Raw genomic sequence first — 57,671 nt, 5'->3', positions numbered from 1 at the left:
AACCCGAACATTGCTTTTTATACTTTAGAAATTGAAGATACGTTAAGTACGAACTAATGTCAAAACCTGTTACTTTGTAGAGTGCAATTTTAATTTTTTTTAAAATTCCGGTGTCCCATTTTTTTTCAATTAAAAAATCAATAGGAAATTGCTTAAATCCATCGTTATGTCCTATAATTACAACCTCGTGCCCTAAATGCGCTAAGCCTTCTTTTAAGGAATTATGTAAACGGCTAAATTCGCCTACGAGTAAAATTTTCATTTGATGGATATTTAACAAATATATTATATTTTAGCCAATATGATGAAGCCAAAAGTAAACGTAGCCATAATTTCAATTTCTTTAGCCAAAGGAGGAGCAGAGCGTTTTGCCTCTTTATTGAGCAAAATGATTGAAGCTGAAAATATAGCCGTTCACAATATCATCATCAACGATGCTGTTGATTATGATTACAAAGGCAAACTGTACAATTTAGGAACAGCTTCAAGCAGTACGTTTTCTGTTTTTAAGAAAATAGAAAAAGGATATCTGCTCTGTAAATATTTGAAGAATAATAACATAGATGTCGTTATTGATAATCGTCCGCGCAATCATTACATAAGAGAACTGTTGACGACACTGATTTACGGAAGTCGCAGAATAATCTTTGTTATTCATAGTTTCAACTTCAAAAATTATTTTCCGTCCCCACAGTTTTTGTCTCAAAAATTATATCGAAATGCAACAAAATTGGTCTGTGTATCAAAAGAGATAGAAGAAGGTATCCGTGAAAAACTCGGTTTTTTGAATACCATAACAATCTATAATCCTTATGAAGTTGTTGATACTGTTGTTGCTGAAAAAGTAAGTGATAACGAAAACTACATTTTGTTTTTTGGCAGATTCGATGAGAAAGTAAAGAACTTTAGTTTAATGCTCGAAGCTTTTTCGAAATCTGAAATTTATAAAGCGGGATATTGCTTGTATTTATTAGGAGAAGGTCCTGATTTGGTTTTCATTCAAAATAAAATAAAAGAACTGCAATTAGACGAATTTGTCAAAATACTTCCGTTTGTCAAAAATCCTCAGGAATGGATTGCAAAAGCAAAATTTACTATTTTGACTAGTCAATACGAAGGTTTTCCGATGTCTTTAGTCGAATCGCTTGCAGCTGGAACGCCTATTGTCGCAGTTGATTGCAAATCCGGACCCAAAGAAATCGTAAAACCGGAGCACAACGGTTTATTAGTTGAAAATCATAATGCGCCGGAACTTTCTAAAGCAATGAAGAGAATGATTGAGGATGAAAATTTATATAATTTCTGTAAAAAAAATGCCTCAGAAAGTGTAGAACATCTATCTTTAGATACGATTTCTAAACAATGGAAAGCCCTTATTTTATTCGATACAAATGACTAAAAATTCTAATAATCAGTTAATCGAGATCCCTAAAATTCACGACAGACGCGGAAATCTTTCCGTTATTGAAGGTGAAACGATTCCATTTACTTCCAAAAGAGTATATTATTTGTACGATGTGCCAAGCGGAAGCAAACGTGGTGGACATGCTCATAAAAAACAGCAGGAATTTTTGATCGCTTTAAGCGGAAGTTTTGACGTTATTCTAAAAGATGGAAAAACAATCGAAACCGTAACGCTAAACAAACCAAATCTTGGTTTACTGATCGTAGACGGAATCTGGAGAGAATTACGTAACTTCTCTTCCGGAGCAGTTTGTCTGGTCTTAGCTTCAGGTGAATTCGACGAAGACGATTACATCCGCGAATACAAAGAGTTCAAATTATTTAAAAACCGATGAACCTAAGCCTAATTGTGCTAATTTGAGTTTAAAAGCAATCAATATTTTCAAGGCAAAAGGAGGCAATTGGAGTAAAAACCTTTTCTTGAAGCCAATTTTTTGCAGATCGATTGCCTGGTAATAGCTATCGAAAAGAATTTGATTATTGAGGATTTTACTTTTTATGGCAAGAGAAAATCGGTTTAAATCCAGGAAATATTTTAGATCAGCGTTTGTTTTTTCCTGCTCTGAAAATTTAGCAAAATTCAGTTTAGAATCCATTAAAGCAGCATTTTTAGAAAGACTATTTTCATCGTGAGTATAACGAACTAATACCTTCCAAACAAACAGTATCGGAAAAAGTAAACCAATCCTAATCCATAAATCCGTATCCTGACCACTTTTTATTTGGGTATCGAAAACACCGGCTTTAGCAAAGACTTTTTTATTAAAAATAGTACTCGATGTTAAAAGTACAGATTCTTTTATACTAGCTTTAAAATAATTCACAAACTCAAAATCACCTGTTTTTGGAATAGAATATTGAGCAGGAAAAATATTTTTTGAAGTTTCGATTTCTATGGCAGCCGTAAAAACTTTTTGTTTAACAAAATAGGTACAATAATAGTGCATCGTTTCTAAAAACTCAGGATACCAATAATCATCCGCATCAAGAAAAGCGATAAAATTGGCGTTTGCTTTTGTAATCCCCAGATTTCGGGTAGCAGAAACACCTTCGTTTTTTTTACTAAAATACTGAATGCGATCATCCTTAAATTGTAAAACTTTCTCTTCGCTTTTATCCGTAGATCCATCGTTGATTACAATAATCTCAAAATCGCCAAAAGTCTGATCGAGAATACTTTTTATCGTGTTTTCGATAAAGTGTTCTTTGTTGTAAAGCGGAATTATGATCGAAAAAAAAGCCATTTAGTTCGTTTTCAAATTACAGTAATAACCCAATCTATACAAATCAAAAAGTAAAAGTGATGGTTTTGTGCCTAGCAATTGCTTTACAAATAAAGGCTTCGTTATTTTAAAACCAAAAGCAATTAGAGGTCTTAAACGATATTTTTTTACCATTTGAAAATAGGAGGAAAGCTTCACGTAATCAGTCGAAATTAGTTGCGCATTGACTAAGTTTTTTAATCCCAGCACCGCTTCTTCTGACTTTCTGAGAAAGGTTTCACTGCTTTCTAATCCTAAATGATATACCGGATTTTCGATGTGCAGCACTTCTATACTATTTTGTTTTAACTCAAAAGAGAACAAAGTATCTTCATGCCTGAGATTGGCAATGTTTTCATTGAAAGCGACTTTTGAAAAAACGCTTTTTGTAATTAGAAAATTCAGTGTTAAAAAAGAAAGATAAGCGTTTTTGTTTCGTTCGAAAACAGAAAGCGCTTCTCTTTTGGTGCCGTAAACCCAGCGTAAAAGTTCCTCTTTAGAAGGTTTTATACTTTCGTAGAGAATTCCACCATATACTATTTTTTCACAATTATCGATTTGCGCAATATAGTTAGAAAGAAAGTCTTGATGAACAGGAAATGTATCAGCATCTAAAAAAAGCAAATTTTCATATATCGCCTTTTTAGCCAATGAGTTACGAATAGCACTTCGGCCAATATTTTTTGGTAAAGTAGTAAACGAGGCGTTTTGTAATTGATTAATTTGCTGATTTTTCTGTAAAAACAACTCAGATGCATCATCAATACAAATGATTTCAAATATAATTTCAGCTTCCAATGCCATATTATGCAGTCTTTCTGCAAGAGAAACTACATTATAATTGTAAACCGGAATTAAAATAGAAAGCATTACACGCTGCGTTGCACTACTTCGAAGATTCTTTCATCCTCGCATTTAAGTGTTTTAGACGGAAATTTCAATAATAAAGCATAATCGTGCGTTACCATGATTACCGTTTTACCATTAGCATTAATTTTTTTCAAAACTTCTAAAACTTCTGAACTTGTTTGAGGATCAAGGTTTCCTGTAGGTTCATCTGCAAGAATAAATTCAGGGTCATTTAACAAAGCTCTTGCGATAGCAATACGTTGTTGCTCACCACCGGAAAGTTGGTGTGGCATTTTAGTTAGAAAATTCATCATTCCAACCTTGTCCAGTACTTCATCGATTTTGCGTTCCATACCTTCTTTGTCTACCCATCCTGTAGCTTTCAATACAAAAAGCATATTGTCTTTTACAGAACGATCCGGAAGCAACTTAAAATCCTGGAATACAATCCCGATTTTACGTCTCAAATACGGAATATCTCTTTCTTTCAGCGTAGCCAGATCAAACTCTACTATTTGTCCTTCACCTTCTGTCAAAGGCAAATCACCGTACAGCGTTTTCATGAAACTACTTTTTCCTGAACCTGTTTTTCCGATAATGTAGATGAACTCGCCATGCTTTACATCCAAATTAACATGAGACAATATTTTTTTTCCTTCCTGATATATAGTGACTTCTTTAAGAGATAGTACGGTTTGAGACATAATGATATTGATTTTAATGGTAAAAGTAAGAAGTTAGCGGTTGGATTCAAAATAAATTTGAAGCAATTGAAAAGAAAGACTGTAAAAAAATGCTGTTTTAGAAACTTTGAGAACCAATATTTTGCAGTTTAGGCTGCTGTTAAATAAAAACTATTATCAAAATTGTTCATAATAAATGCCTTAAATTTATCGTTATACACCGTATAAAATGATACATTTGAATACTAAATACAATTAAAATGCGTAAACTTTCCTGGCTCTTTTTTCTCCATATAATCCTAATTTCAACTCTGGCTTCGGCACAAAAATCAGCTATATATACCTACGAATTAAAGGATTTTGATAAAGCAGTTGCTTTATATCATGATAAACAATATGAATCGGCGCAGCATATTTTTGAATCTGTAAAAAGACAGGCTGTTACTGAAGAAGTAAAGTCGGATTGTGCGTACTATATTGCCAATTGTGCCATTCGCACCAATAAGGCAAATGCAGACGCATTGATGGAAAAATTTGTTACAGATTATCCAACAAGTACAAAACAAAATCAGGCTTATATTGAAGTCGCACATTTTTTCTTCGAACAAGGTAATTTTCCAAAAGCATTGCAATGGTTTGATAAAGTAGACGAAAGCTACATGAGCAAATCAGAATTGGATAAATTTAATTTCCAAAAAGGATACAGTTACTTCAATGCAAAAAACAAAAAAGAAGCAACAAACTATTTTAATAAAGTAGTCAATTCTCCGGAATTTGGTTCTCAGGCAAAATATTACTTAGGTTTTATGGCGTATGAAGGTGATGATTATAAAGAAGCTACCAAATATTTTGATGAAGTTTCAGGTGAAGAAAAATACAAAGAAAAACTGTCTTATTATCAGGCAGACATGAACTTTAAACTCGGAAATTTTCAGAAAGCGATTGATTTAGGGCAACAAGCTATGAGCAAATCAAATGCGATGGAAAAATCGGAATTGAATAAAATTATTGGTGAAAGTTATTTCAATTTAAAACAATACGGCAAGGCGATTCCGTTTTTGGAGCAATACGCGGGGAAAAAAGGAAAATGGAACAACACCGATTTTTATCAGTTGGGTTATGCGTATTACGAGCAAAAAGAATACGAAAAAGCAATTTCTCAGTTCAATAAAATCATCGAAGGAAAAGATTTCGTTGCTCAAAATGCGTACTACCATTTAGGGTTAAGTTATTTGAATACAGGCAAAAAACAAGAAGCTTTGAATGCTTTCAAAAATGCTTCTGAAATGGAATTTAATGCTCAGATTCAGGAAGATGCTGCTTTAAATTATGCTAAAGTAAGTTATGAAGTTGGAAATCAGTACCAAACAGTTCCGGGAATTTTATTAGATTTCCTTAAAAAATATCCAAATAATTCAAGCAGATCGGAAGTAGAAAAATTATTAGTTGATTCTTATATTTCATCTAAGAACTACAAAGAAGCCTTGATTTTATTAGAAAAAAACAGAACGCCGGAAAATAAAACAGCTTATCAGAAAGTTCTTTTTTACAGAGGTTTAGAATTGTATACAGAATCGAATTACAGCGAAGCATTAAAAATGTTTAATGGAGCTGTCAAAGAACAAAAAAATCCTGAGTTTACGGCACGTGCTACATTCTGGAAAGCAGAATCAGAATATTTATCAGATGATTTTCAGGCTGCCTTATTAAGCTACAAGCAATTTGCTGGTTTGGCGGGAGCTAAAACAACAGACGAGTATAAAAACATCAATTATAATATCGGTTACACTTACTTTAAATTAAAAGATTACGATCAGGCTGCAACTTCATTTCAGGCACAGATTGACAATGCTAAGGAAGATAAAGTACGTTTGAATGATTCGTATTTACGTTTAGGAGATTCCCGATTTGTAGCCACAAAATACACTCAGGCAAACGAAGCTTATACAAAAGCAATGGCAGCAAAAGGAGTTGATGCAGATTATGCACAATTTCAAAAAGCAATGTCTTACGGTTTCATGTCTAAAAACGATAAGAAAATCGCGGAACTGAATAATTTTCTTCAAATGTACAAGAAGTCATCGTACCGTGATGATGCCTTATACGAATTGGCGAATACGTATGTAACAGATAAAAAGAATGATCTGGCGATTAAAACGTACGATCAGTTAATCTCTGAATACAAAACGGGATCATTTACTTCAAAAGCTATTTTAAGACAAGGATTGGTGTATTACAATTCAGATCGTGAAGATCAGGCATTGGTAAAATTCAAAAAAGTAGCAGCAGAATTTCCAAAAACACCGGAAGCTTTAGAAGCCGTTTCTACAGCGAGATTGATTTATGTAGATTCAGGAAAAGTTGATGAATACGCAACTTGGGTACGAACATTAGATTTCGTTGCCGTAACAGACGCAGAATTAGACAACGATACGTATGATGCCGCATTCAAACAATATAGTCAGAATAACAGCAAACAAGCTATCACAGGATTTGAAGGTTACATAAGCAAGTTCTCAAAAGGAATGCATTCGCTTGAAGCTAATTTTTACTTAGGACAATTGTATTATGCAGAAGGTTCAGAAGTAAAATCGGTACCAAATTATGATTTTGTAATTGCACAGCCAAGGAGTGAATTTACAGAACAATCTTTAACAAGATTAGCGCAGATTTTCCTTAAAGCAAAAGAGTGTGACAAATCGATTCCGGTTTTAGTACGTTTAGAAAACGAAGCCGATTTTCCACAAAACAAAAGCTTTGCTCAGGCCAATTTGATGAAATGTTACTACGACAAAAAAGATTATGATAATTCAGTTGTTTACGCTGATAAAGTATTGCAAAATGTAAAAGCTGATGCCAACGTAAAAGCCGATGCTCAAATTATCGTAGCCCGTGCAGCAATGCAAACAGGAGATGAAACGAAAGCGAAAGCAGCTTATGCAAAATTATCTGTAACATCAAAAGGAGAGTTGGCAGCAGAAGCGTTGTATTACGATGCGTATTTTAAAACCAAAGAAGGTAAGTTCGAAGCTTCGAATACATCCGTTCAAAAACTGGCAAAGAATTATTCAGCTTACAAATATTATGGCGCAAAAAGTTTGGTTTTGATGGCGAAAAACTTCTATGGATTAAAAGACAGTTATCAGGCAACGTACATCTTAGATAACGTAATCAATAATTTTACAGATTATCCGGATGTTGTAGAAGAAGCTAAACAAGAATTAAGTGCAATTAAATTAGAAGAATCAAAAACGAATTCATCTATCACGAAATAAGAAATAAATGAGTTTACCTTTTTATATAGTTGATGTTTTTGCAGAAAAAAAATATGCTGGTAATCAGCTGGCTGTTTTTTTGGATGCTGAAAATTTAAGTTCGGCTGAAATGCAAACCATTGCGCGTGAGATTAATTTTGCTGAAAGTACCTTTGTTACTAAACTTGATTTAGAAAATAATAGTGCCGAGATTAAAATTTTCACACCTGGGCAGGAAATGAAATTTGCAGGTCACCCGCTTATTGGAACTTCATGGGTTTTGATCCATAAGATCTATAAAAATATACCGGATAATATAACATTACAAGTTCCAATTGGAGCAATTCCAATTCACAAAACGGATGAATTAATTTGGCTTACAGCGGCTCAGCCTGAGTTTTGGGATGTTTTTGCAAAAGAAGATTTTTTAGCCTTTTCCAATTTACAAAGCGGAGATTTTAATGATCAGTTTCCAATTCAGGAAGTAACCACAGGAAGTGCTTTTGTAATGGTTCCGTTAAAATCTGCAGCAGCTTTAGAAAATCTAGTATTAGACAGAGATAAAATGAATACCTGGCTGCACGCCAATTGCAGAACAAGTCATCACGGATTGTATTTCTATTGTCTGGAAGATTCAAGTATAAAAAGCAGATTGTTTTACATAGAACACAATCAATTATTGGAAGATGCCGCAACAGGAAGCGCAAGTACCTGCTTACAAGCATCACTTTTAAAATACAAGGCTCCGGAAATCGATCTGATCAATTATCAGGGAGATTACATGAAAAGGCCTTCGCAGATTCATTTCAAAGGAAAGTTAACAAACGATCACTTTGATATTAAAATAGGAGGAAAAGCCCAATTTGTAGCAAAAGGCGAATGGGAAGCTTGAGATTTTAGATTTTAGAATGTAGATTTTAGATTTTTAAAAATCATCAAATAGATAATTAAAGATAAAGCAAAAAAGCTTAAAGCCTAGAGCTTAGAGCCTACAGCAGAATAAAAAATAGCTTAAAGCCTAAGGCTTACAGCATAAAGCAAAAAAGATATATGAAAATTAATTTCCAAAATAAAACCATCATTTTGATTTTGCTGTTCGTTTTTCAGCTCTCTTTTTCACAAAAGAAAGACGAAACAATAGGAACAGAAACCGTAAATGTGGTAAAACCTTATTCGCCAACCATTTCAGATGCTTTTAAAGTAAAAGAAATTCCGACTCTTGATGATACAGGAAATCAGCCTAAAGAAACTATTAAATATAGTATTTTGTCTGTTCCGGTAGCTTCGACATTTACGCCTTCAAAAGGAAATGCAGCCAGTGTTGAAAAATCAAGAAAAGAGCGACTATTTAATAATTATGCTACGGTTGGATTGGGGAATTACGGAACCCTGAATGCAGAATTGTTTGTGACGCACGATTTAGGAAATAATGATTATCTGGCAGGAATGTTTCGCCATCATTCATCACAAGGCGGAATAAAAGAAGCTTTGTTGAATGATGAATTTTACGACACCGCTTTAAATGTTGGATATGGCGCAAACAATCGCGATATGTCATGGAGCGTTGATTTAGGATATCAAAATCAAATATACAATTGGTATGGTTTGCCTGCGGAATTTGGTGCTACTTTACCAATGGGACAAGCGGGTGATTTAATTAGAAGCATTAACCCAAACCATTCTTATAATACAATTTCAGTTGGAGGAAATATAGAATTTAACGAAAGTGTTTTTGATAAAATAGATACAAGATTTATTCACTTTTCAGATAATTTTTCATCGTCAGAAAATCGATTTTACTTTAAACCAAGTTTTAAAGTAGATATTATGGATGAGTCAATTAATACCAATATTATTGTAGACCACGTTAGCGGAAGCTTCGATAACAATTATTTTAAAACCAATACGGATCCTTTAAAATACAGTTTAACTAACTTTGGAATAGAACCAAGTTTTGTTGTTCTCGAAAACGAATGGACATTAGAAGTAGGAGCGGGATTGTTCTATGGTTTAGATTCTGAAAACAGCGGAAACAAATTTTACGTTTACCCAAAAGTAAATGCTTCTTATAAACTGGTGGGAGATTTAATGATTTTTTACACAGGTGCAAATGGTAGCTTAAATCAAAATTCGTATGCAGATTTTGTGACTGAAAATCCATTTTTGTCACCAACATTAAATATGAGACCTACGAGCAATCAGTATACGGTATTTGCAGGTTTAAAAGGGAAATTAGCCAACAATGTAAACTATAATCTAACAGGTTCTTATTTAAACGAAAAAAATAAAGCATTGTTTAGAAGCAACAGTTATACCGAGGATTTTACAAATGAGAATTACGCCTATGGAAATTCTTTTGGAGTAGATTATGAAGACATCAGAACGTTTCGTTTTTATGGAGAATTAAAAGCTGATTTTTCAGAGAATGTAACATTTGGTATCAACGGAACTTTTAATAGTTACAAAACAGATGGTCCCGTAGAAGCGTGGAATTTACCATCGATGAAATTGAGCTCAAATCTGGATGTTAATTTTACGAAACAATGGTATGCAGGTTTAAATGTTTTTTATGTAGGAGAACGTAAAGACATGCAGACCAACTTAAATTTCATGACAAATGCGGCTCCAATTACCTTAAAAAGCTACTTCGATGCCAATGCGCATTTAGGATACAAATACAGCGATCGTTTAACTTTCTTCTTAAAATTAAATAACATTGGAAATCAGCGTTATGAAAAATGGCTAAACTATCCTGTGCAAGGATTCCAGGTTTTAGCAGGAGGAAATTATAAATTCGATTTCTAAGATATATTAGCTATAAAGGCAATAATGCCTTATTTTTTAGCCACGAATTCACGAATTAGTTTAAAAAAAACATTCGTGAATTCGTGGCTAATTTTTTTTGAGACTGCACAAAACCTTTGCATCTTTGTAACTTAGAACCTTAGTACCTTTAAAAAAGAACCTCAGTACCTCAAAAAACAATGGAATTCAAACAAAAAATATATTCACATTACCAACAAATGGTTCAGGACCGCATAGATGTTTTTAGAGACATGATTTCGGCTTTGACAGAAGATTCAAAAAACGATGCCAAAGGTTCTGCTGGCGATAAGCACGAAACAGCTTTGTCGATGATGCATATCGAGCAGGAAAAATTGACTAATAAACTCAAAGAAGCAATCACCCAAAAAGCGATTTTAGATAAAATTGATGCTTCGAAAACCACAGAGAATATTATTTCAGGAAGTCTGGTCAAAGCCAATGGGATTTATTTATACCTAAGCGTAGCACTTCCTAAAATTTCGATAGAAGGAATTAATGTTATCGCACTTTCGCCACAATCACCTTTAGGATCTCATCTAATGGGTAATAAAGTAGGTTTTACTTTTGAAATTAATAAAACGCATTACACTATAGAAAGTGTAGAATAAAGTAACGTAGGTATTAGTAGTGCTCAATCTTGTCGTTTCGACGAAGGAGACCCAAGCGACAGCGAACGGACGAAGTAAATCTTTGCGAGAAACTCGACAAAGATTATGGCTACTTTGTCTTGTTTATGACGCAGATGATACCGATTCGCTATGCGAAGACACGGATTGAAGCGGATTTTTTATACTGTTTATAGTAGGCTTATTTTTTACACTCCTTATATTCAGCTCATTTTTTGTCCTTTTCGAAGGGGAAATTTTCGTAAGGAACTCCACAACGAAAATTCAATCTTTCTATAGTTTTCGATACAATGTTTTCTTTATAAAATGACAATGAAAAAGCCCAAAATTGAAATTTTCAAGTTGAGGGCTTTTTTTTAGGTCTAAATTTTACATTTTAAGTGTAAAAACAAATTATTGGTTTAAAATTATAACTGAAATAGTCTTTTGTGTTTTTCAATTGTAACCTATAATGCATCTTTGCCTTATCAAAATAAAAATTATAATAAAAAAAATATAGAATTATGTGTGGAATTGTATGTGCCTTTGATTTAAAGCAAAAAGCGGAAGCCTTAAGACCTCAAGTATTAGAAATGTCTAAAATCATTCGCCACCGTGGACCAGACTGGAGCGGAATTTACAGCAATGATAAAGCGATTTTGTCTCACGAACGTTTGGCAATTGTAGATCCGGCTTCAGGAAAACAGCCTTTGTTTACAGAAGACAAAAAATTAGTTTTAGCTGCTAATGGTGAAATTTACAACCACAGAGAATTACGCAAACAATTTGAAGGAAAATATAACTTTCAGACTGAAAGTGATTGCGAAGTTATCTTAGCACTTTATCAGGCAAAAGGGCCACATTTCGTTGATGAAATGAACGGAATATTTGGATTTGCTATTTATGATGTAGAAAAAGACGAGTATTTTATTGCTCGTGATCACATGGGAATTATTCCATTATACATTGGTTGGGATCAACACGGAACTTTTTACGTAGCATCTGAATTAAAAGCTTTAGAAGGATACTGTACAAAAATTCAATTGTTTCCTCCGGGACACTACATGACAAGTAAAGACGGTGAATTTGTACAATGGTACAAAAGAGACTGGACAGAATATGATGCAGTAAAAGACAACGAAACAAGTATTCCTGCAATTAAAGAAGCACTTGAAGCGGCTGTTCACAGACAATTAATGAGTGATGTTCCTTACGGAGTTTTACTTTCAGGAGGTTTAGATTCGTCTATTACTTCGGCTGTAGCCAAAAAATTTGCACAAAAACGTATTGAGTCAGATGATACAACAGATGCCTGGTACCCACAATTGCACTCTTTTTCAGTAGGACTTGATGGTTCTCCTGATTTAGCTGCTGCTCAGGTTGTAGCCAAACATATCGGAACGATTCACCATGAAATTAAATTTACAATTCAGGAAGGTTTAGATGCTGTTCGCGATGTAATTTACAATTTAGAAACCTATGACGTAACAACGGTTAGAGCATCGACACCAATGTGGTTAATGGCACGTGTTATTAAATCAATGGGAATCAAAATGGTATTGTCTGGTGAAGGAGCAGATGAATTATTTGGAGGTTACCTGTATTTTCACAAAGCGCCAAATGCACAGGAATTTCACGAAGAAAACGTTCGTAAATTAGGTAAACTGCACATGTACGATTGTTTACGTGCCAACAAAAGTTTGGCAGCGTGGGGAATAGAAGGTCGTGTTCCTTTCTTAGATAAAGAATTTATGGATGTTGCAATGCGCATCAATCCACAAGATAAAATGATTAACAAAGAGCACCCAATGGAAAAATGGGTTGTTCGTAAAGCTTTTGAAGATATGTTGCCGGAAAGTGTAGCATGGAGACAAAAAGAACAATTCTCTGACGGAGTAGGATACAGCTGGATCGATACGCTTAAAGAAGTTGTTGGAAAAGAAGTTTCAGATGAACAATTGGCAAATGCGAAATATAAATTTCCATTGCAAACACCAACATCTAAAGAAGAATACTATTACCGTTCGATCTTTGCAGAACACTTCCCAAGCGACGCAGCAGCCTTATGTGTGCCTCAGGAAGCAAGTGTAGCGTGTAGTACAAAAATTGCTTTAGAGTGGGATGAAGCTTTCAAAAATATGAATGATCCTTCTGGTAGAGCTGTGGCAAGTGTACATGACGACGCCTATGTAAAAGCATAAAAAACTTACTTAATATTTTAGTTATTGGAAAGACGTTCTCATTTATGGGGACGTTTTTCTTGTGTATAATATTAATTTGTAATATTTCAATTACTTGAACGGAATTATTAGCAATTATTTAACTTTAATTTTTATATTTGACAAACCCCAAATAGATGAATAAAAGTTAGATTAGTTTATGATGCATTTCAGCTAATGCTTATTTGTTGCCGCCTTTAAAATTTTATATTAAATTAAGAAATAAAAATAGAATCGTATGTCTGGAATATTAGCCGTTATTGGTAAGGGAAAAGACCCGCAACTGGTAAAAGAGCTTTCTAAAAGAATGTCGCACCGGGGTCCTGATGAAAGTGATTTTCAAATTTTGAAAAATGGTAGTATAATTTGTCACGAGAGTTTGTCGATTATTGGGTTGAATTCAGGTAAGCAGCCTATTCAGGGAACAAAAGATGCCTGGATGGTTCATGATGGGGAGATCTATAATTATCAGCAGTTAAAAGAAGGTATCTTAAAAGAACATACATTTAGAACAAAATCAGATTCAGAAGTTATTGTTCATTTATATGAAGAATTTGGATACGATTTTTGTAATAAATTAGATGGAGACTGGGCTTTCGTAATTGTCGATGGAGATGATTATATGGCCGGTCGTGATCCAATGGGAGTAAAGCCGTTGTATTATGGTTTAGATGAAAGAGGAAGAATTTATTTCTCTTCAGAAATGAAACCTATTGCAGATCAGTGTAAAACATTTTCTACGTTTCCACCGGGACATTATTACACCGCAAAAAAAGGATTTGTGAAGTATTATAATCCTGAATATGAGGATTATGAAAAAGCAAACAAAGACTTAAATTTAAGTGTTATAAGAGAAAAACTAACAGAGGCTGTTCGCAAGCGTTTAATGAGCGAAGTTCCTGTTGGAGTATTGCTTTCAGGAGGATTAGATTCTTCTTTAACGTCTGCAATTGCAGCTCGATTATTAGCAGATAGCGGAGAAAAACTGCATTCTTTTTCAGTAGCATTAAATGCAGATGCTCCAGATGCACAAGCAGCCAGAAAAGCAGCAGCATTTTTAGGAACAGAACACCATGAAATTCATTTTTCTGTAAAAGAAGGAATAGAAGTTTTAGAAAAAATAATTTTATATATTGAAACCTATGACATTATCTCAGTAAGAGCTAGTGTGCCAATGTATTTGATGTCTAAAGCAATCGCAGAAAAGGGCGTAAAAGTAATTCTTTCAGGAGAAGGAGCTGATGAAATTTTTGGAGGTCATTTGTATTTTAGAAATGCACCATCTACAGAAGAATTTCAAAAAGAAACCATCGAAAGAGTTCAGAAATTATTTACCGCAGATTTATTGCGTGCTGATAAATCGACAATGGCAAATGGTATCGAAACAAGGGTGCCGTTTTTAGACAAAGATTTCCTTGATGCAACGATTCGTATCAAAGCAGAAGAAAAACAGCCTAAAACGTACAATGGGGTTGAAAAATACATTTTAAGAAAAGCATTCGATACACCTGAACAGCCGTATTTACCGGACGATATTTTATGGCGTCAGAAAGAACAGTTTTCTGATGGAGTTGGTTACAGCTGGATTGATGAACTGATCGAGTATTGCGCTTCTCAGGTGTCTGATGAGCAGTTAGAAGGAGCAGCAGCAGAATTTCCGTATAATTCACCAACAACAAAAGAAGCGTACTTGTATCGCTCTATTTTTCATAAATACTATCCACAGGTCAGCGCGGCACAAACCGTTCGTAAATGGATTCCAAAATGGCAGGAAAACCTGGATCCAAGTGGAAGAGCAAATGCGGCCCACGTAAAAGGAGGGATCGAAAATGTAAAATCCGGAGTAATAGCGTAGTTTTTTAGAAACACAGTTTTACTATAATCACCCAATCCGAAATGAGCTTTTTTAGAAGTTCATTTCGGATTTTGTTTTTAAAATCAGATTAAGAATTTAACATTAAAATTTATTTGATAAATGGAAATTGAAATTGTAGCTGGAATTTGCCTTTTTAATTGACTTTTTTTGATAATATGTTAATAACTTACCTGCTTTAAATTGGATTTTAACGGATATATAATTTGCGTTTTTATATATTTGCGTGTTAGACAATAATTACATTTTTTAGAATAAATTATATGAGCGAAGAAATCAAGAAGAACAATTATTCAGCAGATAGTATTCAGGCATTAGAAGGAATGGAGCACGTAAGAATGCGTCCTTCGATGTATATTGGAGATGTAGGGGTTCGAGGACTGCATCATTTGGTTTATGAGGTTGTTGATAACTCTATTGATGAGGCCATGGGAGGACATTGTGATACCATTGGTGTTGCAATAAACGAAGACGGTTCTGTAACAGTTGAAGATAACGGACGTGGTATTCCAGTTGATTTACATAAAAAAGAAGGTGTTTCTGCACTTGAGGTAGTAATGACTAAAATTGGAGCCGGAGGTAAATTTGACAAAGATTCATATAAAGTTTCCGGAGGTTTACACGGTGTAGGGGTTTCTGTTGTAAATGCCCTGTCTGTTCACATGAAATCTACTGTTTTTAGAGACGGTAAAATCTACGAGCAAGAATACGAAAGAGGTAAATCAATGTATCCGGTAAAACAAATCGGAGAAACAGATAAAAGAGGTACACGTCAGACTTTTTACCCGGACGATACTATTTTTACACAAACTATAGAATTCTCTTATGATACTTTGTCAGCTCGTATGCGTGAGCTTTCATTTTTGAATAAAGGAATCACAATTACGTTTACAGACAAAAGAGAAGTAGACGAAAAGGGCGAGTTTAAAAGCGAAGTATTTCACTCAGACGAAGGTCTTAAAGAATACATTCGTTATTTAGATGGTAACCGTGAGCCTATTATTTCTCACGTAATCAGCATGGATCACGAAAAAGGTGAAATCCCTGTAGAAGTTGCTTTGATCTATAATACAAGTTACACAGAGAATATTTTCTCTTATGTAAATAACATTAACACACACGAAGGAGGAACGCATTTACAAGGTTTTAGAAGTGGTTTGACAAGAACCCTTAAAAAATACGCAGATGCATCCGGAATGTTGGATAAATTGAAATTCGAAATTGCAGGAGATGATTTCCGTGAAGGATTAACAGCTATTATTTCTGTAAAAGTTGCAGAACCACAATTCGAAGGTCAGACAAAAACAAAGCTTGGAAACAGAGAAGTAGTTTCTCCGGTTTCTCAGGCAGTTGGAGAAATGTTGGAGAATTATTTGGAAGAAAATCCAAATGATGCCCGTATCATCATCCAAAAAGTAATCTTAGCAGCTCAGGCACGTCACGCAGCCAAAAAGGCACGTGAAATGGTACAGCGTAAAACTGTTATGGGTGGCGGTGGATTGCCAGGAAAATTATCAGATTGCTCTGAGCAGGATCCGGCAAGATGTGAGGTTTATCTAGTCGAGGGAGATTCGGCTGGTGGAACAGCAAAACAAGGTCGTGACCGTAACTTTCAGGCTATTTTACCATTACGTGGTAAGATTCTGAATGTTGAAAAAGCAATGCACCATAAAGTATTTGAAAACGAAGAGATTCGTAATATTTTTACCGCTTTAGGGGTTACTGTAGGTACCGCAGAAGACAGTAAAGCATTGAATCTTGAAAAATTAAGATACCACAAAGTAATCATCATGTGTGATGCCGATGTCGATGGTAGTCACATTTCTACCTTAATATTAACGTTCTTCTTCCGTTTCATGAAAGAACTAATCGAAGAAGGTCACGTTTATATTGCAGCTCCGCCTTTATACCTTGTTAAAAAAGGAAATAAAAAAGAATATGCGTGGAATGATGTTCAACGCGATCAAGCCAACGAAAGAATGGGAGGAAGTGCCGCTATTCAACGTTATAAAGGTCTTGGAGAGATGAACGCAGAGCAATTATGGGAAACAACAATGGATCCTAGCTTCAGAACATTACGTCAGGTAACTATTGACAGCTTAGCAGAAGCAGATAGAGTTTTCTCTATGTTAATGGGTGATGAAGTACCACCACGTAGAGAGTTTATTGAGAAAAATGCAGTTTACGCTAATATCGACGCGTAAAAAAATAAAACCAATTCGTTTAATTGTTTAAATTTATACAATTAAACGAATTGTTCGTTTATCAAACAAACAAAATTAACTAATAACCGAATAAAAGTAAAAAATATGAAAGTTACTATTGTAGGAGCAGGAAATGTTGGAGCTACATGCGCGGATGTTATTTCTTATAGAGGAATTGCAAGTGAAGTAGTATTGTTAGATATTAAAGAAGGTTTTGCAGAAGGAAAAGCATTGGACATCATGCAATGTGCTACAAATACTGGTTTTAATACAAAAGTATCAGGCGTAACCAATGATTATTCTAAAACTGCAGGAAGTGATGTTGTTGTTATTACATCAGGTATTCCAAGAAAACCGGGAATGACTCGTGAAGAGTTAATCGGTATTAATGCAGGAATTGTAAAAACAGTTGCAGAAAACGTATTAAAATATTCTCCGGACACTATTATTGTTGTGGTTTCAAATCCAATGGATACCATGACTTACTTAGCATTGAAATCTACAGGATTGCCTAAAAACAGAATTATTGGTATGGGTGGAGCGTTAGACAGTTCTCGTTTCAGAACTTATTTGTCTTTAGCTTTAGATAAACCTGCAAATGATATCTCTGCAATGGTAATTGGAGGTCATGGTGATACTACAATGATTCCACTAACACGTTTAGCGTCTTACAACGGAATTCCGGTAACAGAATTTCTTTCAGAAGAAGTGTTGCAAAAAGTAGCTGCAGATACTATGGTAGGTGGAGCAACTCTTACAGGTCTTTTAGGAACTTCAGCTTGGTATGCACCGGGAGCTTCTGTTGCTTATTTAGTAGACAGTATCTTAAATGATCAAAAGAAAATGATTGCTTGTTCTGTTTTTGTTGAAGGAGAATATGGTCAGCAGGATATCTGTATAGGAGTGCCTTGTATTATAGGTAAAAATGGAGTAGAAGAAATTTTAGATATTCAGTTAAACGACCAGGAAAAGGCGTTATTTGCTAAAAGTGCAGATGCGGTTAGAGGTATGAATGATGCTCTAAAATCAATTTTAGTATAAAGATCTTCGGAAAAAAAGGAAAAGACTGTACTTTTTTAGTCTTTTTTTTGAGATTAATTAATAAATAAATTGGTTAATCTTTTCGTTAATTATATATTTGCTCGATTTAAAAAAAATCCAGTAATTCGTGATCTAGTTTTTTGTTTTAAAAAAATCATGTCAGGGCTTATTTTATCGGACTTTAAAACAAAAACAAATAATAAAACTTAATTAATTTTTAGTAATAATGCAGAATAAAGGACTTATTAAATTTTTCGCAATTCTATTTGCATTGGTAAGTATTTACCAACTTTCGTTCACTTACGTGGCAAGCAATGTCAAAAGTGAAGCTAAAGCTTTTGCAGGAGATAATCCTGACAAAGAATTAAAATATTTAGATTCTATTGGTAAAGAAAAAGTGCTGAATCTTGGATTTACGAATTTTACTTATAACGAAGTAAAAAATAAGCAAATCAACAAAGGTCTTGACTTAGAAGGAGGAATCAACGTTATTCTTCAAATTTCTATCAAAGACGTTTTAAAAGGATTAGCAAACAATTCTAAAAACCCGATTTTTAATAAATCATTAGCTGATGCGAATGCAAATTTAGAAGGAAATAAAACATATCTTGATAAATTTTTTGAAGCTTTTGACGCAAACTCAAACGGAACAGTAAAATTAGCATCTCCTGAAATTTTTGCAAACAGAAATTTACAGGGAGAAGGTGGTATTGCTTTCGAAATGAGTGATGCACAAGCACAAAAAGTAATTAGAAAGAAAGTTGATGAGTCTATCGAAAGTGCTTATAAAGTATTAAGAGAGCGTATCGATAAATTTGGTGTAACACAACCAAATATTCAAAAATTAGGTACTACAGGAAGAATCTTAGTGGAGCTTCCAGGTGCAAAAGATGTTGATAGAATTAAAAAATTATTAGGTGGAAAAGCTCAATTAGAGTTTTGGGAAACTTATAAAATTGAAGAAGTTGGAAACTTTTTAGTTGCTGCAAATGAGGCTTTAAAGAAAACTGAAATCAAAGCACCTGAGACTAAAACAGTTGCTAAAGATTCATTGAATGCTTTATTAACTGATGCTACTAAAGATTCTACTGAAGCTAAAAAAGGAAACAACCCATTATTTGACAAAATTTTAAGTCAAGGTGGTGGACCGGTTTTAGGTTATTTTGCTCCAAAAGATACAGCTGTTATCAATGGATACTTAAAAAGACCGGAAATCAGAATTTTATTAGCTGCTGACCAACACAATGCAAAATTCCTTTGGAGTAAACCAACAACATTGAAAGATGCTAAAGGAAAAGAAATTGAAGCAGTTGAATTATATGCTATAAAAGGAAACAGAGACAATGTACCGGCTATGAATGGTGGTCTTGTTACTGATGCAAAAGATACTTTTGACCAAATGGGTAAACCAGCTGTTTCTATGCAAATGAACAGTCAAGGTGCTAAAGTTTGGGAAGAATTAACAGGAAGAGCTTTTAATCAAAAAAGTTATATCGCTATTGTTTTAGATAATATCGTTTATTCTGCTCCTGGTGTTACTAGTGGACCAATTGCTGGAGGAAGATCTGAAATTACAGGTTCTTTTGACGTAGCAGAAACTAAAGATTTAGCTAACATCTTAAATGCAGGTAAATTACCGGCATCAGCAGATATTATTCAATCAACAGTTGTAGGACCATCTTTAGGTCAGGCTGCGATTGATGCAGGAACAATCTCTTCTGTATTAGGATTTTTATTAGTTTGTTTATGGATGGTATTCTATTATGGTAAAGCAGGTTGGTATGCTAACTTAGCTTTGTTATTAAACTTACTTTTCTTATTCGGAATTATGGCAAGTTTTGGTTTTGTATTAACATTACCAGGTATTGCAGGTATCGTACTTACATTAGGTACAGCGGTAGATGCGAACATCATTATATTTGAGAGAGCAAAAGAAGAATTGCGTGAAGGTAAAACATTATCTGAAGCAGTTGCTGCATCTTACGGATGGCACGGAGCAATGCGTTCTATCATTGATGCCAACGTAACACACGTTTTAACTGGAGCGATCTTATTTATTTTTGGAACAGGACCAATTAAAGGTTTTGCTTTAACATTACTTATTGGTATCGTAACGTCTATGTTTACGTCTATCTTTATCGCTAGAATTTTTATTGATAGAAATATTGCAGGAAAAGCAGATTTAACTTTCTCTACAAATATTACTAAAAACTGGTTTACTAATTTCCACTATGACTTTATTAAAGTTAAGAAATTCACTTATATCTTCTCTTCTATTGTAACAGTAGTAAGTTTAACTTCTATCTTCTTCATTAATGGATTAGACGAAGGTGTTGATTTTGTTGGAGGAAGAACATTCCAGATTAAATTTGAAAAACCAGTTGATGCAAGTGTAGTTTCTGATGAATTATCTACAGCTTTCGGAACTCCGGTTGAAGCAAAAATTTTAGGAGATGATGATCAGTTGAAAATCACGACTAAATATAAAATTAAAGAAGATGGTATTGCGATTGATGAAGAAGTGAATCAAAAGTTATACAATGCATTACAAAAATATTACCCAAATACGACTTACGATAAATTTATCAACTCGTACAACGGTAAAAAAGTTGGAGTTTTACAACAATCAAAAGTAGGAGCTTCTATTTCTGAGGATATTAAAACTAACTCATATTGGGCAGTTTTAGGTGCAATGGCAGCAATTTTCTTATACTTAATGGTTTCTTTCCGTAAATGGCAATATTCATTAGGTGCGATTGCAGCAGTAGCGCATGACGTTGTGTTCGTATTAGGAATCTACTCTTTATGTTATAAATTCATGCCTTTCCACATGGAAATGGATCAGCACTTTATTGCTGCGATTCTTACCGTAATTGGATACTCAATGAATGATACCGTAATTGTATTTGACAGGGTTAGAGAGTTTATCATCGGAAACCGTAAAGGTAGTTTCGAAGATGTAGTAAATGCTTCTATTAATACAACATTATCAAGAACATTGAATACATCTTTAATGATGATCATTGTATTGTTAACAATGTTCATCTTTGGTGGAGAATCTATTAGAGGATTTATCTTTGCTATGTTAATTGGTATCGTTGTAGGAACATATTCTTCATTATTTATCGCAACACCAGTATTGGTTGATACGATCTCAAATGAAGAGAAACATACAATTGAAGAAAAACACAACGCATAATAATACACAAGTATTTATTGCAGAGGTTATATAAAAAAAGATCCAACGAAAGTTGGATCTTTTTTTTGTTCTATATTTAAGTAATGTAAAGTAATAGGTTATGTATAAAAAAATATGGATTATTTTTTTAGTAGTATTGTGTTGGAGTATGACAGCACAAGAAAAACAAAATAGATTCGCTGTTGGTCTTAATTATGGTTTTGGAAGTGAATTCAATAATAGAAATTATACTTTTGAGAATCACTTTTACAAGGCTCAAATTCAGTATTTATTAAAGAAGACAAAGCATTTTCAATATGAAATTTTAGTTCAGCCGGAAGTGAATTTTGGAAAACATCAGTTATTGAATTTTTATTTTGTTAAGCCTGACACACCTAATTTCGAAGAAAAAAGAGCTGAGTATACACAACTGAAGGAAGTACATGAATATGTCTTAAATCTAGGTTTTCTCTTTAGAAAACCGATAAACCAAGTATTGTCGGTGTATGTTTTAGTAAGTGTTGGTCCAATGATTAATGATACAGAAACTGAAAGAATATCAGAAGGATTTGCATTTGCAGATGTTGCAGCGTTGGGACTTTCTTTTAAAGTACAAAAATTGCAGTTAGATGTTCGTCCCAGTATACGCCATGTTTCTAATGCGGGACTGGGAAGTGCTAACGCAGGTTATAATACAAGAAATATCGAGTTTGGTGTTCTGTATTCGTTGTAATTATTTCTTGATTCCTTTCGAAGATTAAATGCTGTTTTTTTTTTTTTTTTTTTTTTTTTGACATTTTTAAAGACCTAACAGGTTTTTAAAACCTGTTAGGTCTGAAAAAGTTGTAAAGAGCTATCAATTTAACTGACAACTTAAATTCATTATAAAAAAAATGCCCGATATCGCTAAAATATCGGGCATTGGTATATTGAAACCTTTTGTTTAAGATACTGCTAATGGATTTCTTTGGGCTCTAATGATAAAGAAAAGACCAATAATAACAAATGGTATGCTTAACCATTGTCCTGTCGAGAATAAGCCTAATTCGCTTTCAAAACCACCTTGGCTTTCTTTTACAAACTCTACTACAAAACGAACCATGAATAAAAGGACTAAAAACAATCCGAATAAATAACCAGATTTAAGTCTCGCATTTGTTTTCCAGTATAGAAAAAACAAAATAGCAAATACAAAAATATAGCTGAACCCTTCATACAATTGAGTTGGGTGTTTAGCAGGAACCTGAGCCAGTAAATCGGCAAATTTAGGATCTGTAGCAATTGCTGTATAAGCATCTTTTGGATTCGGGATTTGTGTTGCATTCACAGCTTCATTTTTGCTAAACTGATCGTGTAAAAAACGAATACCAAAAGGAGAAGTTGTTTCGTGACCAATAATCTCAGAATTGAAAAAATTTCCTAAACGAACAAATATAGCGCCACTCGCAACCGGAATTACGACACGGTCTAAAATCCATAATAAAGAACGTTTTAAGATTTTTTTGCTGTAGTAATACATCGCAACGATGATTGATATTGCCGCACCATGACTTGCTAAGCCTTGAAAACCTGTGAATTCAAATTCTGGTGAGAATCTAAATGGTAAAAATATTTCAAGTAAATGATTTCTGAAATATTCCCAATCATAAAACAAAACATGACCTAATCGAGCGCCAATTAAAGTTGCTAAAACAGTCCATACAAATAATGAATCTAATTTTTCCAGTGATTCACCTTCACGTTCAAAAATCTTTTTCATTATAAACCATCCTAATCCAAAGGCGATTACGAACATTAAACTGTAAAAGCGAATCATAAAAAATCCCAGGTTGATTCCTTCTGAAGGATTCCAAATGATATTTAAGGCGTGTGTCATATTTGAATTGTTTTTGTGTGTTGTAAAAATAAATATTTATAACAAAGAGTATCTTTATTTAAAGTTAATGTTTGTGCTCACATTTTTTTTCAGGTACAGGATCATAGCCCGTTCTGCCCCAAGGATTACAGCTCAGAATTCGCTTTATTCCTAAATAGCTACCATAAAATAAACCATGTGTTTGTAACGCCTGAATCATATAGGTAGAACACGTTGGCTCAAACCTGCAACTCGCCGGTGTAAAAGGAGATATCGCAGATTGATAAAAACGAACTAATAAAACAAATGGCGTAATTGGTTTCATGTTATTTTAAGTGTTCAGTGTTCAGATTTTTAGTGGTCAGTCATTTTTTAGTGATCAGTGTTCAGATTTTTAGTACTCAGTTGCGATAATTAATTAGTTTTTAATTGTTTGAAAATCATAATAGTAAAAACTGATTACTAAATACTAAGCGCACAGTTAAACTGAACACTGATCACTAAGCGAAGCTCACTGATCACTTAAGCAAAGCTTATTGAATGCTAAAAGCAGTACCTTCTTTTCCGTCTTTTAATTGAATACCTAAAGCGATCAATTGATCACGTATCTGATCTGAAAGCGCAAAGTTTTTGTCAGCTCTGGCTTGATTTCTCATTCCGATTAGCATGTTTACTACACCTTCTAATTTATCGTTATTGCTGTCTGCTGCTTTCTCATCATTTAAACCTAATACATCAAAAACAAAAGCATTAATAGCTGTCGAAAATGAATTTAGATCTTCAGCAGAGATTGTTTCTTTACCTTCTTTTAATAAGTTGATATAACGAACAGCTTCAAACAACTGAGCAATTAAAATAGGAGTATTGAAATCGTCATTCATCGCGTCGTAGCACAATTGTTTCCATGAACTGAAATCAATTGAACTTGTCGAACTTGTTGCAAGACTTGGTAAAGCCTCAACCGCTTCCATTAATCTTTTGTATCCTTTTTCTGCAGCTACAATGGCATCATCAGAAAAATCTAAGATACTTCTGTAATGTGCCTGTAACATAAAGAATCGTGTTACCGATGCAGAAAATGCCTTACTAAGAATGTTATTATCACCACTCAAAATTTCTCCCGGTAAAATATTATTTCCGGTAGATTTTGCCATTTTCTTTCCGTTTAAAGTCAGCATATTGGCGTGCATCCAGTAATTTACCGGAGATTGTCCTGTACAAGCTTCGTTTTGAGCAATTTCACATTCGTGGTGTGGGAATTTTAAATCCATTCCGCCACCGTGAATATCAAAGTGATTTCCCAAATATTTAGTACTCATAGCAGTACATTCTAAATGCCAACCCGGAAAACCATCACTCCAGGGCGAAGGCCATCTCATGATATGTTCCGGTTCTGCTTTTTTCCAAAGCGCAAAATCCTGTGGGTTTCTTTTATCCGATTGACCATCAAGATCACGTGTGTTAGCCAGCATATCTTCGATATTGCGTCCGCTTAAAACACCGTAATTATTGGTTTCATTATATTTTACAACATCAAAATATACTGATCCGTTAGCTTCGTAACCAATTCCGGTATTGATGATCTTTTTGATGATTTCAATTTGTTCGATGATATGTCCTGTAGCAGTTGGCTCAATGCTTGGCGGCAAAAAGTTAAAGGCCTTAAGGATATCATGAAAATCTACCGTATAGCGTTGTACAACCTCCATTGGTTCCAGTTGTTCCAAACGTGCTTTTTTGGCAATTTTATCTTCACCTTCATCAACATCATCCACAATGTGACCAACATCGGTAATGTTACGTACATAACGTACTTTGTAATCAAGATGTAAAAAGTATCTGAATATTACGTCAAAAGACATAAATGTTCTCACATTTCCTAAATGTACATTACTATAAACCGTTGGTCCACAAACATACATTCCAACATTTCCCTCATGAATAGGATTGAAATTTTCTTTTTCACCCGAAAGTGAATTGTATATTTTTAGATGTTGACTTGTATATAAAGGCATATTTATTTTTTGCTGTTTAATCGTTAAATTGTTTAATCGTTGAATTGTTTAAACGTTTTATGATTTTTAAACTAATTATTTTATTGTTGTGAAAGATAGAATTTTTTTAGACTATTTATCTGATTGCAAATCTTTTCAATTTTCTCACGAGATTCTTTGTAATCAACATCAGAGATGTAATTTAAATCTTTTGAAATAATTAAATGATTTAAAGTTTCCATTGCCGATGAATACGATATTGTTAAAAAATGAGCTCTATCGTTCTTTGTGTTTCTCGAAGTTCCTTCTGCAATATTGGTAGCAATTGATACAGAACTTCTTTTTATTTGAGAGGTCAGACCGAACAATTCATTTGATGGAAATTTACTAGTTAATTTATAAATTTCCAAAATAAAAATTCTGGAGTTTTGCCAAACCTCTAACTTTTCAAATGAAAAGGTGTACATTCTTTTTTTATTTAATTGTTGATTTGTTTAATCGCTTAACCGAAAATTAAAAGTAGCGATCAACCGATTAAACAAATTAACGATTTACCGATTAAACTAGAACTGCGTTTCCAATTTAATATAATCTAAAAACTCTCTTTTTGTTTGAGGGTCTTTGAATTTTCCACCAAATTCAGAAGTTACAGTGCTGCTTTCGATATCTTTAATTCCTCTTGAGTTTACACAAAGGTGTTTTGCATCGATTACGCAGGCTACGTCTTCCGTTCCTAGAGCTTTTTGTAATTCTTGAACAATTTGCATGGTTAGACGCTCTTGAACCTGAGGTCTTTTTGCATAGTACTCTACAATTCGGTTCATTTTAGAAAGACCAATTACTCTTCCGCTGGAAATGTAAGCAACATGTGCTCTTCCTATAATTGGCAATAAATGATGTTCGCAGGTAGAATAAACGGTAATGTTTTTTTCAACTAACATTTCACCGTATTTGTAATTGTTGTCAAAAGTAGAAGCTTTTGGCTGTTTTGCAGGATTAAGACCTCCAAAAATTTCTTTAACAAACATTTTTGCTACTCTGTTTGGAGTACCTTTTATGCTGTCGTCAGTCAAATCCATTCCAAGAGTTTGCAGAATGCTTTCGACATCTTTTTTTATTTTTTCAATTTTTTCTTCATCACTCAAATCAAAAGCGTCCTCTCTTACAGGGTTTTTCGCATTGCTGCTGAAATGATTGTCACCTATCTCGTCTAAAAAATCTTCGTTATTTATCATTAAAAACTACTATTAATATGGGTATAATCTTTTTAAGGCGGTAAAGATAATTAATAAATAGGAAACCTTTTCTATCGTTTTTACTATTTAATCGCTACTTTTTAGATATAATTTAAATTCAAACAATAATGCCTGTTTTTTTAAATACAAAAGGCAATAACCTTTTGGTTATTGCCTCTGCAGGTTTTCTATTATTCTTGGTTTATTATTTTTTTGTATTGTAAACTTTTAATGCTTCTTTTAAAACATTTACAGCTTTGACAAGGTCTTTTTGGTTGAGTACATACGCAATTCGAACCTGATTTAAACCCATTCCCGGAGTAGAATAAAATCCTGCTGCAGGAGCAATCATAACCGTTTCTCCATTTAGATCGTAGCTTTCTAAAAGCCATTGTGCAAAATAATCGGCATTGTCTATCGGTAATTGTGCGATACAATAAAAAGCACCTTTAGGTTTGGTAACAATTACACCATCAATTTTATTTAATTCGGTTATGAGCGTATCGCGTCGGCTTTTGTATTCTGTAATAACCTCATCAAAATAACTTTGAGGCGTATCTATAGCAGCTTCACACGCAATTTGGTCAATTGTTGGCGGACTCAGACGTGCTTGGGCAAATTTCATTACAGTAGACAGAACATCTTTGTTTTTAGTAACCAAACAGCCAATTCGTGCACCACACATGCTATAACGTTTAGAAACAGAATCTACCATAATAACATTCTGTTGTACATCGTCAAGATTCATTACAGAAAAATGAACATCATCAGAATCATATAAAAATTCACGATACACCTCATCTGCAATCAGGTATAAATCATGTTTTTTAATTAATCCTGCCAATTGTTTAATTTCGGCTTCAGAGTATAAATATCCTGTTGGATTACCTGGATTACAGATTAGAATAGCTTTAGTTTTTGGCGTAATCAATTTTTTGACAGTATCTATACTAGGTAAAGCAAATCCCGTTTCGAGAGTCGAAATCACAGGAACAACAGTTGCACTTGTAGAAGAAGCAAAAGCATGGTAATTAGCATAAAATGGTTCAGGAATAATGATTTCATCTCCCGGATCCGTAATTGTGGCCAGCGCAAACAGTAAGGCTTCAGAGCCACCAGTTGTTACGATGATGTCTTCTGGGTTTACATTTACATTTTGACGCTGGTAAAACTTAGCTAATTTTTTTCTATAACTTTCATATCCGGCAGACGGACTGTATTCAATAATAGTTAAATCAATATTTTTTACCGCCTCGATGGCCACTTCGGGTGTCTTGATATCCGGTTGACCAATGTTTAAGTGATACACTTTGGTTCCTTTTTGCTTTGCAGCATCTGCAAAAGGAGCAAGTTTACGTATCGGTGATTCGGGCATGTTTCTGCCTTTGCTTGAAATTGTTGGCATAATCTTAATTATTGAAGTGCAAATTTGCATTTTTTTTTCGAATTTAACGTAAACAATGCAGTGACTTGTAAAAATCTAACAATTATCAGTATTTTTATTAATTTTATATTAAAATAATAGCAATGAAAAAATATATTGTGTTGTTTTTTGGGCTTTTGATATCTTTTTCACTTCAAGCCCAAAGCGACTTTTTGCTTGAAAATCAAAAATCGAAGGTTACAATTCCTTTTAAACTGATAAACAATCTTGTATTTATCCCGATAAAAGTAAATGGTGTCGAATTAAACTTCTTACTGGATTCCGGTGTAGAGGAAACAATACTATTTAGTATGGAAGACAAGCAGGAGGTAAGTTTTAATAATGTAGAAAAAATAAAACTGCGTGGTTTAGGAAGTGAGGAAGAAATAGAAGGACTAAAATCGACAAACAATGTATTAGAAAGTCATGGCCTTAAATCAACAAGTCATTTGCTGTACATTATTCTGGATCAAAGTTTCAATCTGTCCTCTCAAATTGGAATTCCGGTTAACGGTATTATCGGACATCGGTTTTTTAAAAATAATCTGGTAGAAATCAATTACCAGAGAAAAAAGCTTGTTGTACATGCGAATAATGAAAAAACCAGAAGTAAGATCAGTAAAAAATTTACATCAGTTCCTATCACAATAGAAAGATCAAAACCGTATGTGTATACCACTGCAATAGTAGATAATGTTGCTATACCAGCTAAATTGCTAATTGATATTGGTAATAGCGATGCCTTTTGGGTTTTCGAAAATGATAAAATAAAATTGCCGAAAAAGAATTTTCCGGATTTTTTAGGCAAAGGCTTTAGTGGTGATATCGAAGGACATCGGGCCAAAATTGCAAAATTCTCAATTGCTAATTTTGAGTTTAAAAATTCAATTGTGTCTTTTCCGGATTCTACTTCTATTCGAAATGTAAAGATGGTTCCAGACCGTATAGGCTCAGTTGGTGGAGAAATTCTAAAACGCTTTACACTAGTTTTAGATTACGCAGACCGTAAAATGTACCTGAAAAAGAACAGTAAATTTTCAGAACCTTTTACCTATAATAAAAGCGGAATTACAGTTCAGCACAAAGGATTGCAGTGGGTACAAGAAACCGTTCGTCTGCAAACGGTGAAGGTTGCAACGACCATGAATGATGTAAACCCCGACAGTAAAAAAGATGATAATTTTAGATACAAGTTTTCACTAAAGCCAGTATATGAAATTGTAAACATCCGAAAAAACTCTGCTGCTGAAAAATGCGGTTTGCAAAGAGGAGATATCATTGTTAGTGTCAATAAAATATTGCCTTACAAATATTCGCTCCAGCAAATTAATGCCATTTTAAAGTCCGACGATCACCCTTGGATCACCCTTGAAATCGAGAGAAAAAGCTTATTACTTAAGTTTAGGCTTAAATTAGAAGACGAATTGTAGTATGTTTTAATTGCAAATTACAGATTTACAGTTTCTTATAAATTTTTTTTGATTATCAAAATAAGCTTTAATTAATAAGAAAATTAAGTTTTTTTGATTAGTGACATTATTTTTTACTATGTTTAACGAAAATTTAATCCATGGTCAAAAAATACATTAATTTCTTACATTTTGTATTGTTTTTTATTTTTTTATCAATTTTACCTTCAAAAGCCTTTGCACAATGTGCAGGTAATAATGGAAGCGTCGTAATATGTAACATTTCAGATCCGGTAAACCGATCAGTGTCGTTGTTTTCTTATTTAACTGGTACACCAACAGCGGGAGGAACCTGGACTGATACTAATAATTCCAGAGGCCTTGATCCTGCAACTGGAATACTGGATGCACAAGCAATCCGACAAGGAGGAACTTACCAATATACTTATACCGTAACAAGCGTTCCAGGCTGTGTAAATAATACGGCAACGGTAACCGTTACTATTGGAGCATATCCGGGAGTTCCGGCTCCTTTTGCTACTGCATGTGATAAAGATGTTGTTTTTAATCTTTTTACTGCTTTTAATAGTACTGTAATGGGGCCCCATAATAATGGTATATGGAGAGATAGTGCTGGAGGAATAGTTTCGTCATCGCTTCCTATTACCGGAATGAAAGGTGATTTTGTTTATACCTATACTGTACCTACTATAGCGGCTTGTCCAACAAATCCAGCAACCATATCAATAACTTTAAGTGTTTTTGAAGCACCGGATGCAGGAACTACAACCGATTTGGTGCTGTGCGGAAGTGATGGTTTGACAGGATATACCAATTATGATTTAAATAATTTAATTTCAGGGCAAGACCCTACAGGTGAATGGAGTGGTGATGGAATAACTTCAGGCAACGACCACAATGTCGATCTTCAGGATATATTCAATACAAAAGGTCCGGGAGATTACGTTTATACCTATACAGCTTTTTCTGTTCCAGGTAATAATATTTGTCCTGATGACATGAAAAGTTTAGTTATTACCCTTGAGAAAAAACTTGATTTTACAGGCGCAACACTTGTGGTTGATTCTGATATATGCGAAAACGAAATTCCAACAGCAACTTATGCTGCAAGACTAACCCAAGGAGCAGAAGCTATTCCTAATGGTCAATATGAGATTACGTATGCTGTTTCCGGACCTAATTCAGGTTCACAAACTGTAACGGCAAATTTTGTAAACGGGGTTGTTAATTTTCCGGTTTCCTCAATTTATTTTAGGCAAGTGGGTAATTTTATTATAAATATTACCAGAATTGTAGCCGTTGCAAGTAAAAAATCTTGTACAAATGTGGTCAATAACTTATCAGATGATATTACGATTTATGCATTGCCAAAATTAGATGGCGCGGTATTAAGATTAAGTCCGGTTTGCCAGAGCAAAGATGCAGTTGCACAACTTACGAATGCTTCACAATTAACAAATGGTAACTATACTGTTTATTATACTATCGGCGGCGCTAATAATGTATCAGGACAATCGGCAACAATTAGTGTAATTGGCGGAAATTCGAGTTTTACCGTTCCGGGAATTTTTAATTCTAATAGTGGAACCTCAACAATACGAATTACCCGAATTGTAAATAACACAACAAATTGTTCTAATGCTGCAAATGTGAGTGGAGACTTAATTATCTATCCTTTACCAAATGCTTCAACAGTTCTGGTATCGGTAACTGATGTTTGTATAACAGAACCGGTTGTGGCTACCATTTCCGGTTTAGGAACTTTGACAAGTGCAACACTTTTCTATACGTTATCAGATAGTAATACTTCAGGATTGCAATCCGTTGTGTTAACGGTTTCAAACGGCAGTGCTGATTTTATTATTCCTCCAGCGTTAGTTTCACAAAGTGGAAATACCCAAATTTCGTTAAGCAATCTGGTCAATAACACCACCAATTGTAATGTTATTTTGCCCAGTATATCAGATCAGTTTTTAGTTAGTAGAATTCCTGTTGCACCTACAGTAAACGGTAGTCGCGTTTTTTGTAAGGTTGAAGGCGCCACTATTGCAGATTTAGAACCACAAGGAACTCAATATAAATGGTATAACAGTACAACAGCTACAACACCATTGGAAGATACGTATGTATTGCAATCAGAGAATTATTATTTAAGAGAAATTTCAGTATTAGGATGTACTTCCAGTGCTGCAACGGTTATGGTAACAGTAAATGATACGCCTGCTCCAACACTGAACTCAGATGGGCAAAACTTTTGTGGATTAGAAACACCCAGAATAGCCGATTTATCCAGCAGAACCAATGCCTTCGCCAGTGTAGTATGGTATGATGCTCCAAACAACGGAAATTTACTGACATCGACTACATTGCTTACAGATAAAACAACGTATTATGGAGTCGATTTCTCGACTGTAACCAGTTGTATTTCGGATAATATTTTAGAAGTAACAGTTTCATTGTATGATTGTGATACTTCGCAATATGCCTTTTTTATTCCTGACGGATTTTCGCCAAATGGAGACGGAGTAAACGATACCTTCACGATTCCAGATATTAATTTTTTATATCCGGATTATACCCTTGAAATTTTCAACAGATATGGAAATGTAATGTTTAAAGGAAATAGAAACAAACCGGATTGGGACGGAAAAAACTCCGAATCAGTGGCGATTGGTGACGGAATAGCACCAAACGGAGTCTATTTTTATATTGTCAATTTTAATAAAGATAATAGACGACCTCAACAGGGGCGCCTTTATTTAAATCGATAGTAGGTTACTCATTATTTAATATAATTTTCAAATGAAAAAAATAATACTTTTTATATCTTTTCTCCTTCTTACCGTTTCTGTTTCTGCACAGCAGGATCCGGAGTACACACATTATATGTATAATATGAGTGTTGTAAATCCAGCCTATGCAACCGGAACACCGGCAATGCTAAATTTAGGCGGATTGTACAGAACACAATGGGCGGGAGCTGTAGGTGCACCCAAAACATTTACTTTTTTTGGACACACCTCATTAAGCGATAAAATAGAAGTTGGTTTGTCATTAATCTCAGATGATATTGGTGACGGAGCCAAAAAAGAAAATAATGTCTATGCTGATTTCGCTTATATCGTAGATTTAGGCGGGCAAAACAAACTTTCGTTCGGAATAAAAGCAGGATTTACTTCTTTGCAGACCAATTTTAATGGATTTGTTTTACAAAGCGGAAATGTTGCTACAGATTTGGCTTTCGCCGAAAATATAAATGTAACCAGACCTAATATTGGTGTAGGAGCCTACTATTTTAGAGATAATTTCTACGTTGGATTATCAGCGCCTAATCTTTTGAGCTCAAAACATATTGAAGAAAAATCAGGAATCAATGCTTATGGATCCGAGGCAATACATGCGTTCCTGACCGCAGGATATGTCTTCAAGGTGAATGATATGTTTAAAGTAAAACCTGCATTCATGTCTAAAATTGTTCCCGGATCAGCAGTTTCTGTTGATGTAACGGCGAATGTTTTGTACAATGACAAGTTTGAGTTAGGAGTAGCATATCGTGTAAGTGATGCTTTCAGTGGCCTAATGAGTATAAACGTTACACCATCAATGCGTGTAGGTTACGCATACGATCATACGCTTTCGAATTTAGGACAGTTTAATTCCGGTACACACGAAATTATGCTGTTATTCAATTTAGATTTGTTGGGTAAAGGATTTGATAAATCACCAAGATTTTTTTAAGATGAAAAATATGAAAAAACTACTCGTTATTATATTCGTATTTTCGATACAGTTTATAAATGCACAAGATCAGGATTTGCTGAGAGCCAAACGATTTTTTGATAAAACATATTACGCAGAATCCATTATATTATATGAGAAATTAGCGGAGAGTAAACCTTCACAGGAAGTAATTAAAAATCTGGCTGATTCTTACTATTATACTAATAAACTAATAAAGGCGCAACGTTACTACCGACTTTTGGTTCAGAGCTATAACAAAGATCTGGATAGAAATTACTATTTTAGATATGCACACACCTTAAAAGCAACCAATAGTAATGACGATGCCAATGCGGCACTAAGAACCTATTATACGAAGTCAGGTAATCCTCAGGATTCTGTATATTTTGAAAAAGCACTAAAAGAACTCGAAAATGTTTCTGCAATTGGTAACCGTTTTGTAATTACAAATTTGGCATTGAATACCAAAAATTCAGAGTTTGGAGCTGTAAAGCACAATGATAGTCTGATTTTTGCCGGAGTAAAATTGAAACCCGGATTGTTTGACAAGAAATTTAAATGGGATAATGAAACCTATTTGAATTTGGTTGCTGTACCATTAAAGAATATCAATTCAGCTGATTCTATTGCGCATTATTTTGCCAAAGAGCTGAAAACCGGAATGCACGAGTCAAATGCTGTTTTTACCAAAGATGGTAAAACCATGTATTTTACAAGAAACAATTCTAAAAATGGAAGCAAGAGAAAGAATGACGATAAGATTTCAAATCTTCAAATTTTTAAAGCCGAGTTTATAAACGGAAAATGGAAAAATGTAACCTCACTTCCGTTTAATAGTTCAAATTATTCCGTAGAGCATCCGGCATTGAACGCAGATGAAACGGTTCTTTATTTTGCTTCAGACATGCCAGGCTCTTTAGGATCGTTTGATATTTATTCCGTAAACATTAATAAAGGAGCTTTTGATACGCCTAAAAACTTAGGACCAACGATCAATACCGATAAAAGAGAACAATTTCCTTTTGTTTCAGACGATAATAAACTTTATTTTTCTTCAGAAGGGCATTTAGGATACGGATCATTAGATGTTTTTGTATCTGAAATTAATGGAAAAGAATATAGTAAGCCGGTTAATATCGGTTTACCATTAAATTCAAATGCAGACGATTTTGCTTTCAATATAGATTCTAATACCAAAGAAGGTTATTTTGCATCGAATAGAGAAGGAGGAAAGGGAAGCGATGATATCTATCAATTAAAAGAAATAAAAGATTTAGTTGTAGAAGATTGCAAACAGCTTATTGCAGGAATTATTACGGATGTAGATACGAAATTACCACTAGAAAATGCTACAGTACAATTGCAGGATTCTGAGAAAAATAATATTGGTTCGGCCACAACAGCGGCTGATGGGAAATTTAGTTTTCAGGTATTATGCGAAAATTCGTTTACGGTTTTGGCTTCAAAAGATAATTATACTAGTAATTCCAGAGATGTATCGTCAGGGAAAGTAAGAGACGCTGTCAATGATGGTTCTATGACATTGAAATCTTTAGAAGTTATCAAATTAGAAGAAAAGTTAATTAGTGAAAATAAAAAGAAAGAAGAAGAGCAATTAGAGAAAGAGAAAAAAGAAAAAGAAATCTTAGATGCGCTTGCTCTAAAAGAAGCCATTATAAAAAAGAAAGCAGATCAGATTGCTGCTGTTGAGGCTAAGAAAAAAGAAAAAGCGAGAGAAATAGCGGAAGAAGCAGTTAAGAAAAAAGAAAAAGAAAAACAGATTTTAATAGACGAAAAAGATATTTACAAAGACGACAAAGGCAGGTTGCTTATTAGAACAGAACCAATTTATTTTGATTACAACATGTGGTACATTCGTAGGGAATCTAAAGTAGTTCTGGGGAAAGTGGTAGCCTTGATGAAAAAGTATCCTAATATGAAAATTGAAATAGGATCGCATACCGATTGTAGAGGAAACAATAAGTTCAACGAAAACTTATCACAAAAAAGAGCTTCATCGAGTAGAGATTTTGTAATAGAATCAGGAATCGATCAGAAGAGAGTTACTGCTAAAGGCTACGGAGAATCTGTACCTATTATCAAATGTGTAACAGATGATGCCTGCTCAGAAGAAGAACACGAATTAAACCGTAGAAGCGAATTTGTAATTACAGGTTTGTAAATACATTTTAGACAATAGTAAACCCAATTTTAATTAAGAAGCTTTTTTTTAGCTTCTTTTTTATTTAATTTTATAACACATAATAAATCAAACTAAAACTGTACTTATGAAAAATGTAATTATACCATGCTTGCTTTTGGCTTGCGTTGGACTTCAAAGCTGTAAAAAAGAAGAAACCAAAAAAGAGGACGCGGCACAGACTGTTACAGAGAAAATAGTAAATGTGGAATGCTATAAAGCCATTTATGAAAAAGACACTCTCGATTTAAAATTAAATACTTTAGAAAGCGGAAAAGTAAGTGGCGACATGGTAATGAAAGTAGCCAATGCACAAGAGAAAATGGGTACTGTTAAAGGAGAATTTCACGGAGATACCTTGTTTGTAGATTACACTTTCGTTGAAGGAAAAGAAGGTAAAAACACGTTTAAAAATCCGATGGCACTTTTGAAAAAAGACAAACAGCTTATCGTGGGTAACGGAACAATACAAACTACAATGGGCGTTTCGTACTTAGTTAAAGACCAGCCTATCGATTTTGATCGTGTAAAATATAAGTTTTCGGCTGCCGATTGTCCTGAAGGATCAAAATAAGCATCAAATGAAGAGCATAAAAAAAGCCGTTTCTAGTTTTAGAAACGGCTTTGCATTTTTTAGAAAGTAAAGTTGTTACAGTACTTCGCCTTTAATTTTTAGAGCAACACGTCCTTCCGGATAGTTTACTGCATTGGTTTCAACTGTAATTGTTTTACGAATTGGTCCTGCGGCCATATTGTATTTTACGTCAATTTTTCCTTGTTGTCCGGGCATAATAGCTGCAGCCGGTTTTGTAACGACTATTGAACTTAACGTAGATTCTGCCGATGTGATCAATAATGGAGCATTTCCCGTATTTTTAAAATCAAAAGAGCGAACACCATTATCGCTTTTCGAGATTTTTCCATAATCAATTGTATTGTCTGGGGCAGCAAATTCAATCTTTGGGCCGTTTTGTGAGTAACCTACTACACTGAATAATAGAATTACAATAAAAGAGGCAACATTTTTCATTTTTGCAAATATTTATAAGTTGTAAGTAAATATACTTTGTTTTAATTAATACACAAATTATTATTTCGCTTTTTATAGTGTACTTTATTATTTACTTTTGCTTAAGATATAATAACAAAAACTGAACCAATAATTTGGGTTGATTTGTTTATTCTTTAATTTGTTTAACTGTTTATTTGTTTAATCGTTAAATCGATTGTATTCAATAGCGGATATTTTGGCTATCTGTTTAACTGTTGATTTGTTTAATCGATAAATCGATTTATTCAATAGCGGATAATTTTGTTTATTTGTGTAAAAGTTACTCAGCAGTTATCGATTATACATTAACGTAAATCAACAAATTAACGGTTTAACAATATAATAAACGATTAAACAGTCAGAAAGATCAACAATTTTGTTTAACCGTTGATTTGTTTAATCGTTAAATCGATTGTATTCAATAGCGGATATTTTGTTTATTTGTATAAAAGTTACTCGATTAAGTATGAATATACAGAATACAGATAATAAGCAAATACAAACAATACAGTAAACGAATAAACAGTAAGAAAGATCAACAATTTGTTTAACCGTTAATTTGTTTAATCGTTAAATCGATTTTATTCAATAGCGGATAATTTTGTTTATTTGTGTAAAAGTTACTGGATTAGGTATCCATTACACAGACAATTGGCAAATAATACAATAAACGAATTAACAGTCAGAAAGATCAACAAATTGACAATTAAACAAATTAACGGTTCAACAATATAATAAACAATAAATTAAATGACAATTCCAGCAAAATTTGACGCTAAAACGATCGAGAATAAATGGTATGATTACTGGATGAAAAACAATTATTTTCATTCGGAGCCAGATCATAGAACGCCTTATACAATTGTAATTCCGCCACCAAATGTCACTGGAGTCTTGCACATGGGGCACATGTTGAATAATACAATTCAGGATGTCTTAATTCGTAGAGCGCGTCTTAAAGGTTTTAATGCTTGCTGGGTTCCGGGAACGGATCACGCTTCTATTGCAACTGAAGCAAAAGTAGTAGCAAAATTAAAAGCAGAAGGAATTAATAAAAATGACCTGACACGCGAAGAGTTTTTAGCGCATGCTTGGGAATGGACAGATAAATATGGTGGTGTAATCTTAGATCAGCTTAAAAAATTAGGTGCTTCCTGCGATTGGGAACGTACCAAATTTACTATGGATCCGGATATGTCAGCATCTGTAATTAAGTCATTTGTTGATTTGTACAACAAAGGGTTGATTTACAGAGGATACCGAATGGTAAACTGGGATCCTGAGGCTAAGACAACTTTGTCTGATGAGGAAGTTATCTATGAAGAGCAACAAGGAAAATTATTTTTCTTAAAATATAAAATAGAAGGATCAGAAGATTTTCTGACTATTGCAACAACACGTCCTGAGACTATCTTTGGAGATACAGCAATCTGTATTAACCCAAATGATGAGCGTTTTACACATCTAAAAGGTAAAAAAGCAATCGTTCCTATTTGTGGCAGAGTAATTCCGATTATTGAAGACGAATACGTAGATGTAGAATTCGGAACCGGATGTTTGAAAGTAACTCCGGCTCACGATATGAATGACAAAACGTTAGGAGAGAAGCACAATCTTGAAATCGTTGATATCTTTAATGAAGATGCTACACTTAATAGCTTCGGATTACACTATCAGGGAAAAGACCGTTTTGTAGTTCGTACTGAAATTGCAAAAGAATTAGAAGAAATTGGAGCTTTGGCTAAAACCGAAATCCATTTGAATAAAGTAGGAACATCAGAAAGAACTAAGGCGGTAATCGAACCAAGATTATCTGATCAATGGTTTTTGAAGATGGAAGATTTAGTAAAACCGGCGATCAAATCGGTTTTAGAAGATGGAGATATTAAATTGCACCCAAAACGTTTTGAAAACACTTACGCACATTGGTTAAACAATATTCGTGATTGGAATATCTCGCGTCAATTATGGTGGGGACAACAAATCCCGGCTTACTATTACGGTGACGGAAAAGAAGATTTTGTTGTTGCTGAAAACATCGAAGATGCATTAGCTTTAGCTAAAGAAAGAACCAACAACCAACAACTAACAACCAACGACCTTAAACAAGACGTTGATGCCTTAGATACTTGGTTTTCATCTTGGTTATGGCCAATGTCTGTTTTTGGAGGTATTATGGATCCGGAAAGCGAAGATTATAAATATTATTATCCAACAAATGACTTGGTAACAGGTCCGGATATTTTATTTTTCTGGGTTGCCAGAATGATCATTGCAGGTTACGAGTATGCAGGTGAAAAACCATTTACCAACGTATACTTAACAGGTTTGGTACGTGATAAACAACGTAGAAAAATGTCTAAATCATTAGGTAACTCTCCTGATCCTTTAGATTTAATTGATACTTTTGGTGCAGATGGTGTTCGTGTAGGATTGCTTTTAAGTGCTTCTGCAGGAAACGATATTATGTTTGATGAAGAATTATGTAATCAGGGAAAAGCATTTTCTAATAAGATATGGAATGCTTTTAAATTGATTAAGGGATGGGAAGTTTCTGAAACTATTCCGCAGCCGGAATCATCTAAAGTAGCCATCGAATGGTACGAAGCGAAGTTACAGCAAACCTTAGTTGATATCGAAGACAATTTTGAGAAATACAGAATTTCAGATTCATTGATGGCGATCTACAAATTAGTTTGGGATGATTTCTGTTCTTGGTTCCTGGAAATGATTAAACCGGCATATCAACAACCAATTGATAAAACAACGTTTGACAAAGCAATCGAAATGTTAGAAAGCAACTTGAAATTGTTGCATCCGTTTATGCCTTTCCTTACCGAAGAAATTTGGCATTTAATTGCAGACAGAACTCCGGAAGAAGCTTTAATCGTTTCGACATGGCCGGAATTGAAACCATTTAATGCCGACTTAATTGCTGATTTCGAAAGTACAACTGACGTAATTTCAGGAATTAGAACGATTAGAAAAGAGAAAAACATTGCTTCTAAAGATAGCTTAGAATTAAAAGCAATCAATAATGAAAAGCTTACCACTTACTTTGATTCAGTTGTAGTGAAACTTGGAAATATTTCAGCTTTCGAATACGTTTCAGATAAAGTAGATGGTGCGTTATCTTTCCGTGTAAAATCAAATGAATATTTCATTCCGATTTCAGGAAATATAAATGTTGAGGAAGAAATTGCAAAACTAACAGCAGAGTTAGTTTACACGCAAGGTTTCTTAAAATCTGTTCAGGCAAAATTATCAAATGAAAAATTTGTTGGTGGAGCACCTGAAAAAGTTTTAGCAAACGAAAGACAAAAAGAAGCAGATGCTCTGGCAAAAATTGCTACAATCGAGCAAAGCTTAGCCGGACTGAAATAAAAAACAGTTTAGCATTTTAATACAAAAGCCCAATACTATTTTTTTAGTATTGGGCTTTTTCTTTAATAGTGATTTGAATGCTGGGGCAAAAAAGATGTTTCTTTTCGATTCAAATTAATAAAATTGTAAGTCAGAAATTAGTTCTTGATAATCTTTCTGGTGGTTACAATTCCCTTATCAGAAATAAACTGAACAATATAAATTCCAGCATTTTGTTTGGCTATGTTTACATTGAATTCTTTTTCTTTATTTGTTTTTTGTTCAAAAACAACTCCGTTATAGATACTTGTGATTTTTAAAGTTCCCTGCTCTTTACTGTTTACACTTATTTTAAAAATTCCATCTGTAGGATTTGGATAAATAGTAAACACTCGGGATTCTTCTGTCTCTGCAAGCAGTATCTCATTTGTTTTAGTGTTTGGTTTTCCTGCTCGTACAAGGGCAAAACGTTCACCACCTTCCAGCTCGCCTTTACGCGCATCTTCCTGAATGAAATCTAACGTAATTTGCTCTCCTTCCGGCAATTCTTTTGCTATTCTAAAATCAAATGTTATTCCGAAGGTTTCGCCAATATCGATAGGCAGATTAGTAATGGCAGCCTCGTTCGAAGTGATAAGAATTTTATTTTTATCAATTATTTTTACTCCCTTTAAGCTTCCGTTTGCCTGCGCTTTTTCAAATAAACGCTCGTCTAGTGTAGCTTCTATGGTACCGCCCAATTCGAAGAAATTGTATTTTAAATCTTCATTAAAACCTTTATCTGCAAATCTCACATTTATAAGTTTAGATCGCACTCCTCTAATAAAAACAGCCGTTGGAGAAATTACATCAGTGGTATTTAAATTATAAACACTTAGATTTTTCCAGGCAATATTATTATTGTTTTGTGCATTTGGAGCAATACTAGTATTGATTCCTTCATTGAACATAGGATCACCAAAAGCTTCGATTCTTGCCGCTAAACAAAAATGGTGCTGATCATACGTATAACTAGCCGGATTTGGCGGATACCACGGAATTCGTACAATGGAGCTGCTGCCTGCTGTTATAGCCGGAATATGTGCTTCGCCAATAAAATTACCATGTTCAACAGGTCCAACAAAGAAATTTACAAAATTAGTTGGCCACATAAGTCCCGAAGAAGCCTTTGCAAAATAAAGTTTTACTTTGGCAGCAGTGCTTGTAGCTGCTCCTCTGTTATAAACTCTCACGTATACTGAATTTGGTGAACTTGTTTTGTATTCAGGGTTTTCATGTACTAGACCTCCATCTGCGTTTTGTCTCACCCAGATATCATCGCTTATCCACATTGGACCCGTATCAGAATTTGGTTCCACTCCTGTATCGTAAGGTCTGTCTTTGATGTAAAGGTCAACTAACGGCGCCGTTATTCCGGTAACAATCAAAGAATATTTTTGATTACCAGTAACTAAAGTTCCTTTGTGTGTAACTGTTATGGTGTAATTACCGGCAGCTCCAACAATTCTAATTTTCTCGTAAGGATCTTTAGTATTGTCACCTAATCCGTTTGTAGTAGCAGATAATAATCGGTATGGGAAATTAATTCCTGCTGAATTCGTTACCCGAATATCAAGATCGTTAACTAATTTGGCCGTAGCAACATTCGGAGTACTTCCTGAGTAAGCTGCACCGGCAGGATCTGTCCATGAGATAGAAGCAATTAGCGGATTAACACCATCAGATGTTACAGTAAAACTATATGTAGAGCCGCTATTTAAGGTGTTTTCATCTATAATAGCAAGCGTTCCTTTTTTTGTAATCGTTTCTGCTGCAAATTTGGCATTCAGTAAACCCCAGCCAAATATAGCATCGGGACCAACTGCACCCGCATCATCTGCGGTATGCAAGGCTAATCCTTTTAAGGTTGCAGCACGCATAAAAAATCCTGTTTTGTTTTTATAATGCTGTTGCAGCAAAAGTAATGTTCCGGTAACATTTGGAGCAGCCATAGACGTTCCAGTTGCAGATCCGTAACTGCTATTGGTCAAGGGTGTAATTGCTGCTGTAAGTGTAGCCGTAGAATAAAGACCGCTTCCGTTTCCGGTAAGATCAGGTTTGATTCTTAAATCGTCTGTAGGTCCCTGACTGCTTGAACTATGAATAAGAACACTTGATAACGCTCCTGTACTGCTTATGACAGCATCCTGAGCATTAGCAATAACAAGATTGTTTTTTGCAGTGGCATTTCCGGTAAGCTTATCGTAGCTTGTAAATCCTCCTAGTGGACTTGTATTGGCAGTATTGTCAGTACCATCATTTCCAGCGGATTTTACCATCAAATAATAAGGAGCATTAAACATTAATTCATCCCACTGTCTTGCAATTGTTTCGTAAGCTCCAAATCTCCATGGTGCTATAACAACGGCTCCTGAAGCATTTCTTATTCCCCATCCGTACGAGTGATTGGAGAGCAACATTCCATTTGTTGCAGCAGTTGTAGCTTCAGATAAATCAGTATTCCAGTCATGAGTTCTGGCATTTCCCTGAAAAGCCATTCCTTTTGCCTGCGGAACTGCACCTGCAGCTACAATAGTTCCCGTGACATGATTGGCATGCTGGCTGTTATTGCTTGTGGGAACAATAGTTGTAACACCATCTGCAATAGTAACTCTTCCTCCAAATTCGTTGTGTGTAGGAAGTGTAGCACCTCCGTCCCAAACATAAGCGGTCATATTTTGTCCGTTGAGAGCAAGACCCAAACCACCACCGGAATTAAGATAATTAGCACGTGTTGATTTGGCGGCATCAACATTGTCAGGAGTAAAATACACTGGAGATTTTTCGTCTGGCGAAACATCCATAAGTTCGCTTTGCGTACCATCTTTATTAATAAATGTCAGTGGCCAGCCGTTTACTCGGGCGAGACTAATAGCCCTTTGCTTCTTTGTAATTGCTTCGGCTTCATACCTTTTGCTTAAAGACTCAAGTTCTGTGACATTGGTATTTGATTTAATCGTTTCAATGTCATCTTGTGTTTGGGAATACATCATTCCGCTCACACAAAATAAAATAATTTTGTAGATATTTTTCATATGATTTTGATTTTTATGGGGTAATAATTAACGTGATTGTATCAATATCAAATGCGGAGGACTTCTGTCGCTGATGACTCCAAAAAAAGCATGCAGCAAATTGATTTTCATTTTCATAATTTAAATATTAAAGGTTAATATAGAATACTTCTGAAAAAATTAATCTGTCAATTTTATTTACAAAGAAGGTATGTTTTGTATGAAATTACTTTGCATTAAACAAAGCTCATTAAAGTAAATGAGAATAAAAAGCGTATAAATACCTGATTTTTAATTAATTGTAATTTTAGTACTTAGTACTTAGTTTTTAGTACCTAGTACTTAGTTATAAGTGTGTAGTTCTTAGTATTTAGTTTTTTAGTGTTGATTGCTAAGTATAAAGTTTCAGTATTAGGCATAAATTTTTGAGCGCGAAGTTTTAACTACTAAGCACTATAGAATACATACTAAAATCGAAGACTAGGTACTAAGTATAAAATCAGTATAAATCCGCGTTTTCGCAAAGCGAATCAGCATCATCCGCGTAACATAAAAGTGCAAAGTAAGTGTAATCTTTTTAAGGCATGATTAAACTAAAAAGCCAAGTACTAAGAACTAGGTACTAAAAAAACTAAGCACTAAAAACTAGGTACTAAGTACTAAATACTAAATCTTTTCAAAAACAAAAACAAAGGATAAGAAATAAGTGTAATACCCACAATGATGATAAAGCTTTTGGGATCGCTGTAAATAAAGCCACCAAGCAGGATTAAGGAAGAAACAATTGCTATAATCGTTGTCCACGGATACCACAAAGATTTGTAAGGTCTTGGCAAGTCCGGTTCTGAGCTTCGAAGTTTAAGCAGTGAACAATAAGACAATCCCCAAACGATAATAGAAGTAAAGGCAGCAAATGAAAACAGGGCTTCAAAAGAGCCAATACAAATTAAAAATAAACTGAATAAAGAAGAAACGAGCAAGGCAACAATAGGAGTTCCGCCTTTGTTTACAGATGTTCCTTTTTCGATAAAAAAGCCATCTCTGCTTAAGCCGAATAAGATTCTTGGCGGAATCATCATAAAAGCATTTAGGATACTAATGAGTGAAAAAATAGAAATAACAGTAACGATCATAGCGCCGTTTTTTCCGAAGATAATTTTGGCAACATCGGCTGCAGCCAAGCTAGACTTAGAAAGTGTTTCAACAGATAAAACATGAAAAAAGGCCACATTTACCAAAACGTAAATAGCCACAACTAACAAGACACCGCTATACAACGATCGTGGAATGTTTTTGTTTGGATTCTCGTTTTCTTCTGCAAAAAAGCAAACGCTGTTCCAGCCATTATACGTTCCGATGATAAGCTGTAATGTTTTGAAAAAGCCAAACAATAAACCAATGTGAAAGAAAGAATTATCCTTAGGAACCGGAGCTAAAGTTACGCCGGTATACATAAAGCACGCTACCACCAAGGCTACGAAACAAACCACTTTTAGCAAGCTGGTTATTTGCTGAATAACACTGCCGTTTTTTACGCCGCTTAAATGTAGTAGAACAAAAGCTACTAATAAACCAATTGCAATAGGAGTAGCGTAATTTGCCAGACCTGGAAACAAAATAATAGTATATTCACTAATAACGATGCAGTAAAAAGCAGGTGGAATTACATTCGTAATATAATCAAACCAGCCTGAGAGAAAACCGGCATAATCGCCAAAAGCTCTTTTGATGTAGTTGTACGAACCTCCCGCTTTAGGAAGCATGGTGGCAAGCTCTGCATAAGAATTAGCACCAATTAAAACATATAAACCTCCAATGATCCACGAAGCAATAATAAGCCAGTAATTATCGAGCATTGATGCAATCGTACCCGGTGTGCGTAAAATTCCAACTCCAATTGTTCCTCCAATTAATACCGCGATATTAAAACTTAATCCTAAACTCTTTTTTAATTGGTTTCTTTTGGTATCGCTCATGTGTTGACGTTTTTATTAGCTTGTAATTTAAGCTTACTGAAAACAAAAGTAATTATAAATTAAATTATTTTCTTCATTAAAAGAAAAAAACCTTGCTCAGCGAGCAAGGTTTAGAAGTCTAATTTAATATGTTTTTGGAGAAAACTTATTTAACGGCAATTAGGTACGTTGCCATTTTCCATACCTCATCGTATTTTTTTCCGTTAAGTTCTCCCGGAGCTTTTTCAGTATAAGCAAATTCAACCATGTAGTTTCCAGACCAAAGTGGTGTAAAAGAGATTTCTCCCTTATCGTTAGTCCATAATTCTTTTTCCCATCCATTAGGAGCAATTACTTTTATTTTTTGCTCTTTTGCTATGGCACCCTGGTACAAAGCATTTACGTTGATTTTAGTTTTTTGTTTTGCAGTAGTTACATCTTTAGAAAATACACTAATAGCATTGGTGTTAGCAGTAGCTTCATTTCCTTTTGTATTGTTACCAACTGTAACGTTAGCGCTTGAGTTGTAATCTAATTTCATTGTTCCGTAAACATCTTTTACAGTGTGGTGCATCGCAATAGTATACACACCATCTTCGTCAGGAGTAAAAAATGCCTGATATTTGTTTTGTAAAGCAGTAGCGGTAAGTTTAATTTCTTTTTTTGATGGACTGATTACTACCAAAGAAAAATCTTTAAGGTCAGAGAACCACTTAGCAGCTTCTGTAATATCGTTATCTGAAAATTCGCCAAAGTAAATTGAAATTTCTTGTGCTTTTCCTTTTGTACCGGTTGCTTTAGTTTCTATCCAAAGTGCGTGAGCAAATAATTGAGGAGTTGCAACAAGCATTAAAAGTAAAACGAGTATCCCTTTAAGAGTATTTGATTTCATAAGATCAGGTTTAAAAAATTATTAATTTGATATTTTTCACAAACTTAAGCCTTATTTAGAACAATTAAAAATTAAACAATAAGAAATATTACTTTTTAACGTTACGGTTTTTTATTAAATGATCTAAATTTGCAGTCAATTCTATTGAAACAATTACATGATTATTCCTTTTTTTAAAAAGATACAAGGTTCGCCAAAAGGATTTAGATTAGCCAACACCGTATTTTTTTTCCTTTCCGGTTTTGGATATTCCTCTTGGGCTTCCCGTATTCCACATATAAAAGCGCAATTGCATTTAAGCGAAGCCGAGTTTGGTGCCGTATTATTTGCTTTTCCCATTGGTTTGATGTTAACAATGCCCTTTACAGGTAAGTTACTAAACAAATACAGCAGTAGATCCTGCATGCTTTTGGGCGCTATTATGTTCAACATTGTTTTGTCATTACCGGGTTTTAGCGCATTTGTGTGGCAATTGGTCCTTATTTTATTGATTTTTGGTGCTTCCAGAAATATACTGAATCTCTCGATGAATGCTCAGGCGCTCGAAGTACAGAAATTATATTCAAAATCGATTATGACGAGGTTTCATGCTGTTTGGAGTTTGGCTGGATTCGCAGGAGCCGGATTAGGATATGTCATGGTAACCCAGCATATTGCCCCATCGTATCACTTATTAGGAATTAGTATTTTTTTAATGGCCGTTACAGCCTGTTTTTATCCGCTTACCAAATATACCGAACCCGTACCTCAGCAAAAGAAATTCTTTTCTATGCCGGATAAAAACCTTGTCAAGTTTGCCTTAATTTGTTTTGTTTCTATGGCATGCGAAAATACAATGTACGACTGGAGCGGAATCTATTTTCAAAACATACTGCACGCTTCACCTAAGCTTACTACAGCGGCATTCGTATTTTTTATGACCGCAGTTACAGCCGGACGCTTTTTAGGCGATTACGCCGTAACCAGATTCGGAATCAAAAACATTCTTTTCTATAGCGGAATCTTTATCACACTAGGATTCTTAATTTGCTTCGTGTTGCCTTATATCTATCCAACCATCTTTGGTTATGTTTTAATCGGAATAGGTGTTTCCTGTGTCGTTCCGCTTGTATTTAGCATAGCAGGAAATTCAAAAAGTCTCAGCAGCGGATCAGCCTTAACTTCTATTTCAACTATTGGTTATTTAGGATTTCTAATCGTACCGCCAATGGTAGGATTCATCTCTGAATTTTTAAGTATGAAATGGGCATTCTTAGTCATGTCGCTTCTGGGAGCAATTATGATTCTAATGGTGAATAAGATAGGAGAAGATGAGTAGTTTAATCGGTTATTTGTTTAATCGTTGAAATCGTTAATTTGGTTCGTCGTTTGATTGTTGATTTGTTTGATTGTTCAATGTTTATCTTTTTTAATCTTTAAATCATTCAATCTTTAAATTTTAAAAATATTCCAAATAAATAAATAAACGTTCCAACAAATAACCGGCCTAACAATTTAACGATTCAACAGTTTAACGGTTTAACAAATTAGCGTTCCAACAAATCAACAGTTCAACAAATAACCGATTAAACAAATCAACAAATAAACGATTTACCGGCTCTTAGCCATTAAAAACGTATCCGTCGTTATTTTTCCTTGAAGTTTCCCTGTAATTTGAGCTGTTACGGTATTATTAGCAGTTTTAGTATACGTTATTTTTTGAGGGAAGTCATGTTGTGGATTTTCGAAAACCAATTTAGTATCTGTTTCGCTTGTAGAAGGAAAATCAATAGCCTTGTCATTGTTCTGACCGTTTACAGTAGCGCTGTAGGTAAGATTTTCTCCTTTTTGAGAAAGAATGATACGTTCGTTATGCAAAGTGTCTTTTCCTTTTATAAAATAAGAAGTAGCACTAAAAGTACTGTCGTCTACCTTTTGCCAGCTTTCGGTAAGAGTACCATCTGGTGTTTTGGTTTCCCAGTTGCCGATAAGCCATTCAGCCGTTTTGATTTTATTTATTTTGATTGTTTCCTTTTTTTGACAGGAAGCAATAGTAGCCAGTAAAACAGCACAAGTTATTTTAAGAGTAAATTTTTGGTTCATAAGGTTAGGGTTTTGGTGTTAATTATAACCACTAATTTAGGAAAAAAAAACTTAGATAACAGTTTTAGTTTTTACACTAAGCGTTGTCTTTTAAAATCGCATACACCAGTTCTTTTGTTGGTTTCTGGTCTTTTAGTTGAGCTCTAACATCATCAAAAGAGACTTTAAAATCGCAACCCAATTTATAATCGCCACAGCCATAAGCCGTTTTGCCTTTCATGATCGTGCCTTTTTTACATTTAGGGCAGGTCAGAGCATCAGATGCGGTTTCTGTTTTTGTTTCCGGTTTTGCTTTGGCAGCCGTTTTTTTAACTTCCAGTTTAAGTTTGTAGTTTTCCTCAAAGCGAATTAAACCTTCTACGGTTCCCGCTTCGGTTTTAAAACCTTTTATGTTTACAGTAGATCCTTTTTGAACCAATCTTAAATACTGATTTTCAGATATTTTTTTATCAGCAAAAGTATATGGTAATAAGAAATCGCAACCCGCTTTATAATTCCCACATCCAAAAGCAGATTTTCCTTTAATCAAAGTCGCTTTCTGGCATTTTGGGCAGGTTTCGGCTAAAATTCCGGCAGCTTTTTTCTTCTCCACCTTTACCACCTCTTTTTGAACACTTTGAGCATGCGAAATATTAGCGTGTCTGGTTTCGCTTCGTACTTCCGTAACCAAAGCTTCGACCATGCGCTTCATGTTTTTGATAAAAGCACCCGCGGTAAACGTTCCTTTTTCGATATCCTTTAACTGCTTCTCCCAGGAACCAGTAAGCTCAGCTGACTTAATCAATTCATTTTGAATCGTATCAATAAGCTGAATTCCGGTTGGAGTAGGCAAGACCTGTTTTTTATTTCTAACAATATATTGACGCTTAAAAAGCGTTTCAATGATATTCGCACGAGTAGACGGACGACCAATGCCGTTTTCTTTCATCAATTCGCGTAAATCCTCATCATCAACCTGTTTTCCAGCCGTTTCCATTGCTCGCAGTAGCGTTGCTTCCGTAAACTGATTGGGTGGTTTGGTTTCTTTTTCTAAAAACGAAGGTTCGTGTGGTCCTTTTTCTCCTACCACAAAACTTGGTAATATATCTGCTTCTTTTTCTTTAGCGTTCGGATCTTCAAATACAATACGAAAACCTTTTTTTAAGATTTCTTTTCCCGTAGTTTTAAACGTGACATCAGCAGCTTTACCAATAACAGTCGTATTAGCAACCAAACAATCATCATAAAAAACAGCAATAAAACGTCTTGTAATGATGTCGTAAACCTGTTGCTGATTGTATTGCAAGTTCGATTGTATTCCGGTTGGAATAATAGCGTGGTGATCCGTTACTTTTTTATCGTTAAAAACCTTAGGCGATTTTTTAATTTTTTTCCCCAAAAGCGGTTCCGTCAAAGTTGCGTAATTTGTTAGCTTTTGCAGAATCCCCGGTACTTTCGGATAAATATCATTGGGTAAAAACGTCGTATCGACTCTGGGATAGGTAACTACTTTTTGCTCATAGAGCGTCTGCACAATTTTGAGTGTTTCATCTGCCGAAAAACCAAATTTTGTATTGCAATACACCTGCAAGCCCGTTAAATCAAACAGTTTTGGAGCATATTCGTTTCCGTTCTTTTTCTCTACCGAAACAATTTCGAATTCACTTTCTTTAACCTTATTGGCCAACGCTTGTCCGTCTTCTTTATTCAAAAACCGACCTTCTTCGTAGCTAAAAAGCGTTTCTCTGTATAACGTTTGCAACTCCCAATACGGTTGAGGTTTAAAATTCTCAATCTCCTTAAACCGATCCACAACCATTGCCAAAGTTGGCGTTTGCACACGACCAATAGACAAAACCTGTTTGTATCCGCCATGTTTTACCGTGTACAATCGGGTAGCATTCATTCCCAATAACCAATCGCCAATCGCACGCGAAAAGCCCGCGTAGAATAAATTGTCGTAATTGGCAGATGGTTTTAAGTTATCAAAACCTTCTTTTATGGCTTCTGTCGTAAGAGACGAAATCCACAAGCGTTGTACTTCGCCTTTGTAGTGTGCTTCATTCATTACCCAACGCTGAATCAGTTCTCCCTCTTGCCCGGCATCCCCGCAGTTTATGACAACATCGGCGCGGTCGAACAAACTTTTTACAATTTTAAATTGCTTCTGAATCCCGGAATTCTCCACCACCTTGGTTTCAAACTTCTCCGGAAGCATGGGCAGATTGTTCAAATCCCAGCTTTTCCAGTGCGGTTTATAATCATTAGGTTCTTTTAAGGTACACAAATGCCCAAAAGTATACGTTACCGCATAACCATTTCCTTCAAAGTAGCCATCATGTTTGGTGTTGGCTCCTAAAACGGATGCTATTTCTCGCGCTACACTTGGTTTTTCAGCAATACAGACCTTCATTTTCTCCTTCAAATTAAAGAGCGAAATTAGTCTTTTTTTTTTGAGGGACAAAGGCTCAGAGGAGCAAAGGGACAAAGGTTTTTTAGTTTTTGAGTGGCTGAGGTACTAAGTTTCTAAGAAGCTAAGTTTTTTCAATTTTTAAATCTTTCAATTCTTCAATCTTTCAATCCCAATAAAAAAACCTCAGTACCTCTGAACCTTTGTCCCTTAAAAAAAACTAAGAAAAAAATGCTAACATCGTCTGTAAAGCATCTGGTGCGTGCATTTTCTCGCCATTTTCAAGAGATTCCTGCGTTGCTTCTGCTGCTCTTTGGCGCATGTTGGTTTCGAAGGAAGAGATAGCTTCTTCAAGCGTATTGAAATCATCAGAAGTTAGATATTCACTTAATTCTAAAGCGTCCAGCATCGCCATATTAGCACCTTCACCCGCAAACGGAGGCATAACGTGAGCCGCATCGCCAATCATGGTAAGATTAGGAAGCGTTTTCCAGTTTTGGTCCAAAGGCATGTAATAAATCGGACGTGGAATAAAAGGCGAAGAAGCATTCTCAAACAATTCCTGCCAAACCGTGCTCCATTCAGGATATTCAGTTGTAAACCATTCTGTTACTTGCGGAATATTGCTGTAATCAAGTCCGTTAGTCGATGCCCATTTTTCATCCGTTTTAAAACTGGCGTAGAAACCAAGGTTGTCATTCCCTTTTTGTCCTAGTAATATGTTTTTCGTATTCCCAAAAGCCATTACTTTTCCACCCTTAATCAAAGCAGCAATATTTGGCGTTGTTTTAGTAGATTCCGTAATATTTCCTTCCAGCATCGTTATGCCCGAATACAAGGCTTTAGTATCCGTTAAGTAAGGTCTGATTTTAGAATTAGCACCATCAGAAGCGATTACGATATCAGCATAAGCAGATTGTCCGTTTTTAAAGTTTAGCAACCAACCTTCGTTTTGTGGTTCCATACTCAAAAATTGACTGTCCCAAACCACCGTTTCAGATTGCAAAGATTCCAATAAAATCTTTCTAAGCGCACCGCGGTCTATCTCGGGACGATAATGCGCATCACCAAAATCTTCCTGATGATCCGTGTCATGATCGCTAAAAAATACCGTTGCCTGATCGTCCGTAATTACCGTTTTATCCGCCATTGGCAGAAAATTACTTTTAAACTCCGCAAGTAAATTGGCTTTTCGAATTGCCGCCAATCCCGAGGTTTCGTGCAAATCCAGTGTCGAACCCTGAACACGGGCATTTTTGTTAAGATCTCTTTCGTAAACCGTTACAGCTACATTTTGCAATTGCAGAAGTCTGGCTAAAGTCAGTCCGCCAGGACCACCGCCAATAATTGCCACCTTTTTATTCTCTAATAACATGTGTCTAAATTTTATATTAATTGTATCCCTTTCAGCTTTTAAGCCTTTCGTTGGGACAAAATTATTGCTGTTTTAGAACAGATAATAGTATAAATCGGTCATTCTTATTTTTTAGCAATTCGCTGGGAACCACGCCCGAGAATTTTTTAATCTCCTTAATAAAATGCGTTTGATCCGTAAAGTTTAATTCCGGAAAAAGTCTGCCTTTTGCAATATGTTCCAAAGAAACCTTAAAGCGTAGAATTTTACAAAAAGCATTCAAAGAAAGTCCGAATTGTTTATTAAAATACCGATTGATTTCGCGGCTGCTCCACGCTATTTTTTCCGCAAGTTCCTGAACCTTAATTTCACCGTTGGAAGCATAAACCAAATCAAAAAGCTGGCGTTTTCGCTCGTCAATCGCAGTAGGTAAAAGTTGGTGTAGTTTCGGAATAATTACTTCCTTAAAAGCATCAAAATCTTTTAAATCTCCCGGATTGATGTTCCAAAAACCTTGAGGTAAAATGGTGGCACTGTTCAAAATACCCGCAATAGAAGTCTGCAAAAGATATTCAGCTCCCAAAGGCTTAAAACTAATTTTATAAGCCAGCGTATTCGCCCGAATAATTTGTTGTTCCGGAACATTCTCCAACCCAATAAGCGTAGTCTCAAGCAAACCCGATTCCGATTGCATAAAAAACAAATCAATTCTTCCATCCGGCATCAAAACAACTTCCATGTCATGGTCTGATTTGTTATGAAACATACCAATATTTTCTACAAAGTCAAGAAGTAATTTGTCCGGCTCAATAGCTTTGTAGTAGAAATCATGGTTCATAATAAAAGATTTGTGCTGCTAAGGTACGAAGATGTTAGCCTTTCAAGTTTAAGTTTTAGGAGCTAATCCTGCTGTCCGCTATATCTTTTCCTTGCTAAAGAAGCAAGAAAAAGGATGCCGCTACCATCAGGGCTAGGACTCAAATGCTCGCAAAAGCATTGGAGATGAGATAATTTATGTAAAGTTCCGTAGGAACGATTTATATTGTAGCAACGGATTTTAATCCGTTGATTATGTAATGATCGTAACAAAAAGTTCCATAGGAACGACCGATTTCGATCCGTTTTTTTTGCAATTAATACAATATCGGCCGATCCTATGGATCTTTTTTACTTTCTATTACTTGTAAAACCGGATTAAAATCCGGCTCTACAATATCGTCCGAGCCGCTGGCTCTTTGTTTTGTGTTTAATGATATTTGCGTTTTAAAGTTCCGTAGGAACGATATATTTTGTAGCAACGGATTTTAATCCGTTGATTATGTAGCGATCGTAACACAAAGTTCCATAGGAACGACCGATTTCGATTAGCTTTTTTTTGCAATTAATGTAATATCGGCCGATCCTATGGATCTTTTTTTCTTTCTGTTACTTGTAAAACCGGATTAAAATCCGGCTCTACAATATCGGCCGAGCCTCTGGCTCTTTATGAGTTTCTTTTTCTTGTTTTAAAAATACAGACTTATTTATTCTTTAGTTATAGGAACGTAGATATTTTGCTATGAAGTTCCGTAGGAACGGTACATTTTGTAGCAACGGATTTTAATCCGTTGATTATGCAGCGATCGTAACACAAAGTTCCATAGGAACGACCGATTTCGATTAGCTTTTTTTTGCAATTAATGTAATATCGGCCGATCCTATGGATCTTTTTTCTTTCTGTTACTTGTAAAACCGGATTAAAATCCGGCTCTACAATATCGTCCGAGCCGCTGGCTCTTTGTTTTGTGTTTAATGATATTTGCGTTTTAAAGTTCCGTAGGAACGATATATTTTGTAGCAACGGATTTTAATCCGTTGATTATGTAACGATCGTAACACAAAGTTCCATAGGAACGACCGATTTCGATCCGTTTTTTTTGCAATTAATGTAATATCGGCCGATCCTATGGATCTTTTTTACTTTCTATTACTTGTAAAACCGGATTAAAATCCGGCTCTACAATATCGGCCGAGCCTCTGGCTCTTTAATAACTTATAAAACAAATTGACCTTCTAATACCTTAACAGCTTCACCTAAAATAAAAACCTTATCATCTACAAGTTCTACACTCATTGTCCCGGTTCTTAACGAAGATTGAAAAGCATTCAATTTTGTTTTGTTTAGTTTTTCGACCCAATATTTAGTCAAAAAAGTCTGAACACCACCCGTTACAGGATCCTCATTACTGCCTGACCACGGCCAAAAATAGCGGTACTCAAAATCAAAAGTTGCATTGTCTGAGACAGCCGTGACCAAAACACCGCTTATTCCCGTATGCGAATTGATCAAAGCAGTAAAATCAGGTTTTAAACTGGCTAATTCAGATGCACTTTTAATTTCAAGTAAGATTATTTTATTTTTCGGACCGTATCTCTTATTCAAAACTTCAGAAATGCCAAGCGCATCGATCAATTTTTGAGGTACTTCAGTTTCTTCAGTATCGTAAACAGGAAATTGCATTTTGATTTTGTTGCCTACTTTCTCAATATACAATTCGACATTATCAAAGTTTATAAATTTTATATTCTCCAATGTAGTCGTATCAAAAAGCACTTTCGACGAAGCCAATGTAGCATGACCGCATAACGGAATCTCAGTCTTTGGCGAAAAAAATCTAATCCTGTAAATGTTGTCAGAGATTTGTTTGATAAATGCCGTTTCAGAAAAACCAATTTCTGTAGCAATACTTTGCATCGTTTTGCTGTCTAGTTCTGTGTCAGGTAAACAAACCGCAGCCGGATTTCCTTTAAATTTTTCACTTGTAAAAGAGTCTACAAAATAGGTCTTCATTTTTTATTTTATATAAGTTTAGAATTGTATGTATCGTTTTTTGAACACAATAAAACCTCAACATTTTTTATAAAGCTGGTGTTCAGTAATGATCAGAGATTTATGCAATAAAGATACAAAGAGATTCGGTAAATTATTTAAAGTTTGTAGGAACGGTACATTTTGTAGCAACGGATTTTAATCCGCTGATTATGTGACGATCGTAAAAAAAGTTCTGTACGAACGACCGATTTCGATCAGCTTTTTTTTGCAAATTGTACAATATCGGCCGATCCTATGGATCTTTTTTTCTTTCTCTTACTTGTAAAACCGGATTAAAATCCGGCTCTACAATATCGGCCGAGCCTCTGGCTCTTTATGAGTTTCTTTTTCTTGTTTTAAAAATACAGACTTATTTATTCTTTAGTTATAGGAACGTAGATATTTTGCTATGAAGTTCCGTAGGAACGGTACATTTTGTAGCAACGGATTTTAATCCGTTGATTATGCAGCGATCGTAACACAAAGTTCCATAGGAACGACCGATTTCGATTAGCTTTTTTTTGCAATTAATGTAATATCGGCCGATCCTATGGATCTTTTTTTCTTTCTGTTACTTGTAAAACCGGATTAAAATCCGGCTCTACAATATCGGCCGAGCCTCTGGCTCTTTATGAGTTTCTTTTTGTCTTTTCGAGCAAGTTACTCACTCTATCAAAGTTATCCACACATTTTATTTCTTTTCGAGCAAGTTGCTCACAACATCAAAGTGATCCAAGCATTTTATGTATTTTCGACGAAGGAGAAATCTTCGCAAGTAGCTCCATAAAGTAATTCCAATCTTTGGCGAGTTGCTAACGAAGATTTCTCCTGACGTCGAAAAGACAAGATTGTGGTTAATCCCTGTAAAATGAAATCAAAAGCATTATAAATTTCGGTTGTATACAATGGATTGTATACGATCACATAAAAGAAAGTTATTGCTTGTAATTTTGTTTTGATGAAAAACTAATACAAAACATTACAATAAACTGAAATTTATAATGGAAACACAACATACACATCAAGTTGCTGAATTATTAGAATCAATGAAAAATTTAAACTTTTTCACAAAGCTAAAATCAGAAAATAAAAGGGGAAATACGTTTAAAATACCGATAAAAGTTTCTTGCTATAATGAGTTGAATATGATGGTTTCTGATTTGCTTAAAGCAAGTATTATTTTGCTTAATAATGAGGCTAAAAGTTTATCGCCTTTTACAGCTGATTCAGATATTAACGTATTGACTTTACTAGAAATCGCATTACAACTTTTACCAGGAGAAGAGATGCAATTATTAGATAATTTGCATGCGATTCATTTGCAGAATGATACTAATTAAAGTTACATCTTCATTCGGAATGAAGAAATCAATTAATAAAAAAAATAAAACTCAAAAATGAAATTAGAAGATGCAGTAAGTATTCTTTCAACACAAGAAGAAACAAGATTGATAGAATTTTTTAATAAAAAAATAGAAGCCAAAGTAATGGCGAAGATGATCCGAAAACTAAACTTTATAGTTGCTTTGGGCATTATGCGAGAAGACGAAACGCTTCAGCTCGAGATAGAAAACGTAGAAGACGGTTATTTTTGGCTGAACGAATTAGCCGAAGTTTTAGATCCTTATTTTGAAAGTGATACTATTTGATTGAAGGCAGGTTCTTAAGAAATTATCTGAAATACCTACAAGGTTTTGAAAACCTTGCAGGAAACGAAATAGAAATGGTAAATCAGGTTATAATTTAGTAATGAACTCTAGAAATAAAAAAAGTAGTATATCGTAATTACGATTCAACCAAATGTTTTAGTTAGCACTCCTGCAAGGTTTTCAAAACCTTGTAGGTGTACAACATCTTTCGTGGCGATGGCGCTTAGAATGGGAAATAATGGTTTGAATGAAAAGTATTAATTATATTTGAAAGCAGGTTTAAGGAGTAATTATGAAAAAACACATAAAATACATTTGCTTTATCTTAGTGTTAGTGTTATTTTTTTTATGTTTTACATTTATTAGAAATATGAAAAAAGATAATGATGATTTTAAAAACGATCAAAAAGCAAAAGAAGTAGTTCTTTCCGAAGAGACTTTAAAAGGGCTTGATTCACTTAACGAAAGAATAGATTCACTTACTGTTAAAAACGACATTAAATTTGGACGAATTGTAGAAATAAAAAAAAAGGAAAAGGGTAAAAAAAACTAATAAAAATAAGAAGTGAAAGAAAGCGAGGAAAATAAATAATTAAAATTTTATTTAATTTTTAGAGTATTTAAAATTGAAAAAGCCTCCTCATATTCTTTATCTTTTTCTTCTTCACTTTTCTTATCTAAAATTGAATATGAAAATAAAAACTTTTTATCTGAATCTATTATTATCCATTCATATTGCGAAATAGAATCTTCAACAAATTTTATACATTTTAAAAATGAATTAAAATGACCAATTTTTGTAGATGAAAAAATATAATTGAGTTCATCTTTAATAATTTCTTCATTATAAATCTTGTCATTAAAATATTCTAAAATTAATGCTTGATTATTTTTCTTGTTAACAAACCAAAATTGATTTTTACTAACTCTTCTATAAATCCATAATGATTCTGGGAATTTTATTGTGAAACTAAATTCGGGCAAGTCAAAAATTACTATATTTTTAAATAATATTTTCGATAACATAATTCGTTTTTTTTTATTTTCCTTAGCTAGCATTATCTTAGGAAATATTCCCGTGGCTAACGCGAGCGTCTCGCTTTTGACTATTGACAGAAGATTTCTAACCTCTCGTTTTTAAATATAGAATATGGTTTTCTAATTGCTCTTCAAAAAAACTTGATAACGAATCGTATTTTATTTTTGGTTCTAAATCTCCCTCAAAGTAATAATATATTGGACAATTTTCTTTTAACGAAGTGTCAAAAAAAGCAAAAATATAGCCTTGATGAGAATAAAAAACAAAATGTTCTTTTTTCAATTTGAATTCACTATTATCATCTTTTAGCAACTCATTCGCATATTCTCTCAATTCAAAGATTCTATCATAAAAACAATCTTCACCTCTTAAGAACTTATCTCCTGTTTTCCCAATTTTCGCTAAAAATAATTTATACTCAAGAGGTAAAGAGATTTTATAGTAGTTTTCAATTTCTTTTATTTTTTCATTGTCAAGCCCTTCAGTTTTGTAGCCAAGTTCTTCAATTCTTTTTATTACATTTTCCATTTTTTATTTTGTATTAGGAAATTTTTATTGAACTTAATAAAAATATTGATTCACATAAATATTTTAATTACCATACTCTTATTCTATTTACTAAAAGAAATTTTTCGTACAATTGTGTACGTCAAAAAT

At 34.4% G+C, this 57,671-nt stretch carries 43 protein-coding genes (1 of these 43 running past the window's edge); 22 read left to right on the top strand and 21 right to left on the bottom strand.

Going from position 1 to position 57,671, the window contains the following annotated elements; all coding sequences use genetic code 11:
- Positions 1-262, bottom strand: partial view of a glycosyltransferase family protein gene (locus B0A66_RS02260; RefSeq protein WP_089048229.1) — the beginning only. The gene continues 878 nt to the left of window position 1, outside the view; 262 of the gene's 1,140 nt are visible here — the first part of the coding sequence; its start codon is at positions 260-262; its stop codon lies beyond the left edge, outside the window.
- Positions 263-301: 39 nt separating this feature from the next.
- Between B0A66_RS02260 and B0A66_RS02255 the strand changes: the two genes are divergently transcribed.
- Together B0A66_RS02255 and B0A66_RS02250 are read left to right on the top strand one after the other, a co-directional pair.
- On the top strand, positions 302-1,399 hold the full coding sequence (locus tag B0A66_RS02255; RefSeq protein WP_089048228.1) for a glycosyltransferase: 1,098 nt from the start codon (positions 302-304) through the stop codon (positions 1,397-1,399).
- Positions 1,392-1,799 (top strand): sugar 3,4-ketoisomerase, encoded by a 408-nt coding sequence (locus B0A66_RS02250; RefSeq protein WP_089048227.1) that lies wholly within the window; start codon positions 1,392-1,394, stop codon positions 1,797-1,799. The genes B0A66_RS02255 and B0A66_RS02250 overlap by 8 nt, the downstream gene beginning before the upstream one ends.
- Here B0A66_RS02250 and B0A66_RS02245 read toward each other — a convergent pair.
- From B0A66_RS02245 to B0A66_RS02235, 3 genes are read right to left on the bottom strand one after another with little or no spacing between them, the layout of a single operon-like run.
- Complete coding sequence (locus B0A66_RS02245) at positions 1,782-2,708, bottom strand: glycosyltransferase family 2 protein (RefSeq protein ID WP_089048226.1); 927 nt, start codon at positions 2,706-2,708, stop codon at positions 1,782-1,784. The genes B0A66_RS02250 and B0A66_RS02245 overlap by 18 nt on opposite strands.
- Positions 2,709-3,596: a glycosyltransferase gene (locus tag B0A66_RS02240; protein WP_089048225.1), complete on the bottom strand. Its 888-nt coding sequence runs from the start codon at positions 3,594-3,596 to the stop codon at positions 2,709-2,711.
- Positions 3,596-4,279, bottom strand: coding sequence for a cell division ATP-binding protein FtsE (locus B0A66_RS02235; protein ID WP_089048224.1), 684 nt, complete (start codon positions 4,277-4,279; stop codon positions 3,596-3,598). Before B0A66_RS02235 ends, B0A66_RS02240 begins: the two co-directional genes overlap by 1 nt.
- Before the next feature lie 239 nt (positions 4,280-4,518).
- On the opposite strand from B0A66_RS02235, the gene B0A66_RS02230 reads away from it, so the two are divergent.
- The 10 genes from B0A66_RS02230 (at position 4,519) to B0A66_RS02185 (ending at position 22,191) form a co-directional block, all read left to right on the top strand.
- Complete coding sequence (locus B0A66_RS02230) at positions 4,519-7,533, top strand: tetratricopeptide repeat protein (RefSeq protein ID WP_089048223.1); 3,015 nt, start codon at positions 4,519-4,521, stop codon at positions 7,531-7,533.
- Between the two features lie 7 nt (positions 7,534-7,540).
- Positions 7,541-8,404: a PhzF family phenazine biosynthesis protein gene (locus B0A66_RS02225; protein ID WP_089048222.1), complete on the top strand. Its 864-nt coding sequence runs from the start codon at positions 7,541-7,543 to the stop codon at positions 8,402-8,404.
- A gap of 158 nt (positions 8,405-8,562) precedes the next feature.
- Positions 8,563-10,317 carry a TonB-dependent receptor gene (locus tag B0A66_RS02220; protein WP_089048221.1) on the top strand — a complete coding sequence of 585 codons (1,755 nt, stop codon included), beginning with the start codon at positions 8,563-8,565 and terminating at the stop codon, positions 10,315-10,317.
- 179 nt (positions 10,318-10,496) lie between these two features.
- Complete coding sequence (locus B0A66_RS02215; RefSeq protein ID WP_089048220.1) at positions 10,497-10,946, top strand: hypothetical protein; 450 nt, start codon at positions 10,497-10,499, stop codon at positions 10,944-10,946.
- A gap of 521 nt (positions 10,947-11,467) precedes the next feature.
- Positions 11,468-13,144: an asparagine synthase B gene (gene asnB / locus B0A66_RS02210; protein ID WP_089048219.1), complete on the top strand. Its 1,677-nt coding sequence runs from the start codon at positions 11,468-11,470 to the stop codon at positions 13,142-13,144.
- 256 nt (positions 13,145-13,400) lie between these two features.
- Positions 13,401-15,017, top strand: a complete 1,617-nt coding sequence (asnB, locus tag B0A66_RS02205; RefSeq protein ID WP_089048218.1) for an asparagine synthase B — start codon at positions 13,401-13,403, stop codon at positions 15,015-15,017.
- Between the two features lie 281 nt (positions 15,018-15,298).
- Positions 15,299-17,239, top strand: a complete 1,941-nt coding sequence (gyrB, locus tag B0A66_RS02200; RefSeq protein WP_089048217.1) for a DNA topoisomerase (ATP-hydrolyzing) subunit B — start codon at positions 15,299-15,301, stop codon at positions 17,237-17,239.
- 105 nt (positions 17,240-17,344) lie between these two features.
- Positions 17,345-18,280 (top strand): malate dehydrogenase, encoded by a 936-nt coding sequence (gene mdh, locus B0A66_RS02195; protein WP_089048216.1) that lies wholly within the window; start codon positions 17,345-17,347, stop codon positions 18,278-18,280.
- 226 nt (positions 18,281-18,506) lie between these two features.
- The gene (gene secDF / locus B0A66_RS02190; RefSeq protein WP_089048215.1) at positions 18,507-21,479 is read left to right on the top strand and encodes a protein translocase subunit SecDF; all 2,973 of its coding nucleotides are present in this window, start codon (positions 18,507-18,509) and stop codon (positions 21,477-21,479) included.
- A 100-nt stretch (positions 21,480-21,579) separates the two neighbouring features.
- Positions 21,580-22,191: an acyloxyacyl hydrolase gene (locus tag B0A66_RS02185; RefSeq protein ID WP_089048214.1), complete on the top strand. Its 612-nt coding sequence runs from the start codon at positions 21,580-21,582 to the stop codon at positions 22,189-22,191.
- 210 nt (positions 22,192-22,401) lie between these two features.
- Here B0A66_RS02185 and lgt read toward each other — a convergent pair whose 3' ends face one another.
- From lgt to B0A66_RS02155, 6 genes are all read right to left on the bottom strand, one after another.
- The gene (gene lgt, locus B0A66_RS02180; protein WP_089048213.1) at positions 22,402-23,334 is read right to left on the bottom strand and encodes a prolipoprotein diacylglyceryl transferase; all 933 of its coding nucleotides are present in this window, start codon (positions 23,332-23,334) and stop codon (positions 22,402-22,404) included.
- 64 nt (positions 23,335-23,398) lie between these two features.
- Positions 23,399-23,638, bottom strand: coding sequence for a membrane protein insertion efficiency factor YidD (gene yidD, locus B0A66_RS02175; RefSeq protein ID WP_089048212.1), 240 nt, complete (start codon positions 23,636-23,638; stop codon positions 23,399-23,401).
- A 208-nt stretch (positions 23,639-23,846) separates the two neighbouring features.
- Complete coding sequence (gene cysS / locus B0A66_RS02170; protein ID WP_089048211.1) at positions 23,847-25,328, bottom strand: cysteine--tRNA ligase; 1,482 nt, start codon at positions 25,326-25,328, stop codon at positions 23,847-23,849.
- A gap of 80 nt (positions 25,329-25,408) precedes the next feature.
- Positions 25,409-25,774 carry a four helix bundle protein gene (locus tag B0A66_RS02165; protein ID WP_089048210.1) on the bottom strand — a complete coding sequence of 122 codons (366 nt, stop codon included), beginning with the start codon at positions 25,772-25,774 and terminating at the stop codon, positions 25,409-25,411.
- 96 nt (positions 25,775-25,870) lie between these two features.
- Positions 25,871-26,542, bottom strand: a complete 672-nt coding sequence (folE, locus tag B0A66_RS02160) for a GTP cyclohydrolase I FolE (RefSeq protein ID WP_089048209.1) — start codon at positions 26,540-26,542, stop codon at positions 25,871-25,873.
- A 205-nt stretch (positions 26,543-26,747) separates the two neighbouring features.
- Positions 26,748-27,947: a pyridoxal phosphate-dependent aminotransferase gene (locus tag B0A66_RS02155; RefSeq protein ID WP_089048208.1), complete on the bottom strand. Its 1,200-nt coding sequence runs from the start codon at positions 27,945-27,947 to the stop codon at positions 26,748-26,750.
- A 122-nt stretch (positions 27,948-28,069) separates the two neighbouring features.
- Here B0A66_RS02155 and B0A66_RS02150 point away from each other — a divergent pair, with 122 nt between their 5' ends.
- The 5 genes from B0A66_RS02150 (at position 28,070) to B0A66_RS02130 (ending at position 35,910) form a co-directional block, all read left to right on the top strand.
- Complete coding sequence (locus B0A66_RS02150) at positions 28,070-29,395, top strand: PDZ domain-containing protein (protein ID WP_089048207.1); 1,326 nt, start codon at positions 28,070-28,072, stop codon at positions 29,393-29,395.
- A gap of 140 nt (positions 29,396-29,535) precedes the next feature.
- Positions 29,536-32,166, top strand: coding sequence for a gliding motility-associated C-terminal domain-containing protein (locus tag B0A66_RS02145; protein WP_089048206.1), 2,631 nt, complete (start codon positions 29,536-29,538; stop codon positions 32,164-32,166).
- A 31-nt stretch (positions 32,167-32,197) separates the two neighbouring features.
- Positions 32,198-33,133, top strand: a complete 936-nt coding sequence (locus B0A66_RS02140) for a PorP/SprF family type IX secretion system membrane protein (protein WP_089048205.1) — start codon at positions 32,198-32,200, stop codon at positions 33,131-33,133.
- A gap of 10 nt (positions 33,134-33,143) precedes the next feature.
- Complete coding sequence (locus tag B0A66_RS02135; RefSeq protein ID WP_089048242.1) at positions 33,144-35,318, top strand: OmpA family protein; 2,175 nt, start codon at positions 33,144-33,146, stop codon at positions 35,316-35,318.
- 106 nt (positions 35,319-35,424) lie between these two features.
- The gene (locus B0A66_RS02130; protein WP_089048204.1) at positions 35,425-35,910 is read left to right on the top strand and encodes a hypothetical protein; all 486 of its coding nucleotides are present in this window, start codon (positions 35,425-35,427) and stop codon (positions 35,908-35,910) included.
- 75 nt (positions 35,911-35,985) lie between these two features.
- On the opposite strand, the gene B0A66_RS02125 is transcribed toward B0A66_RS02130, so the two are convergent.
- Positions 35,986-36,366, bottom strand: coding sequence for a DUF1573 domain-containing protein (locus tag B0A66_RS02125; RefSeq protein ID WP_089048203.1), 381 nt, complete (start codon positions 36,364-36,366; stop codon positions 35,986-35,988).
- A gap of 771 nt (positions 36,367-37,137) precedes the next feature.
- Here B0A66_RS02125 and B0A66_RS02120 point away from each other — a divergent pair.
- Positions 37,138-39,771, top strand: coding sequence for a valine--tRNA ligase (locus tag B0A66_RS02120; RefSeq protein ID WP_089048202.1), 2,634 nt, complete (start codon positions 37,138-37,140; stop codon positions 39,769-39,771).
- 137 nt (positions 39,772-39,908) lie between these two features.
- Here B0A66_RS02120 and B0A66_RS02115 read toward each other — a convergent pair whose 3' ends face one another.
- The 3 genes from B0A66_RS02115 to B0A66_RS02105 all read right to left on the bottom strand — a co-directional run bounded on the left by B0A66_RS02115 (position 39,909) and on the right by B0A66_RS02105 (position 45,650).
- A complete protein-coding gene (locus B0A66_RS02115; protein ID WP_089048201.1) occupies positions 39,909-42,824 on the bottom strand; it encodes a S8 family serine peptidase in 2,916 nt (971 codons plus the stop codon).
- Positions 42,825-43,462: 638 nt separating this feature from the next.
- Positions 43,463-44,779, bottom strand: coding sequence for an APC family permease (locus tag B0A66_RS02110; RefSeq protein ID WP_089048200.1), 1,317 nt, complete (start codon positions 44,777-44,779; stop codon positions 43,463-43,465).
- 145 nt (positions 44,780-44,924) lie between these two features.
- A complete protein-coding gene (locus tag B0A66_RS02105) occupies positions 44,925-45,650 on the bottom strand; it encodes a DUF4198 domain-containing protein (protein ID WP_089048199.1) in 726 nt (241 codons plus the stop codon).
- 157 nt (positions 45,651-45,807) lie between these two features.
- On the opposite strand from B0A66_RS02105, the gene B0A66_RS02100 reads away from it, so the two are divergent.
- Positions 45,808-46,968 (top strand): MFS transporter, encoded by a 1,161-nt coding sequence (locus B0A66_RS02100; RefSeq protein WP_089048198.1) that lies wholly within the window; start codon positions 45,808-45,810, stop codon positions 46,966-46,968.
- A gap of 272 nt (positions 46,969-47,240) precedes the next feature.
- On the opposite strand, the gene B0A66_RS02095 is transcribed toward B0A66_RS02100, so the two are convergent.
- From B0A66_RS02095 to B0A66_RS02075, 5 genes are all read right to left on the bottom strand, one after another.
- Positions 47,241-47,732, bottom strand: a complete 492-nt coding sequence (locus tag B0A66_RS02095) for a DUF6265 family protein (RefSeq protein WP_089048197.1) — start codon at positions 47,730-47,732, stop codon at positions 47,241-47,243.
- Between the two features lie 76 nt (positions 47,733-47,808).
- Positions 47,809-50,124, bottom strand: coding sequence for a type IA DNA topoisomerase (locus tag B0A66_RS02090; RefSeq protein ID WP_089048196.1), 2,316 nt, complete (start codon positions 50,122-50,124; stop codon positions 47,809-47,811).
- Positions 50,125-50,341: 217 nt separating this feature from the next.
- On the bottom strand, positions 50,342-51,496 hold the full coding sequence (locus tag B0A66_RS02085) for an FAD-dependent oxidoreductase (RefSeq protein WP_089048195.1): 1,155 nt from the start codon (positions 51,494-51,496) through the stop codon (positions 50,342-50,344).
- 61 nt (positions 51,497-51,557) lie between these two features.
- On the bottom strand, positions 51,558-52,313 hold the full coding sequence (locus B0A66_RS02080) for a helix-turn-helix domain-containing protein (protein WP_089048194.1): 756 nt from the start codon (positions 52,311-52,313) through the stop codon (positions 51,558-51,560).
- 1,194 nt (positions 52,314-53,507) lie between these two features.
- Positions 53,508-54,305 carry a PhzF family phenazine biosynthesis protein gene (locus B0A66_RS02075; RefSeq protein ID WP_089048193.1) on the bottom strand — a complete coding sequence of 266 codons (798 nt, stop codon included), beginning with the start codon at positions 54,303-54,305 and terminating at the stop codon, positions 53,508-53,510.
- A gap of 1,022 nt (positions 54,306-55,327) precedes the next feature.
- On the opposite strand from B0A66_RS02075, the gene B0A66_RS02070 reads away from it, so the two are divergent.
- The 3 genes from B0A66_RS02070 (at position 55,328) to B0A66_RS02060 (ending at position 56,528) form a co-directional block, all read left to right on the top strand.
- Positions 55,328-55,666 (top strand): hypothetical protein, encoded by a 339-nt coding sequence (locus tag B0A66_RS02070; RefSeq protein ID WP_089048192.1) that lies wholly within the window; start codon positions 55,328-55,330, stop codon positions 55,664-55,666.
- Positions 55,667-55,723: 57 nt separating this feature from the next.
- On the top strand, positions 55,724-55,975 hold the full coding sequence (locus B0A66_RS02065) for a hypothetical protein (protein ID WP_089048191.1): 252 nt from the start codon (positions 55,724-55,726) through the stop codon (positions 55,973-55,975).
- 370 nt (positions 55,976-56,345) lie between these two features.
- Positions 56,346-56,528 carry a hypothetical protein gene (locus B0A66_RS02060; protein WP_089048190.1) on the top strand — a complete coding sequence of 61 codons (183 nt, stop codon included), beginning with the start codon at positions 56,346-56,348 and terminating at the stop codon, positions 56,526-56,528.
- Between the two features lie 47 nt (positions 56,529-56,575).
- Here the strand turns inward: B0A66_RS02060 and B0A66_RS02055 are convergent, their stop codons facing one another.
- Both B0A66_RS02055 and B0A66_RS02050 read right to left on the bottom strand, forming a co-directional pair.
- Positions 56,576-57,001, bottom strand: coding sequence for a hypothetical protein (locus B0A66_RS02055; protein ID WP_123868195.1), 426 nt, complete (start codon positions 56,999-57,001; stop codon positions 56,576-56,578).
- A 97-nt stretch (positions 57,002-57,098) separates the two neighbouring features.
- Positions 57,099-57,542, bottom strand: coding sequence for an SMI1/KNR4 family protein (locus B0A66_RS02050; RefSeq protein ID WP_089048188.1), 444 nt, complete (start codon positions 57,540-57,542; stop codon positions 57,099-57,101).
- Positions 57,543-57,671: the final 129 nt, after the last annotated feature.

Origin of the sequence: Flavobacterium hercynium, assembly GCF_002217285.1 — a bacterium.
GTDB classification, from domain to species: domain Bacteria; phylum Bacteroidota; class Bacteroidia; order Flavobacteriales; family Flavobacteriaceae; genus Flavobacterium; species Flavobacterium hercynium.
Note: the sequence above shows the minus strand (reverse complement) of the source record. Positions and strands in the feature narration are given on the sequence as shown.

Bases quoted from the DNA above. Each gene is read 5' to 3' on its own strand.
- B0A66_RS02050 (WP_089048188.1), bottom strand. From the start codon at position 57,542: ATGGAAAATGTAATAAAAAGAATTGAAGAACTTGGCTACAAAACTGAA.
- B0A66_RS02105 (WP_089048199.1), bottom strand. From the start codon at position 45,650: ATGAAATCAAATACTCTTAAAGGGATACTCGTTTTACTTTTAATGCTT.
- B0A66_RS02185 (WP_089048214.1), top strand. From the start codon at position 21,580: ATGTATAAAAAAATATGGATTATTTTTTTAGTAGTATTGTGTTGGAGT.
- B0A66_RS02245 (WP_089048226.1), bottom strand. From the start codon at position 2,708: ATGGCTTTTTTTTCGATCATAATTCCGCTTTACAACAAAGAACACTTT.
- B0A66_RS02085 (WP_089048195.1), bottom strand. From the start codon at position 51,496: ATGTTATTAGAGAATAAAAAGGTGGCAATTATTGGCGGTGGTCCTGGC.
- B0A66_RS02055 (WP_123868195.1), bottom strand. From the start codon at position 57,001: ATGTTATCGAAAATATTATTTAAAAATATAGTAATTTTTGACTTGCCC.
- B0A66_RS02075 (WP_089048193.1), bottom strand. From the start codon at position 54,305: ATGAAGACCTATTTTGTAGACTCTTTTACAAGTGAAAAATTTAAAGGA.
- lgt (WP_089048213.1), bottom strand. From the start codon at position 23,334: ATGACACACGCCTTAAATATCATTTGGAATCCTTCAGAAGGAATCAAC.
- B0A66_RS02125 (WP_089048203.1), bottom strand. From the start codon at position 36,366: ATGAAAAATGTTGCCTCTTTTATTGTAATTCTATTATTCAGTGTAGTA.
- B0A66_RS02165 (WP_089048210.1), bottom strand. From the start codon at position 25,774: ATGTACACCTTTTCATTTGAAAAGTTAGAGGTTTGGCAAAACTCCAGA.
- B0A66_RS02120 (WP_089048202.1), top strand. From the start codon at position 37,138: ATGACAATTCCAGCAAAATTTGACGCTAAAACGATCGAGAATAAATGG.
- B0A66_RS02070 (WP_089048192.1), top strand. From the start codon at position 55,328: ATGGAAACACAACATACACATCAAGTTGCTGAATTATTAGAATCAATG.
- B0A66_RS02135 (WP_089048242.1), top strand. From the start codon at position 33,144: ATGAAAAAACTACTCGTTATTATATTCGTATTTTCGATACAGTTTATA.
- B0A66_RS02235 (WP_089048224.1), bottom strand. From the start codon at position 4,279: ATGTCTCAAACCGTACTATCTCTTAAAGAAGTCACTATATATCAGGAA.
- B0A66_RS02140 (WP_089048205.1), top strand. From the start codon at position 32,198: ATGAAAAAAATAATACTTTTTATATCTTTTCTCCTTCTTACCGTTTCT.
- cysS (WP_089048211.1), bottom strand. From the start codon at position 25,328: ATGCCTTTATATACAAGTCAACATCTAAAAATATACAATTCACTTTCG.
- B0A66_RS02060 (WP_089048190.1), top strand. From the start codon at position 56,346: ATGAAAAAAGATAATGATGATTTTAAAAACGATCAAAAAGCAAAAGAA.
- yidD (WP_089048212.1), bottom strand. From the start codon at position 23,638: ATGAAACCAATTACGCCATTTGTTTTATTAGTTCGTTTTTATCAATCT.
- asnB (WP_089048219.1), top strand. From the start codon at position 11,468: ATGTGTGGAATTGTATGTGCCTTTGATTTAAAGCAAAAAGCGGAAGCC.
- B0A66_RS02220 (WP_089048221.1), top strand. From the start codon at position 8,563: ATGAAAATTAATTTCCAAAATAAAACCATCATTTTGATTTTGCTGTTC.
- B0A66_RS02215 (WP_089048220.1), top strand. From the start codon at position 10,497: ATGGAATTCAAACAAAAAATATATTCACATTACCAACAAATGGTTCAG.
- B0A66_RS02110 (WP_089048200.1), bottom strand. From the start codon at position 44,779: ATGAGCGATACCAAAAGAAACCAATTAAAAAAGAGTTTAGGATTAAGT.
- B0A66_RS02090 (WP_089048196.1), bottom strand. From the start codon at position 50,124: ATGAAGGTCTGTATTGCTGAAAAACCAAGTGTAGCGCGAGAAATAGCA.
- folE (WP_089048209.1), bottom strand. From the start codon at position 26,542: ATGATAAATAACGAAGATTTTTTAGACGAGATAGGTGACAATCATTTC.
- B0A66_RS02130 (WP_089048204.1), top strand. From the start codon at position 35,425: ATGAAAAATGTAATTATACCATGCTTGCTTTTGGCTTGCGTTGGACTT.
- asnB (WP_089048218.1), top strand. From the start codon at position 13,401: ATGTCTGGAATATTAGCCGTTATTGGTAAGGGAAAAGACCCGCAACTG.
- B0A66_RS02150 (WP_089048207.1), top strand. From the start codon at position 28,070: ATGAAAAAATATATTGTGTTGTTTTTTGGGCTTTTGATATCTTTTTCA.
- B0A66_RS02145 (WP_089048206.1), top strand. From the start codon at position 29,536: ATGGTCAAAAAATACATTAATTTCTTACATTTTGTATTGTTTTTTATT.
- B0A66_RS02255 (WP_089048228.1), top strand. From the start codon at position 302: ATGATGAAGCCAAAAGTAAACGTAGCCATAATTTCAATTTCTTTAGCC.
- B0A66_RS02095 (WP_089048197.1), bottom strand. From the start codon at position 47,732: ATGAACCAAAAATTTACTCTTAAAATAACTTGTGCTGTTTTACTGGCT.
- B0A66_RS02250 (WP_089048227.1), top strand. From the start codon at position 1,392: ATGACTAAAAATTCTAATAATCAGTTAATCGAGATCCCTAAAATTCAC.
- gyrB (WP_089048217.1), top strand. From the start codon at position 15,299: ATGAGCGAAGAAATCAAGAAGAACAATTATTCAGCAGATAGTATTCAG.
- B0A66_RS02225 (WP_089048222.1), top strand. From the start codon at position 7,541: ATGAGTTTACCTTTTTATATAGTTGATGTTTTTGCAGAAAAAAAATAT.
- B0A66_RS02080 (WP_089048194.1), bottom strand. From the start codon at position 52,313: ATGAACCATGATTTCTACTACAAAGCTATTGAGCCGGACAAATTACTT.
- B0A66_RS02230 (WP_089048223.1), top strand. From the start codon at position 4,519: ATGCGTAAACTTTCCTGGCTCTTTTTTCTCCATATAATCCTAATTTCA.
- mdh (WP_089048216.1), top strand. From the start codon at position 17,345: ATGAAAGTTACTATTGTAGGAGCAGGAAATGTTGGAGCTACATGCGCG.
- secDF (WP_089048215.1), top strand. From the start codon at position 18,507: ATGCAGAATAAAGGACTTATTAAATTTTTCGCAATTCTATTTGCATTG.
- B0A66_RS02155 (WP_089048208.1), bottom strand. From the start codon at position 27,947: ATGCCAACAATTTCAAGCAAAGGCAGAAACATGCCCGAATCACCGATA.
- B0A66_RS02100 (WP_089048198.1), top strand. From the start codon at position 45,808: ATGATTATTCCTTTTTTTAAAAAGATACAAGGTTCGCCAAAAGGATTT.
- B0A66_RS02065 (WP_089048191.1), top strand. From the start codon at position 55,724: ATGAAATTAGAAGATGCAGTAAGTATTCTTTCAACACAAGAAGAAACA.
- B0A66_RS02115 (WP_089048201.1), bottom strand. From the start codon at position 42,824: ATGAAAAATATCTACAAAATTATTTTATTTTGTGTGAGCGGAATGATG.
- B0A66_RS02240 (WP_089048225.1), bottom strand. From the start codon at position 3,596: ATGCTTTCTATTTTAATTCCGGTTTACAATTATAATGTAGTTTCTCTT.